Source organism: Bradyrhizobium sp. USDA 4486 (assembly GCF_054057995.1).
The window spans coordinates 8,241,596-8,295,555 of sequence record NZ_JBSRZV010000001.1 but is presented as its reverse complement, the minus strand read 5'-3'; the positions used below and the strand labels follow the sequence as shown (position 1 = coordinate 8,295,555).

Genomic DNA, 53,960 nt, shown 5'->3' with positions numbered 1-53,960 from the left:
CCGCCCCTCATCACGTCGGAGAGCTTTGGCCAGGGCGATGGCTCATCGCCGTCATGCGCGGGCGCCGAGGTGCGCTCGGCGGCGCGCAGCTTTGCCGACCGCGCGCGCGGATTATTCGCGACCTCCGCGTCGCCGGCGACCACCGGACGCCGCGTCAGCAGCTGGAAGCTCGGCGCGGTCTGCGCCACTTCCGGCAGATGCCGCGAGCCGCCGCCGGTCTTGCTACGTTCGGCGAGGAAATTCTTGACGATGCGGTCTTCCAGCGAATGGAACGAGACCACGACGAGACGGCCGCCGGGCTTGAGCACGCGCTCGGCCGCGGCGAGCGCCGTCTTGAGCTCCTCGAGCTCCTCGTTGACGAAGATGCGCAGCGCCTGGAACGTCCGCGTCGCCGGGTGAATGTCGCCGGGCTTGGAGCGCACCACCCTGCCGACGAGATCGGCCAGCGCGCGTGTGGTCGTGAACGGCGTCTCCTGCCTGTCGGCAACGAGAGCGCGGGCAACGCGGCGCGCATGCCGCTCTTCGCCGAAGAGATAGATGATGTCGGCGAGATCGCTTTCCGAGGCGCGCGCAACCACATCGGCTGCGGTCGGGCCCGCCTGCCCCATCCGCATGTCGAGCGGCCCATCGAGGCGGAACGAGAAGCCGCGGCCGGCCTGGTCAAGCTGCATCGAGGACACGCCGACATCCATCACGACGCCGTCGACGGCCTCGATGCCGTGGGCCGCGCAGACCTCGGCGAGGTTGGAGAAGCGGTCTTCGACCAGCGTCAGCCGGCCCGCGGAGCGCTCGACCAGCTCGGCCCCGCCAGCGATCGCAGTGCGGTCCCGATCGATCGCGATGAGGCGGGTTCCCGGCACATCGAGAATGGCGCGGCTGTAGCCGCCGGCGCCGAAGGTGGCATCGACATAGATCCCGTCCGCGCGCGGTGCGAGATGATCGATCGCCTCGCGGCCGAGCACGGGAATGTGAGGAGCGGTGCTCATGCGCCACGCCTGCCGAACGACCATGCCAGATCGGGGGCGAACCAGCCCATTACGCCTCGAATGATTACGCGTCGCGGCGGTTCCACGACCAAGCCCCAGTCCAACATGGTTACCGAGCCCCGTCGTCCCGGGCTGCAAGCCCAGAGTTCCCAGTGGAATGTGTCGGGCAGCCATGGGATTTCGAGCCAAAATACGCTTTGGCCGCCTCCGGACGCGGGTCGGCTCTTCATCCCTCAGTAACGGCTCTTAGCGTTAAGAAAGCGTTGAGCGGCCCGTTACAACTCGAAAAGGTGTCCGGCGTAAGATAGGGCGGCTTGACGGTGATGCTGCATCCACACACCCGGCCAAAATGCATCCGTTAACCGCGCCATGCGATTGCGCACGGCCGAGGGTAAAGGAATAGTAAAGAGAAGGGCTTGGCCCACTCTCCATTCTTTTGAGCTGTCCATGCCGTCCGGTTCGTCCACACCGTCTGATTCGAAGCGTCAGCGCGTTCTCCCGGTTCCCAAGGCCGCGGCGAACATGCGGACGTTCGATCCGGATTCCTCGATCGTCTCCGACATCATTCCCTCGCCGAACTATGGCGAGCGCAACAAGGGACGGCAGCCAGACATGATCGTGCTGCACTACACCGGCATGCCCGATGTCGAGGGCGCGCTGGCGCGGCTATGCACGGCGGGCACCGAAGTGTCGGCGCATTACGTCGTGCTGGAGGACGGCCGCATCGTGCAATGCGTGCCCGAGGCCAAGCGCGCCTGGCACGCCGGCGTCTCATCATGGGCCGGCGAGGACGACGTCAATTCCTGCTCGATCGGCATCGAGATCGTCAATCGCGGCCATGACTGGGGTTATCCGGAATTTCCGCTGCGCCAGATCGCCGCCGTGATCGCGCTCTGCCGCGGTATCATGCTGCGGCGAAAAGTGCCGCCGCACCGCGTGCTCGGCCATTCCGATGTCGCGCCCGCACGCAAGAAGGATCCCGGCGAGAAGTTTCCGTGGCACTCGCTGGCCAATTCCGGCGTCGGTCACTGGGTGACGCCCGCACCGATCGTGCGCGGCGAGAGCCTGATGCTCGGCACCATCAGCGATGCGGTGCTCAGCATGCAGCAGGCCCTCGCGAAGTACGGCTACGGCGTTCCGCTCACCGGCAAATACGACGCTGCGACGATGGAAGTCATCACCGCGTTCCAGCGCCATTTCCGCCCGGCGCGGCTCGACGGTGTCGCGGATCACTCGACGCTCTCGACCTTGCAGGCGCTGCTGGCGAGCTTGCCGGCCGAGGGGACGACGATCGCGTCGAAATAGAAGACGCTTCGAGCATGTGACCTCCTGCTCCGTCACGCCCGGGCTTGTCGCGGGCATCCACGTCTCTGTCTTCGCGCGCAAAGGACCCGGATGGCCGGGACAAGCCCGGCCATGACGGGAACTCAATCCATCTCCCTCACCCTTCGCGCATAGAGCCGCCGCAGCGGCTCGAGCTGCGTCGCCTCCGTCGCGGCGCGATAGGCCGTGCGTGCCTCATCCTTCCGCCCCAACCGCCGCAGCAGATCCGCGCGCACGGCAGGCAGCAACTCATAGCCGTTGAGCCCGCCGCGCGCGGTGATCGCGTCGACGAGATCGAGCGCACGTGCCGGGCCATCGACCATCGACACGGCCGCGGCGTGATTGAGCTCGATCACCGGCGACGGGCTGATGCGCAGCAGCACCTCGTAGAGTCCGGCAATCTGCGGCCAGTCGGTCTCCTCAAAACTTGCCGCGCGCGCATGCAGCGCCGCGATCGCGGCCTGCACCGCATAGGCCTGCGGCCGGCCGGCAAGGCGCAGCGCGTCGTCAACCAGGCGCAGGCCCTCCTCGATCTGTGCGCGGTCCCACAGCGCGTGGTCCTGCTCCTCGAGCAGCACGATGTCGCCGGCCGCCGTCTCACGCCCGGCGCGGCGCGCATCGTGCAGCAGCATCAGGGCCAGCAGGCCCTTGATACCGGCGCGCTCCGGCATCAGCCGGTCGAGCAGGCGGCCGAGGCGGATGGCTTCAGCCGCGAAATCGGGCCGCATCAGGTCTGCGCCCGAGGTCGCGACATAGCCTTCGGTGAAGACGAGATAGATCACGGTGAGCACGCCATCGAGCCGCGACACCAGGGTGGCGCGCTCGGGCACCTCGTAGGGAATGCCGGCGAGCCTGATCTTCTGCTTGGCGCGGACGAGGCGCTGCGCCATCGCCTCTTCGCTGATGAGAAAGGCGCGCGCGACCTGCGCGGTCGAGAGCCCGCAGACGGTGCGCAGCGTCAGGGCGACCTGGACCTCGGGCGCGAAGGCGGGATGGCAGCAGGTGAAGATCAACCGCAGCATGTCGTCGTCGAGCATCGCCGGCGGCTCGTCGTCGCCCTGCGCGTTCAGCTCGAGCTCGTGCACCAGTGCCTGCTGCTTGCCGCGGAAGACGGCCTGACGGCGGATGCGATCGATCACCCTGTTGCGCGCGACATTCACCAGCCAGGCGCGTGGATTGTCGGGAATCTCGCACGCGCTCCAGCGCGCGAGCGCGACGGCAAAGGCATCCTGAAGCGCGTCCTCCGCGAGATCGAAATCGCCGACGAGGCGGATCAGCGTGGCCAGCGCCCGCCCCGCCTCGTCGCGAAAGATTTTGTCGATCTCGCCTGGGGTCATTGCATGATGCTTTGCACGTCATTCCGGGGCGCGACACGGTCGCGACCTCTGGTGCGCAATTGCGCACCTGACAATCTCGAAGTCGTGGCGCGAGATTCCGGGTCCTCGCTTCGCGAGCCCCGGAATGACGGCTGCGCCGTCATTAATCGTACACCCAGATCGGCCGCACCTCGATCGAGCCGATGCGCGCGCTCGGAATCCGCGCGGCGATCTCGATCGCTGCGTTCAGGTCCTTGGCCTCCACCAGATAGTAGCCGCCGAGCTGCTCACGCGTCTCCGCAAACGGACCATCGGTCGTCAGCGTCTTGCCGTCGCGCACGCGCACGGTCGTCGCGGTCGATGTCGGCCGCAGCCGATCGCCGGCCTTGAAATTGCCGCTCTGGATGATGGACTGCGTGAAGGCCTGGTATTCGGCCAGCATCTTCTGGCTGGTCGCCGCGTCGTTGTTCGCGTACTCGACCTCGTTCTGGTAGATCATCAGCAGATATTGCATCGCTTCACTCCTGTTGTTCGGCTGCGTCGCCGACATCCAGTCGAACGGGGCACGCTCCAAACGACATCTTCAGGATAAATTATTCGGCCGCGGCGCGCGCGGCGATATCGGCTTGACGGAACCGTCACGAATGCTCCATGCGTTATCGGTCAGTCGGCCGGACGGCCGCTCCGGCAGGTGCCGAAAGGCCGCCGGGGAGGAAAGTCCGGGCTCCCTTGACATGCGGTGCCGGATAACGTCCGGCGGGGGCAACCCCAGGGAAAGTGCCACAGAGAACGGACCGCCCGCCTTCGCCCCTAACGGGGCTTCGGCGAGGTAAGGGTGAAAAGGTGCGGTAAGAGCGCACCGCGGATCCGGCAACGGACCCGGCATGGCAAACCCCACCGGGAGCAAAACCGAATAGGGACGGCGTAGCGGGCTGTTCGCGAAAGCGATAACGCCGCGGGGCGATGTCAGGCCCGCCGTCCGGGTAGGTTGCTCGAGGCCATGTGCAAACATGGTCCCAGAGGAATGGCCGTCACGTATCGTTCGCGCAAGCGGACGATGCCCTACAGAACCCGGCTTACAGGCCGGCTGATATTCTAAAGCGTTTTCGAGCGAAGTGGTTTTCCGGTTCGCGTGAAGAAAACGCGAAGAAGTGACGAGGGGTTCGATGCTGACGCATCGGACCCCTCACCATTTTGCCACGCGCGCGATGTAAACGTGCCGCTTCAGGCGGCGCGCGTATTCACTTTCGCGAGGACTCGCGCAAGCTGACTTGCCTCGCGCCGCAGCTTGCCAGCCTCGAAGCCGTGCATGCCGATTTGCCATTGCAGGCCGACGATGGCGCCCTTGGTCGGCTGCAAGAGCGCGAGCGAGGCGAACAGCGTCACCGGCAGCCACACGGCCAGTTGCAGCCAGACCGGCGGCGCGTAGGCCGTCTCGATCGCGAGGATCGCCGGCACCACGAGATGGCCGACCACGACCATCACGAGATAGGCCGGGAAATCGTCGGCGCGCTGGTGGAACAACTCCTCGCCGCAATGATCGCAAGCGTCAGCGACCTTCAGGAAGCGCCCGAACATATGTCCTTCGCCGCAGTTCGGGCACTTGCCGCGAAAACCGCGCCACATCGCGTTTGCCAGAGAAACCGAACCGGTCGTCATGAGGACACCTCTTCCGTTTTGTTGATCCATACAATACTATCTTATATCCATACATTCAAAGCATATGGGCCTAAATTGCATGGATTGGACCCCTACAATCTCGGAGCTGAGCGGGCCGCGCTACCAGCGCATCGTCGAGGCCATGGAGGCCGACATTGCCGCCGGCCGTCTCGTGCGCGGCCAGCAATTGCCGACGCAGCGCGCGCTGGCAAAAGCGCTCGGCGTCGACCTCACCACGGTGACGCGCGCCTATACCGAGGCGCGCCGCCGCGGCATCATGGAGGCGCGCGTCGGTCAGGGCTCGTTCGTGTCGGAGACCAGCGCGCGCCGCGCGGTCGACCTGCCGCATCCCGTCGCGATCGACCTTTCGATGAACGTGCCGCCGCATCCGCTGGAAGCACAGCTCGACGAGCGCATCATCGCTGGGATGGAGGCCCTCCGCGCCCAATCGGGCCTGACCGCATTCCTGAACTATCAGCCGCCCGGCGGCAGCGCGCATGAGCGCGAGGCCGCGGCGCGCTGGATGCGCGCACGTGTGCCGCACGTCCATGCCGACAGGCTGGTGATCTTTCCCGGCGCGCAGACGATCCTGTTCAACCTGCTCGCTCGTCTGGCGCGGCCCGGCGATGTCGTGCTCACCGAGGCCCTCACCTTCCCAGGCATCAAGGCCGCCGCGGCGCGGCTCGGCGTCAAGCTCGTCAGTGTCGCCATGGACGACGGCGGCATTCTGCCCGATGCGCTGGCAAAGGCCTGCCGCATGCACTCCCCGAAGGCCGTCTATCTCATCCCGACGCTGCACAATCCGACCACGGCGACGCTTGTCCCCGAGCGTCGTGAGGCTATCGCCAAGATCATCCGCAATGCCGATACTACGCTGATCGAGGATGATGCCTACGGCTTGCTCGACCGCTCGGCATTGCCGATCGCCAATCTCATTCCCGAGCGGACATATCTCGCGACCACGCTGTCAAAATGCATCGCGCCGGCGCTGCGGGTCGCTTATCTCGTGACGCCCGACAACGACGCGCAGCTGCAGATGCGCAGCTTGTTGCAGGCGACCGTGCAGATGCCGGCGCCGCTGATGGTCGCGCTGGTGACGCACTGGATCGAAGCCGGCATTGCCGACCGGATCATCACCGCGATCCGCAACGAAGCCATCGGACGCCAGCAGCTGGCGCAGCGCGCGTTGAAAGGTTTCCAGTTCCTGGCCAAGCCCGCCGCCCATCATCTGTGGCTTCGGCTGCCACAGGGCCGGCCCGACATCGCGGCGCATCTGTTGCGCAATGGACTTGCGGTCGTCGCCGGCGATGCCTTCATCGTGGACGGCATGCCGCCGCATGCCGCGCGCGTCTCGCTCGGCGCGGCGCGCAACAGGGCGGAATTGACGGAGGCGCTGCGCATTCTGGTCGGCGCGCTGCACAAGCCCGCCGACACCAGGCAGATCGTCTAGGCTGGTTACTGATGGTGACGGCGATGACGCCGATGCACCACCGGCGCATCGGCTGACGGATAAGCCGCATAGGCGTCGCTCGGCGTTCCCTGCTGGCCAAGAGCTGCACGCGCTGCGGGCGTGAGCTGGCCGCCATTGAGCACGTCGCGGTCGGGATGTGCGGCCTGATAGGCCGCGGGCTCCGAAAACTGTGCCTGCGCCAAGGTCGGCATCAAGGCCATCGCCAACAGCAGCGCGGCCGAGACGGCCATCTTCGTGCGGGTCATGATTATGCTCCATCATCTAAACGGGAATAGGCCGATCGAGGCGCAGCTCGCGTCGGGCCCCAATTGCAGTACGACCATCATGTAGGCCGGTCTTTCGCGGACGCCCGCAGCTCAGGATCACGCTTGCGTGCGGTTTTGAAATTGACCGCCCCGGCCGCGGCTGTGCTATGCGGGCAGTGGCGATCAACAATCCGGCATCGCCCATTGCAACAAGGACAATTCGTTGGAAACGCTCACCTACGTGCTGCTGCTGTTCGGCGCGCTGGCTGGAGGCTTCGTCTCGGGGCTGGCCGGATTCGGCACCGCGTTGATGGCGCTCGGCATCTGGCTCTACGTGCTGCCGCCCTCGCTCGCGGTGCCCCTGGTGCTGATCTGCTCGGTGATCGCGCAGAGCTCGACGTTGCCGTCGATGTGGAAGAGCTTTGATCTCTCGCTGGTCTGGCCGTTCCTGATCGGAGGATTGATCGGCGTGCCGCTCGGCACCATGATGGTCGCCTCAGCCGATCCGAAAGTGTTCAAGCTGAGCGTCGGCGTGCTGATCCTGATCTTTTCGTCGGCGCTCTATCTCAATAAGAGGCCGCTCGCCGTCAAATTCGGCGGCCGCATCGCCGACGGCGCGATTGGCTTTGCCGGCGGCATTTTGGGCGGCCTCGCCGGATTGTCCGGGCCGCTGCCGATCCTGTGGGCCAACATCCGTGGGTGGAACAAGCATGAGCGGCGCGGCATCTTCCAGCTCTTCAATTTCACCGTGCTCGCCACCGCGCTGGTGTTGCAGACCGCCTCAGGCCTGGTCGCATTCAAGGTGGTCTGGCTCGCGGCAGTGGCGTTTCCCGGCACGCTGATCGGCGCATGGGCCGGCGCCCGCGTCTATCATGCGCTGAACGACAAGCATTTTGGCGACGTCGTGCTCGGCCTGTTGTTCCTGTCAGGCCTGACACTCGTCTGGAACAGCATTGGCGCAATCTAGCTTGCGGCCTTATTGGCGGCGAGCGCCGTCCCCACGGCGCCGCAAATTAGCCGGAGCCGTGGGGAGGTCACAAGACGTTGCTACGCGGGCTCACGCACGAGCGGCGCGACCGGTCGAGCCTCCGCCTGCCCGGAAGCCGCCTCCTTGAGCGGCACCCCGAGGCGCTTGCTGAACTCGCGGCGCAGCAGCCACACGTTCAAAGCCGCCTGCAGCGTGGTTGTCACGATCGACAAATACCAGACGTGCTCCATCCGGAAGCCTGGCCACGTCGACAGCCAGATCGACGGCAAGGAATAAGTGAGGACCCGGATCACCGAGGTGCACAACACCGGCTTGGTGTTGCCAAGTCCCTGGAACATGCTGGAGCAGGTGAAGATCAGCGCCTGTGCCACCATGTTGAGCGAGATGATGCGGACGAAGAGCGACGCAACCGCCATCGTCTCCGGGTTGTTCGAGAAACCCGCAAGCAACAGACCCGGCGCGGCCTGTGCAAGTATCAGGAAAACGATCGTCACGGCGGTCGCGACCAGCGCCGCCTTAACGAAGGTCTCGCGCACGCGCGCGCCATTGCCGGCACCAAAGTTCTGGCCGGCGATCGGCCCTGCGGCGAGGGCCACGGCGAGCGCCGGCATCTGGATCAGGCCAAGGACACGCGTCCCGATGCCAAATCCTGCCTGCGCCGCCGGGCCGAAAACGCGGAGCACATAATAGCCCACGGCCATGATGATGAAGACCATCACGAACTCGCCGCCGGCGGGCAGGCCGACATTGAAAATACGCTTCCAGTGCCGAACCTGCGGCCGCCACTGCGCCGGATTGAAGACGACATAGCGCTCGACCTTGCGGAAATAGGCCAGCAGCATCAGGACGCCGATGGCGACCGCGATCGAGCTTGCGAGCCCCGCGCCGGCAACGCCGAGCGCATAGCCGGTGAGCCAGCCCGAGATCAGAATCGGCGCCAGTGCAATGTTGATCGCGACCGCGACCGCCCGCACGAGCATCGCCGGGCGCACGATACCGGTTGCGCGCATCGCGGAGGCCAGCACCTGCGTGGCGAACTCCAGCGCGAGCGCCGGCGTGAACCACAACAGGTATGTGGTCCCCGCCTCGATCGTGGCCTGGTCCGCGGCGACCGAATGCATGTAGAGACGCGACAGCGCCGCGCCGATGACCAGGGTCAACAGGCCGAACAGCATCGACATCGCGATTGCCTGGTTGAAGATCAGATTGGCATCGTGCCGGTCCTTGCGTCCCACGGCATGCGCGATCAGCGCCACCGTCCCGACGCCGAGCACCTGCAACAGTGCGTTGACGAGAAAGCCGGCATTACCGGCTGCGGCGACGCCCGCCACGGCCGCTTCGCCGAGACCCGAGACGAAGTACAGATCGACCAGCTGGCAGATCATGATCGTGACCATGCCGAGCATGATCGGCGGCGCCATGGCCAGGATGTGTCTCACGATGGAGCCGTGCGTCAGGTCTTTCATCTCATTCCATCCTCTGGCGTCGTGGCCGGCGATCGTCCGTCGGCCACGCGCCATTCCACGTCCTTTACTCCGCAGCCGCGATGTGCCCGAGCTCCACCACCTGGCGCTCGAACAGGCCGCGATAGATACCGCCCGGCTTGCCCGCGAGCATGGCGTGGGTGCCTTGCTCGACGATCTCGCCGCGGTCGAACACCAGGATCCGATCGAGACTCCTCACCGTCGACAGCCGGTGGGCGATCACGATCGAGGTGCGGCCCTTCATCAACCTCTCCATCGCCTGCTGGATCAGCGCCTCCGATTCCGAATCGAGGCTCGAGGTCGCCTCGTCCAGGATCAGCACCGGCGCATCCGCCAGGAAGGCGCGCGCCAGCGCCACGCGCTGCCGCTCGCCGCCCGACAGCTTCACGCCGCGCTCACCCACAAGCGTGCCGTAGCCCTTGGGCAGGCGCAGGATGAAGTCGTGCGCATTGGCGAGCCGCGCCGCCTGCTCGATCGCCTCCAGGCTGGCACCGGGCCGGCCATAGGCGATGTTCTCGGCGAGCGAGCGGTGGAACAGGATCGGCTCCTGCTGCACGATCGCGATCTGGCTGCGCAGCGATTGCTGCGTCGCCTTCGCGATGTCCTGCCCGTCGATCAGCACGCGCCCCCCGGAGACGTCGTAGAGCCGCTGCACCAGCTTGACGAAGGTCGTCTTGCCCGAGCCGGAGCGGCCGACGAGGCCCACGCGCTCGCCGGCGCGGATCGTGACCGACAGCCCGTCATAGAGCGGCGCACGATGGCCGCCGTAGTGGAACGTGACATCGTCGAACACGATCTCGCCGCCCTCGATCGCGATCGGCCGGGCGCCCGCGGCATCGACGATCCCGATCGGCTCGCCATGGATCGCCACGAGCTCGTCCATGTCGTTCACGGCGCGCTGCAGGTTGTTGATGTGCATACCGACGTCGCGCAAATAGGCGTGGATGACGTAATAGCTCGTCAGCACATAGGTGACGTCGCCGGGCGAGGCGTGCCCGTACATCCACAGCAGCACCGAGCCGCCGATCACGGACGCCCGCAAGCATAGGAGCAGCGCAAGCTGCGCCATGGCGGTGTAGTTGTAGCGGAACCAGGTCCGCCGCACCCGCACGCGCCAGCGATTGATGACGCGGGCGAGCCGCGCATCCTCGCGCAGCTCCGCGCCGAAGGATTTCACCACGGCGTTGCAGGTCAACGCATCCGCCAGCGTGCCGCCGACCTTGGTGTCCCAGGCATTGGAGACGCGCGCGGCCGGCGCGATGTACCGCGTCGAGAACACCACGGTGATGGTGACGTAGAACAGCGCGCCCACCGCGATCACCACGCCGAGCGAGGCCCAGTGCAGGCCGATCAGGACCATGGAGCCGATCAGCACGAGCAAGGACGGCGCCAACGCCATCAGGATGGTGTCGTTGAGCAGGTCGAGCGCCCACATGCCGCGCGTGATCTTGCGCACGGTGGAGCCGGCGAAGGAGTTGGCATGCCAATCGGTCGAGAAACGCTGCACGCGCATGAACGCGTCCTGCGCCACCTCCGTCATGATCTTCAGCGTGAACGGCACGATCGCCTGGAGACCGATCAACCTCAGCACTACGGAGGCTGCACCGAGCGCCACGATGGCGCCGAATGCGACCAGCGCGGCGTGGCGCGCGTCGGGGTCGGACGAACCGCGCGTCAACGCATCGACCAATTGTCCGGAGAAGACCGGCATGAACAGGTCGGCGACGGTCGCGCCCAACAGACCGCCGGCGACGATCAGCGTGCACCCCGGCTGCTTCAGCCAGTGGCGGAACACGAAGGGCAGCACCACGCGTATCGCCGCGGGCTTCTTTGATGGAACGGTCATGACATCATCCGGCCGCTTGGCGCGGGCCGGCTCCATCGATGGACGCAAATCGGCCGCGAGGGCCGAGACGGCGTCACTTCAAGGTGGCTTTGACTTGGGAAGAGGAGCGATCGGGACGATGTGCCCAATCGAATCTGGCGGAAGAGGCCTCTAACAGGCCGCGTACATACCGAGCCAGGCGAACATCGAGCGCGGGCGTGCGATCTGCGACTGCGACGAAATCATGCAAATCCCTCCCGGTTCGAATGAATGAGGTGCGCTTTATAGATGCGTCACGGGTGATTTGCAACGGGGCCCACGCGAGATCACGGATGAGTGTTGCAATTTGGTCTGGGAGCTGCTGTCTCACACCCTCCGTCATTTCCCGCGAAGGCGGGGAATCCAGTACGCCGCGGCGGATGTGGTGAGAGCGAGCCCTCCGACGAGGGCCTCTGGAATACTGGATCGCCCGCCCCAGTGCGCAATTGGCGCACAAGTGGGCGATGACGCCGCGTTCTTGGCTGGCCTAATGCGCGTCGCCGCCGCCGGTCAGCGAGGCCGGCTTGTTCAGCAGCGTCACCAGCACGCTGAGGCCGAGATAGAACAGCGTCAGCATGAAGAATGCGTCGCCGAAGCTCATCACCACGGCCTGGCGGTGCACGATCTGGCTCAGCTGCTTCATCGCCATCAGCGTGGAGTCACCGAGTCCCTGGAATTTCTGCTGGAGCATGGTCAGCGTCTCGGTCGCGGTGGCGTTGCCCCAGTGCACGCGCTCCTGCAGGCGCGTGATGTGCAGATCGGTGCGGTCGTTGAGCACGGTGTTGATGACGGCGAGCCCGACCGCACCGCCGAGGTTGCGCATCAGGTTGAAGAGGCCGCTCGCGTTCTTGACCCGGTCGGGCGCCAGCGTGCCGAGCGCGATATTGTTGGTCGGCACCATCGCGAACATCATGCCGATGCCGCGCAGGATCTGCGGCACCAGCAGCTCGTAGAAATCGTAGTCGCGGGTGATCCAGGTCATCTGGTAGGAGCCGATCGCGAACACGACCAGACCGAACGCGATCATGTAGCGCATGTCGAACTTCACCATGAGCCGGCCGACCAGCGGCGCGACCAGGAACATGGTGATGCCCGAGACGAACATCGTCTCGCCGATCATCAGCGCGCTGTAGCCGCGCACTTCGGCGAGGTAGCGCGGATAGATGTAGGTCAGACCGTAGAGACCGATGCCGATGCAGAACTGCAGGAGGCAGCCGATCGCGAAATTGCGGTTGGAGAAAGTGCGCAAATTGACGATCGGCTCGGCCGCGGTGAAGACGCGCCAGAAGAACGCGATCGCGGAGATGGCGCAGATCCAGGCGCAGATCGCAACGGACGTGTCCTGCATCCATTCATATTGCGGGCCTTCCTCCAGCACATATTCCAGCGTGCCGAGGAAGCCCGCCATGAACAACAGGCCCCACCAGTCGAAGCGGTCGAGCAATTCGAAATGCGGCTCGTCGAAATCGACCAGCGCCAGCACGCCCAGCGTGATGGCAACGCCGGGCACGACGTTGATGAAGAACAGCCAGTTCCACGACATCAGGTCGGTGATGTAGCCGCCGACGGTCGGTCCGATGGTCGGCGCCAGGGTCGCGACGAGCCCGATGATGGGGCCGACGATGTGGAATTTCGTGCGCGGGAACACCGTATAGGCCGAGGCGAACACGGTGGGGATCATGCCGGCGCCGAGAAAACCTTGCAGCGCGCGCCAGAGGATCATCTCCTCGATCGTGGTGGCGAAGCCGCAGAGCAGGCTCGAGAAGGTGAAGCCCGCCGCCGAGATCGCGAACAACAGCCGCGTGCCGAACGCGCGCGACAGGAAGCCCGACAGCGGGATCGCGATGACTTCGGCGATCAGATAGGCGGTCTGCACCCAAGAGACTTCGCTCGAGCTCGCCGACAGGCCGGCCTGGATTTCACTCAGCGATGCCGAGACGATCTGGATGTCCAGGATCGACATGAACATGCCGAACACCATGATGATGAAGGCGAACAGCCGCTTCGGCGCGATGCGCTCGGAAGCGGCTGATGCCATCATGGCGGGGGAAGCGGTCGTGGCGGTGGCCATGGCGTCAGCTCAGGTTGGAGCGGGCTGCGAGTGGGGTACACCTCTCCCAATTGCGGGAGAGGTCGGATCGCATCGAAGATGCGATCCGGGTGAGGGCTTTCTCCTCTTGGGGAGCCTCCCTGGAGGAGACACCCTCTCCCCAACTCTCTCCCGCAAGCGGGAGAGGGAGCGCACCTGCACGAGAGGCTGCGCCGCGGCTCATCTCACCCATCCTACTGCGGGTGGATCGCGGTGGGATCGTCGAGATCGACCTCGCTGTCGGCGTCGGCCGCGCCCTTGTTGGTGTCGACGGTCGCATAGACCGACATGCCGGCGCGGAGCAGGTTCTGCTTGGCGACCGATTTCGGCACGCGGATGCGGACCGGCACGCGCTGCACGATCTTGGTGAAGTTGCCGGTGGCGTTGTCGGGCGGCAGCAGCGTGAACACCGAGCCTGCGCCCGCCGCGATGCTGTCGACCACGCCGGAGAACTTGCGCATGCCATAGGCGTCGACCTTGATCGTCACCGGCTGGCCGGCGCGGATGCGCTTGAGCTGCGTCTCCTTGAAATTGGCGTCGATATAGACGTCATCGAGCGGCACGATATTGCCGAGGCGCTGGCCGACCGCGACGAAGTCGCCGGCGTTGACGAGACGGTTCGAGAACGTGCCGTTGACGGGCGCGCGCACCGCGGTGAAGGCGAGATCGCGCTCGGCTTTCGCCAGCGTTGTCTTGAGCTCGGCGAGCTGCGCCTGCGCTTCGGCCTGCTGGGCCTTGGTGACGTCGACATTGCTGACCGCGACGTCGTAGGCGGCCTGCGCGGCCTTCACCGCCGCGGCGCCCTGGTCGCGTCCAGCTTCCGAGCTTTCGAAGGTGGCGCGCGAGGCAAAGCCCTTGCTGCTCAGCGCCTGCTGGCGCTCATAGTCGAGATCGGCGCGCTTGAGGCCGGCCTCGGCCGAGACCAGCTGCGCCTTGGCCTGGACGACCTGGCTTTCGAGCGCCGCGATCTGGCGGCCGATGCGATCGATGGTGGCCTGCTGGGTTGCGATCCGGGTCGCGGCGGCGTCGACCGCGATCTTGTAGTCGCCGTCGTCGATGCGGAAGACGATGTCGCCGGCTTTCACCGGCGTGTTGTCGCCGGCGAGGATCGCCGAGATGTGGCCCGCCACGCGCGCGCCCAGCATGGTGTTGTTGGCGCGGACGTAGGCATCGTCAGTGGAGACATAGAAGCGGCCGACCAGCATGTAATAGCCGGCATAGCTTGCGGCCGCGAGCGCCAGCACAAGGCCGACGCCCATCAGCACGAATTTGCGCTTGCCCGATTTCGGCGCATCGGCGGCTGCAGGTGCAGCCGGCTTGTCGGTCACCGGCTTCTCCGGCGCCTCGTTGGTGCGGCGCTTGGTTTCTTCGGCGACATGAGAGCGCAACTGCTCGGCAAGGGCGGCAGGGTTTTCAGTCGCAGGTTCGCTGCCCGCCCGCTCCGGCGTCCTCTCCACCGTCTCCTGGCGAAGCACGCGCGCAGCCTGGTCTCTCGATACGGCCATGACGGCCTCCCCACAAAAAAGCACGACCAGGGACCGCCGTCGTGCAGACGGTTCCCTCTGGTACATTCCAAATACCATTGACCGAACCGTTCGGTCAATATACATATTTTTCCCGGGTCGACCCTATCGGCCCGAATCCTTTATTTGGGCTTCATGGCTCTGCACCCGATCCAAAAACCTGCTGAGATCCTGAACCAATGGTTGTAGTCGACCGCGAACAGCTCCGTGTCGTCCAAGAGGAGGACAGCTCGAAGCGCCGTCAGATCCTGGACGGGGCCCGCAAGGTGTTCATGGATCTCGGTTTCGACGGCGCCAGCATGGGCGAGATCGCACGCGCGGCGCAGGTGTCCAAGGGCACACTCTACGTCTACTTCGCCGACAAGTGCGCGCTGTTCGAAGCCATACTTGAGCAGGAGGCGCTCCAGCACGGGCAGGTCGTGTTCAATTTCGATCCGTCGCGCGATGCCGAGACCACGCTGAAGGATTTCGGCCAGGCCTATATCCACCTGCTCTGCCGCCCCGGCGGCGGATCGGCGATCCGCACCGTGATGGCGATCGCCGAGCGCATGCCCGACGTCGGCCGCCGCTATTATGCGCGGGTGCTCGAGAAGACCATCAACCGCCTCTCGGACTATCTCAAAGTCCATGTCGCCGCCGGCAATCTCAGGATCGACGATTGCGACCTTGCGGCCTCGCAGTTCATGGAACTGTGCAAGGCCTCGCTCTTCCTGCCCTTCGTCTTCCAGGCCGCGCCCGCGCCCTCGGAAGCGCGCATGACCGAGGTCGTCGACAGCGCGACGCGGATGTTCCTGGCGGCGTATCAGGCGAAATAGCGGCAAGCGCGCCGCGTTGCGCGAGCCGGTGACGCGGCACTATATTCGCACCATGTCCCGTGATCTTCGCCCGCCCGTCGATGTCCTCCATTACGAGATCGTCCAGGAACAGGCCTCAGCGCTTGGACGGATGGGCCGCGCGCTCGAACAGGCGCTGACGCGCCTGCGTGAATTCGACGCCGCGCACGCGCTTCCCGAGACGCCCGCCTCGCAACCGGCAAGGCGCAAGCTGGTGACGGAAGCAGGTCACGCACTCTGGATGTTCGTGGTGCAACGCGAGGCGTCGGGCCTGCGCGACAGCCGCCACATCATGCGCACCTACAACGTTCCCGCCGAGGTGCAGCACTGCATGGGGCTGGCCCCCACTCCTTCGAAGCCAAGCTCGAAATCCAGACCTTAGTCGTCGGCGTAGTCGTCCTCGTCCTGCTTGCGCGCCGTGGCCTTGCGCGCGCCGAGCGAGCCGGTCACGTAGGGATCGCGCGAGCTCGCATAGGGGCTGCGCCGCAGCGCGCGCGAGGCAACCTCGTCGCCGGAGACGGCGGCCGGCTGGCAGATCAGGCGCCGGCTGGCGCGGCGCATCAGATCCACGTGGATATGATCGTAGTGATAGACGTTGGACCCCGGCGCCAGCACCGTCGTGAAATGCGCGCATGCCCCCGACTGTACGTCGCGCAGAAAACCCTGCTCTTCCGGCATGCCGCGCCAGCCGTCCTTCACGGTGACGCGGCGGCCGTCAGCGAGCACGAAGGCCGAGATGTCGAGCGCGTTGCCGAAGGCGTGCTCGGAGATGTGCGCGTGCGGATTGCCGTTCATGCCGCGGCAGGAATAGGCGGAGATCTGCTTGATCTCGACGACGCGCGCGCCGAACCAGCGGATTGCCGACGGCTGCACGGTGTCCGCGAGCCAGCGATCGAGCTCGGACACGATCGGACAGGCGAGCGTCGCGATCGGCTTCACCGCGACGGGACCGACCGCGGTGACGGGATTGCCTTGCGCGGGACCAAGGCGTGGCAGCGGCTGTTGCGCCGGCGGCTGCGAATAGGGCGCCGGCCGCGCCGGATAGCTCGGCGCATTCATGTAGCGCGCCGCGCCCGCGGCATCGGTGCCCTCGGGCGGCAGGTCGATCTCGTCCTCCTGCGGCGCCACGCCGGGCGCGTTCAGCGACATCGGGCCGGATGAGGCGCCATATGCGGACGGCTGGCGCGCCGCGCTTTCGGGATAGTTCGAGCGTTGCGGATAGGACGACGGATAGTTCTGGCCTTGCGGATAATTCGATTGCGGCTGCGTCACCGGCCAGCGCGGCTGGTTACCGATGCTGCCGGGCGGACGCAGTTCTTCGTCAGCAAAACCATAGGTGCCGGAGGCATCGCCAAGGGCCGCGACCTTGAGCGGAAACTCGGCGCCGCACATGCCGGGGCCGGAGATCGGGTCGATGCGGACGATATCCGCGCTTTCCTTGACCGCGCCCGATTTCAGGCACGCGGCCTCGGCCTCGGCTCGCCACGGTTCACGTTCGGCCTGGAAAAAGCCGCGTCCGCAACCCGCAAGCGAAACAAGGACGATGGAGCCGACGAGATACAAACGAACTCCGCGCGTCATGCACGCACGTTCGGTGAATTTACTTAAAGACTCTTCAACGTGTCGGCTTCAGCGTTCTTTGACCGTGGCGGCCCGCATGCGCGCGGAACGAGCGACAGCGAGGCTGACTTTTTCGAGTGGAGACTCTCTGTTAACCATGATGTTGGCGCGCAAAGCGGCGCGCATGGAGACATCTCATGACGTTCGCCGGGAGACTGAGCGTCATCACCGCGTACCTCGCCATGGCCTTTGTCGGCGCCATCGTGCTCGGCGTGATCTAGACGTCTAGAAACGACACCGACCGCATCACCGGCTCACCCCGCCTGCGCTGGATCATCCAGGCGCCGGACTTTTTGCTGCATGTGTGCTGCCTCACCCAGTCACCCACCGGCGTTGTGACGTCCATCACGGAAGGCGAGGCAGGCGCGGCGTAGGGTCGAACCACGCTTCATCCAGCAGCGACACCAGTCCATTACCGGGACCGCGCCATTTTCGGAGGTTGTCATGAACAAGGTCACCATCGCGGCCGCCGCGCTCTTCCTCGCGTCGAGCGCGGCCGCGCATGCCGGCAACTCGATCGCGTTCCAGATCGACGGCCAGCACATCCGCATCGAGACGCCGCGCAACTGCGCTTCGCTCGACTGCGTCACCATCGTCGCGCCCGGCCTGTCGAACAAGCCGATCAGGCTGAACAACATCAACCTCAACGGTTTTGGCGGCTCCAAGGACGATGACGTCGACACCACGCCGGTCCCGGCGACGACGGTTCAGCCCGCCCCGGCTCCGGTGCAGCAGCAGCCCGTGCAGCAGGCGCCGGTGCAGGCGACCGCGCCTGCTCCGGCCACGACGGTTGCCGCTGCGCCGACTGCCGGCTACGACAACACGACTCAGCCCGCGCCTGCTGCAGTGTCAGCTCCTGTGGCTGCGCTCGCCCCCGTCGCTGCTGCGCCGGCGCAGGCTCCGGCGGCTGCCGCGCCCGTGGCGACGCCGAACTCGCCGATCGGCGTGTGGGCGACCGAAGAGAACAAGGGCAATGTCCGTGTCGAGCAGTGCGGCCCCAATCTGTGTGGCTACGCCGAGAAGACCAACGAGCGCATCCTGATCAACATGAAGCCCGATGGCACGAAGTGGAGCGGCCGCATCCACGATCCCGACTCCGGCCGCAATTACGACTCGACCATCGCGATGAAGGGCGCGAACGCACTGCGCGTGCAGGGCTGCGCCTTCGGCGGCATGTTCTGCGGCGGCCAGACCTGGAAGCGCGTGAGCTGACGCTCGAAGCGCGTCATCCCGGGGCGATGCGAAAGCATCGAACCCGGGATCTGGAGCGACAAGCTCGTAGCATATCCTCTAGATTCCGGGTTCGCGACTTCGTCGCGCCCCGGAATGACGAGCAAGAACAGACCGCCACGTCGCCGACACCGGAACGCGCCGTTCGAACGCTCTCCCCTCCCGCGCGACTCGCGTTCATCCGCCATTCAGCTCGCTCCGGCTGATATCGGCCGATCTCGCCTCGCGTTCTCACCGGGACCTCCTCGTGACTTCATTGGTGGCATGGCGCCGCTTCATGTTCGCGCTCGTGCTGGCCTTGCCGCCGGCCGGCGCGCGGGTGGCTTGTGCATCCGATGCAATCGAAATCGCGCAGGCGCAGCCGGCACCTGCGGCCTCCCCGACACCCGCTCCCTCGCCGACACCATCAGCTTCGCCGGCTCCGGCGGCAGACGCGCAGACCACCGCCGTCGAGCCGATCGGCAACGTCGCGACCGTGAGGGGGATCGCGACGGTAATCCGCGACAGGAATTCCTATCCGCTGCGTGTGCGCGACGACATCTATCTCAACGACGTCGTACAGACCTCGTCGAACTCCTCGCTGGGCATCACCTTCAACGACGCGACCACGTTCAATCTCTCCGCCAGCGCCAAGATCACCATCGACAATTACGTCTACGATGGCGGCGGCAAGCAGAACTCGGCGATTTTCGATATCGGAAAGGGTACTGTCGCGTTCGTCGCAGCGGCGGTGGCGAAGAGCGGCGACATGAAGATCACGACGCCGACCGCGACGCTCGGCATCCGCGGCACCACCGGTGTCGTCGATGTCCCCGAGGGCGCGGCGGCGAACAGCGCGAGCAACGTCAACATCAAGCTCTATCCCGACGCCGACGGCCGCGTCGGCCACATCGACGTCGACGACCGCACCAGCGGCACGCGGCTCGGCGCGCTGACGCGGGCCGCGAGCGGCTTTGCGATCCGCCCCGGCGCCGCCACCGCCGGTGTCATGCGCTTTGCCGCGGTGCCGATCACGATTCCTGCGCAGCAGATCGCGCGCGACCGCGGTTTCGTCAGCCAGGTGCATCTGGCGCAGGCCACGGGCCGGCAGATCGTCAGCGAGCAGCGCGACTTCCGCCGCGCCAATCCAACTGCGATCAGCCGCATTCCGCGGCCGGCGCAGCCGCCGCAACAGCAACAACTGCGCCCCACGACAGCGCCGGCTCAACAGCCGCAGCGGCCGAACGGCCAGCCCGGCCAGAACAACCGTCCGGGCCAGCAGCAGCCGGGCACGCCGGGCCGCCAAGGAACACAGACGCCGCAGCGCCAGGGACAAGGCGGCGCGACGCAGCCGGGCACGCCGCGCGCGGGTCAGGGTCAGCAGCAACCCGGCAAGCCGCGCACGAGCCAGCCGCGCGCGGGACAGGGCACGCAACCCGGTGGCGCACCGCAGACGCAGCCACAGCGCAGCGGACAATCTCCGCAAGCGCCAGGAGCCGCCACGCCTCAGCCTGGCGCGACGCCGCCGCACACCGGATTACGGCCCGGTCAGCCCGGCGCGCCGCCGACTGCCCAGCCGCAACAAGGCGCCGTACCACTCCAGCCCGGCTTCCAGCAGCACCTGCCCGGCGCGCAACGCCCCGCCGCGCCGCGCAGACCCGCGCCAGTTCAGGTTCCGAAGGAAAAGAAGAAGCAGTAGGTTGGAAGGCTCCGCTCTTCGTCGCGGGCGAATTTTCTCGTAGCGGGTGGGCAAAGCGAAGCGTGCTGCTCCCTCCCCGTCATTGCGAGCGCAGCGAAGGAATCCAGAGTCCCTCCGCGGAAAGATTCTGGATTGCTTCGCTGCGCTCGCAATGACGGCGTGGAGAGAGACGAACGGGAAAACTCACGCCTCGCCGCGCAGCCAGGCCCGTACCTTCTGCAACAGGCCGTGCCGCAGTTCATCGACAGAAGCAGCCTCGGCCGGTGTCAGCGTCTGCAACGTTGCATCGATGTCGTCGGCGGCCAGCGTCGGCTGCGGAGCGGGTGACGGTGCAGGTCCCGCCGCGGCGATCGCGATCGGGCCGACCTGGGTGAGGAACGCGCGCTCATATTCACGCGACAGGCGCGCGAGCGCGTCGTCGAGTGTCAGCCAGTCCACCGCCTTGATGTCGTTCATCAGCTTGCGGACGGGACCGCCCTCGGCCTCCATCCGCCAGAAGTGCACGACCTTCGAGCGCCCGCCCGACTGATAGACCAGCGTGCCCAAAAATTCGTGCATCGCCACGTCATGGCCGGTCTCTTCCAGCACCTCGCGGTGCGCGGCCTCTCGCGGCGTCTCGCCGTCGTCGAGCTTGCCCTTGGGGAGGACCCATTCGTTGCGCTTGCGCTGGCGCACGATCGCGATCAGCGGCGTCGAACCACGCCGCAGCACGATACCCCCCGCCGCCATCACCGGCGCTCGCGCCATTACCTAAACCCGTCGTCGTCAGAGTGGTCCCCGCGGACGATATAGGCGACGGCCACGGCAGATTGAAGGCTACTTTCTTTTCAACAGCGCTTGACCTGCGCGAATGCGCGTGCCCTCGGCAATGCCGTCGCAGAAGGTAAAATCGGTGGGCGCCAGGATGATGATGGTCGAACCGTGCTCGAACCAGCCGAGCTCCTCACCCTTGGTCACGTTGACGTCGCAGGGGAAATTGACCGGGCCGCGGGTCTGCGCGTTCAGCACCATGTCGAGGAAGTGCAACCGGATGCTTGCGACCAGGATCGCAGCAACCGGCACGAGCGTCACCGCCTCGCCGGTCGAAAGATGCGTGCGGATCACCGCGCGCTCGTTCTTGCAGAACAGCCGCTCCACGCGCTTGAGCGCGATCGGGTTGACGTTCCAGACGTCGCCATGGATCAGCGTGACGCGCTCGATATGCGCGTCATAGGGCGCATGGAAGCGGTGATACATGCTCGAGGTCAGCCGCAGCGTGACGAAGCTTCCGTTGCGATGCTGGTCGACCAGCGCGGAATCACCGACGAGGTCCAGCAGCGAATACGGCGCACCCTTGACCTGGAACAGCTCGGTGTCGGCGATCCGCCCATGGGCGCCGACGATGCCGTCGGAGGGACTCGCGACGACGGAAGGGTCCGGGTCAAATGGCCTGAGCCCTGGCTTCAGCTCCCGGGTGAAGCAGTCGTGCAGACTCCTAAAATGAGTCTTGCGCGCTTCCGACAGATCGAGGTCGGAGAACAGCCTCCACAGCGCGATCGAGAAGTCCCGCACCAGTGGATTCTCGATCTTGGAGAACCAGCCCATGAACCGGGTCAGGGCCGCGCGCGGGATGCGGTTGGTCAAGAGGAAGTTGAGGTCTTCCTGCTGGGTGAAAGAGGCGATCAGGGCTTTGACTGTCATGAATCTGTCAGCTCACAGGGTTAGCGCTTGTTGTCATGGAAACGACACTCCCGATTCTCTCGATGTCCGTGGCCGCCGCAGCGTCCGCTGCCGCCGTCCTCCCGAAGATCAAGGCGCGGGTCGAATTGTCCCGCGCCAAGCACCGCTCGCTTGCCGGACACTCCAAGATGTCGCGGCGGGTGGCAAAGCTGCTCCCGTTCTACGAGTTCGAGGGCGACGAGTATTTCGGCTGCGACGGCGCGCCTGACAACGTGGTGAAGCAGCGCAAGGACGCCTTCTTCCGCCTCGCCCAAATCTACGCCGAGCGCTACCCCAAGGGCCGCGCGATGACGAAGGAAGCGGCGGAGACGATCTCCGACCTCAACTTCACCGAGAGCTACCGCGTGCCGTTCCAGTTCTCGCGTCTGGTCCGCGAGCATCTGGGCACCTCGACCTTCATGGAATCCTCCAGCGGCGTCACCGTCACCGATGTCGACGGCAATACCTCCTACGACCTCACCGGATCCTACGGCGTCAACATCTTCGGCAACGACTTCTACAAGGAGTGCATCGAGAGCTCGGAGAAGCGCGCGCATGCGCTCGGCCCGGTGCTCGGCCCCTACCACCCCGTCATCCTCGAGAACGTGCAGCGGCTCTGCCAGATCTCGGGTCTCGACGAGGTCTCGTTCCACATGTCCGGCACCGAAGCCGTGATGCAGGCGGTCCGCCTTGCGCGCTACCACACCAAGCGCACGCATCTGGTCCGCTTCGCCGGCGCCTATCACGGCTGGTGGGGCGACGTGCAGCCCGGCGTCGGCAATCCGATCCCCGCGCACGAGACCTACACGCTCTCCGAAATGTCCGAGAAGACGCTGCACGTGCTGCGCACGCGCAAGGACATCGCCTGCGTGCTGGTCAACCCGCTCCAGGGCCTGCATCCGAACGTCAACGCGCCCGGCGATTCCTCGCTGGTCGATTCCTCGCGCGGCGGCAATTTCGATCGCGCGGCCTATACCGAGTGGCTGAAGAAGCTGCGCGAGGTCTGCGACCGGCGCGGCATCGTGCTGATCTTCGACGAGGTCTTCGTCGGCTTCCGTCTCGCTGCCGGCGGCGCCCAGGAATATTTCGGCGTCAAGGCCGACATGGTGACCTACGGCAAGAGCCTTGCCGGCGGCCTGCCGGTCGGCGTGGTCTGCGGCAGACGCGAATTGATGCGCCGCTTCCGCGACGACCGTCCCGCCGACATCTGCTTCGCGCGCGGCACCTTCAACTCGCATCCCTACGTCATGACGGCGATGGACGAATTCTTGAGTCGGCTCGCCAGCCCGAACTTCCGCGCCATCTATGATGGGCTGGATGCGACCTGGAACGGCCGCGTCCAGAAGCTCAACCAGATGATGACCGACGCCGAGCTGCCGGTGCAGTTCGCCAACCTCTCGTCGATCTGGACGGTGAAATACACCACACCGTCCCGCTACAACTGGATGCTGCAATATTATCTGCGCGCCGAGGGCCTGGCGCTGAGCTGGGTCGGCACGGGACGGCTGATCTTCAGCCTCAACTACACCGATGCCGACTTCGCTGAGGTCGCCGACCGCTTCGTCCGCGCCGCCGAGAAGATGAAGGCCGACGGCTTCTGGTGGCACGACGGCGTGCTCACCAACAAGCGCATCAAGCGGCAGATTTTGAAAGAGATGCTCGCCAAGCGCTTTAGGCGCTGAGGCTCGATCTCCGCGCCGCACAGCCACTCGTCGCACAGCCACTATCATTCCGTGGCGGCTCGAAGAGCCGAACCCGGAATCTCGAGTATCCGGGTTCGATGCTTCGCATCGCCCCGGAATGACAATGCTTGCGGCATCCCCCAAGACGTGGATGCCCGGGACAAGCCCGGGCATGACGCAACCATCAGACATCCGAGTGTTGGGTGTTAGCCGCGTGCTCAGGCGTGCTGCTCTTCGAGCGCGGGCTCGGCAATGAGGCCCAGCGTGTGCTCGGGGTTGAGGTGCAGGCCGGGGTCCATCAGCTCGCCGCGCATCAGCGCCAGCGGAGCAGAGCGATAGAGCATCAAATCGTGGAAGGGGTCGGTCAGGATCTTGGTCATCCAGACGAGGCCGGTCTCGACATCGCGGATGAAGAACAGGTGCACGGTGCGGAACAAAAGACCGCCACCGCCGATCACGAGCCAGATCTTGGCGACCTGACGCATGAAGTCGGTCGCGGTCGCCCAGGGCGTGAACAAGCCGAACAGCGTCGGATCGACCACCAGCACCAGCGGCGAGAGCGCCCAGATCGCCATCAGCACCACCTTGCGCTGAAGGTTGTAGCCGACCTTGATCTCTTCCTTGTACTCGTGCGTCGCCTGGTTGATGTGGTCGTAATCGTGCGGCTCGAAGAAGAAGTGACCGGCCTGGCGCGAGGTCATCGAGACCAGCCAGCCGACCAGCGCCGAGATCATGGGGTCGACGAACAGCCAGACATAGGCAAAGAGAAAGCTCAGCGCGCTGACGAAGTGCAGGCTCTGATTGATGCGGCTGTGGTGATAGTAGCGATGGTCGTCCCAGCGCTGGATCCGCAGCTGCTCGAGATAATTCTTGATCATGCTCTCCCCCAAAATGCTTCGGGTTCTGGATTTACAGGGATTCGATGTAGGCCGTGTGACATCATCATTTTGTCATATGACGATGTGCAGCGACGCGATGACGCACGCAAACGCGTGAGCGGCGGAGCGAGCCGCCGCTCCTACGCAGCCTTGCTCAGGCTGCCTTGGCGACGTCGACCTTGCGGAAGCGCACCAGCGAGAAGTGGCCGAGCGGCGGAATCAGGCGGCGCTCGGCGAGCTCCATGCCATGCGCGCCGGCCAGCCATTTCGCGTAACGCGACCAGGCGAACTCGGCGGTGCGGAAGCCGAGCGGACGCACCACCGGCTGGAGTTTCTGCTCGATGAAGCGGCGCATGCCGGTGTCGGCGCTGACGCGGGTCAGGATGATCAGCTCGCCGCCCGGACGCAGCACGCGGGCGAATTCGTCGAGCGCCTTCTCCGGATTCGGCACGGCGGTGACGACGTACTGCGCCATCACGACGTCGAAGGAATTGTCGGGGAATTCCAGCTTCTCGGCGTCCATCACCGCAAGGCCCTCGACGTTCTTGAGCTTGCCCTCGCTGACGCGGCGGCGCGCCTTGTCGAGCATGGCTTCCGAAATGTCGGTGCCGAAGATGCGCAGATGCGGCGCGTAGAGCGGCAGCGAGATGCCGGTGCCGACGCCGACCTCGAGCACGCGGCCGCCGATCTTGTTGGTGGCCGCGATGGCGGCCTGGCGGCCCTTGGCGAACACGCCCCCGAACACGAGATCGTAGACGGGCGCCCAGCGATCATAGGCCTGCTCGACCGTGCCACGGGTGAGGTCGAGCTGCTGGGTGCCGTCAAGGTTCATGATCTTAGCCATCGATGAGGTTCTCGCTATGGTTCAAAGGGGTGATCAACCGCGCACCGGCCGCCGCGCCATGCGAGGCGAGGCGCGCAGGACGCGGCTGGGCTGAAGTGAGGTGAGATTGCCGACGAACTGGCGCGCGCTGTTCTCCCAGGAGCGCTCCAGCGCGAAGTTGCGGCAGGTCTCGCGCGACATCGTGAGCGCGCGCAGGCACGCGGTACGCAGATCATGGTCGATCGCGCCGATCGGATGATCGGCGATGACATCCTTCGGGCCCGTCACCGGAAACGCCGCAACCGGCGTGCCGCAGGCGAGCGCCTCGAGCTGCACCACGCCAAATGTGTCGGTCAGGCTCGGGAAGACGAAGACGTCGGCCGCGGCGAGATGCGCGGTGAGATCCGCGCCCTTCTTCTCGCCGAGAAATACCGCGTCGGGATATTTCCTTTCCAGCGCCGCCTTCTGCGGGCCGTCGCCGACGACGACCTTGGTGCCGGGCAGGTCGAGGGAGAGGAAGGCTTCGAGATTCTTCTCCACCGCCACGCGGCCCATGGTCATGAAGATCGGGCGCGGCAGGTCGAGCTTGGCGGGGCTGTCGGGATGGAACAGCTCGGTGTTGACGCCGCGCGTCCAGAAGCCGAGCCGCTTGAAGCCGCGTTCCGAGAGCTCCTGGCGCAGCGAGGGCGTCGCCACCATGGTCATTGCGGCGGCATCGTGGAAGTGGCGCAGCACGGCATAGCCGACCGCGGCCGGGATGCCGGTCCGCACCGAGACATATTCGGGAAAACGCGTCGTATAGGAGGTCGTGAACGCCAGGCGGTTGCGGCGGCAATAGGCGCGCGCGGCCCAGCCGATCGGCCCCTCGGTCGCGATGTGCAGCGCGTCCGGCGCCGCCTTCTCGATCAGACGCGCGATCTCCTTTCCGCTCGGCAGCGCGATGCGCAGGCCCGGATAGGTCGGCAGCGGCCAGGACGGAAAGCCGTCCGGGGTGAGGAAGTCGATCTCGACATCGAGCGCCTTGGCGGCGTTGGCCAGCGAGGTCAGAGTGCGGACCACACCGTTGACCTGCGGATGCCAGGCGTCAGTCGCGATTAATACCCGCATGGGAAAATCCCGAGAGGTTGATGATTCTCGGCTTACGACCATCAACCACGGATATTTCAGGCGTGTGACGTCACATAAATGTCGGCCCGCTGTTTTGTTGGTTAACAGGCGCGCCGGGCCACGAAACTGTCATGAAACAATCCTTGCCGCGAAGAAACCGTTTTCGGTTTTCCGCGCAAACGTCCCGAAACTTCTTTCCGTTAGGAATTTAGGCAACGGAGCACCGAAACGGTGCCGCGGTGGTCAACACACCGAGCAAACAGGGGCGATCAATGTTCAATCTGGACACGTTCAAGGCGTATTCGCGCGCCGTTGCTTTTGGCGCAGCCGCGATCTCCGCGATCGCATTCGCCGGCCCGGCCAAGGCCGCGCCCGTGCAGCTCTTCCCGTTCTTCCAGCCGCTGCCGCCGATGGCCGCACTGCACCCCTACCAGGCGCCGACCTATCAGACCGCGCCATCCGAGGATCAGGACGCGGTCGAGATGCCGGCGCGCTTCCGCCGCCAGACCGTCTCCTACGCGACGCGCGAGGCGCCGGGCACCATCATCATAGATACGCCGAACACCTATCTCTATTACGTGCTCGGAGGCGGCCAGGCGCTGCGCTACGGCATCGGCGTCGGTCGCGACGGCTTCACCTGGTCGGGCATCCAGTCGGTGAGCAAGAAGGCCGAGTGGCCGGACTGGACCCCGCCGCCGGAGATGATCGCCCGCCAGCCCTATCTGCCGCGCCACATGGCCGGCGGCCCCGGCAACCCGCTTGGCGCCCGCGCCATGTATCTCGGCGGCACCATCTACCGCATCCACGGCACCAACGCCCCCGAGACCATCGGCAAGCACGTCTCCTCCGGCTGCATCCGCATGACCAATGAAGACGTCACCGACCTCTATTCCCGCGTCAATGTCGGCACCAAGGTCATCGTGCTGCCGATGTCGGAACGCCGCGCGGACCTCGGCGCCGCGACGCGCTAAACGACGGGACAGGATAGAGATGTGAACGGCCCCGGCGAGACCGGGGCCGTTTGCGTTCGGCGTCGGCGTTTGCGGCACATCCCCTTCGAGACGCCCGCCTATGGCGGGCCCTCAGGATGAGGGCTGAGTGTGCGGCTCCCGGCTGCACCACCTGCTTCGCGAATGCCTGCCGCGACGGACGAAATGTGCGCACGATAACCGCTAACCACCCCACCGCCCCGCAATCAGGCGCAGCCACGCCGCCGAATGAAACGCGCTCATCAGGAGATACATCGGCACCATCCCGCCGAGCACGGAGCCGTGTCCGGCGACGCACAGCATGTCTGCCGGGCCGCCGAGCACTGCCGTCAGCACGGCCATGATCGCGAAGGTCGGTGTGGCCGCTAAGGCCAGCCATCTGGCGAAGTGGCGCGCGGCGGCGACGCCGTCACGGCTGTCATTGGGGGTCGCGCTGACGGGGCTGCTCATTTCCGTTCGCCCGCAGCCGCCTCGCGAAATGCCCTCTCGCCGGCGTCCGAGACCTCCACCCATTTCTCGTCGGGCGCGGCGCCTTCCTCGTAGCTGTCGTGCCAGTTCCACCATTTGTAGGTCGGCGTCTGCGGATAGCCGGGAGGCGAATCCTCCCAGACCTCCTGCCGGCCGAGCGGCGTGATGTCGAGATAGTTCCAGGTGCCGCCCATCTGCTCGTCGCCGCGGCTCTTGACGAAATAGGTGCGGAAAATGCGGTTGCCGTCGCGGAAGAACACGTTGGTGCCGTGCCATTCGTCGACGCCGAAATCCTTGTCGAAGCTGTCGGTGATGGTGACCCAGGGCATGGTCCAGCCCATCCGCTTCTTCAACCTGGCGATCTCGGCCTGCGGTGCGCGCGAGGCGAACACGAGCGTGGTGTCGCGCGCATTGAGGTGCGCGACATGCGCGACCTGGTCGGCGACCATCGAGCAGCCGCGGCAGGCATGATCGGGCCAGCCGAACACGCCCGGCTCGAAGAAGGCGCGGTAGACGATCAGCTGCCGCCGGCCCTGGAACAGATCGGCCAGACTGATCTTGCCGCCGGGCCCCTCGAACGCGTAGGCTTTGGTCACTTCCATCCACGGCATGCGCCGGCGCTCGGCGGCCAGGGCGTCGCGGGCGCGGGTAAGCGCCTTTTCCTTCACGAGCAATTGCAGTCGGGCGGCCTCCCAGTCCTGCGGCGATACCACCGGCGGTGTTTGCATCCCGTTCGTTCCTGCGTTGTCGGCTGATGTCATGATAGCTCTCCAAATCTCTCGTCCGGGCGCCCGGTCCGGATCCCGCCACGACAAGTGCGGAACCGTTCGCCCCTCGCCGCACATCGTCGGCCCTCGACGATTTCTGGCACCGGGCCGTTGCGCGGTGGGAGTAACAAGTGTGGCGGGATTTGAATGGAATCGCTGATCACGGCTGCGGCGCGCGCGCTGGAGGCCGGCGATCCGCTCGGCGCTCTGAACCGCGTGGCGCTGCGCAACGATGCGCCATCGCTGGCGCTGCGTGGCATCGCGATGGCGCAGCTCGGCGATCTCGCCAAGGCGAAGACACTGCTGCGGAGCGCCGCACGCGCATTCGGTCCGCGCGAGGCGGTGGCGCGGGCAAGATGCGTCGTGGCCGAGGCCGAGATCGCGCTGGTCTCACGTGACCTGAGCTGGCCCGTGAAAGCGCTCGCGGCCGCGCGCGCAACGCTGCAGAAGCACGGCGATCTCGCCAACGCCGCGCATGCGGGCCATATCGAAGCGCGGCGCCTTCTCCTCGTCGGACGTGTCGACGAGGCCGAGCAGACGCTGGCCGGGCCCGGCGCGCCCCCGCTCCCGCCTGCGTCCCAGGCCATCCGCGAGCTCGTCGCCGCCGGCATCGCAATCAGGCGGCTCAGAACCGAAGACGCGCGCGCGGCGCTCGGCCGCGCGGCGCGCGCAGCACGGCAGGCAAAGATCCCGGCGCTCCTGGCCGAGGTCGAGAGCGCGAACCTCATCCTCGACACGCCGGCCGCACGGCTGATCGCGGGCGGCAGCGAACACCCGTTGTTGCTCGGAGAAGTCGAAAGACTGGCGACCTCGACGGCGCTGGTCGTGGACACCTTCCATCACGTCGTGCGCCGGCAAGGCGTTGCCGTGTCGCTCGGAACGCGGCCGGTGCTGTTCGCGCTCGCGCGCCTGCTGGCGCAGGCGTGGCCCGCGGATGTCTCGCGGGAGATGCTGATGTCAGGCGCATTCCGGGCGAAGCACGCCGACGAATCGCATCGCGCGCGATTGCGCGTCGAGATCGGGCGGCTTCGCACCAAGCTGAAGCCGCTGGCCGACATCAGCGCGACGAAGCAGGGCTTTGTGCTGGCACCGCGCAAGACGCGCGACATTCTCGTGCTGGCGCGGCCCGTCGAGGAAAAGCACGCCGCCGTTCTCGCCTTTCTTGCCGACGGCGAGCCGTGGTCGAGCTCGGCGCTCGCGCTGGCGCTCGGAACCAGCGCGCGCACCGTGCAGCGGGCGCTCGACGAGCTGGGGCGATCGAACAAAGTGCAGTCGTTCGGACACGGACGGGCGCGGCGCTGGATGACCCCGCCGGTCCCGGGATTCCCGACAGGCTTGTTACTCCCCACGCCGCTGCTGAAAACGTAAGGTCGGCGGCACCTCACAGGGACCACGCACATGAAACGTTCAGCCGCCGAGATCATCAGGGAGTACGGGCCGTTTGCGGGTGTCGAGGCCGTGCACGGCGTCACCTATGACGGTACCCATGTTTGGTTCGCCTCCGGTGACAGATTGAATGCGCTCGATCCCTCCAGCGGCAAGGTCGCGCGCACGATCGATGTCGCCGCGCATGCGGGAACGGCGTTCGATGGCCGCCACCTGTTTCAGATCGCCGAGGACCGCATCCAGAAGATCGATGCCGCGACCGGCAAGGTGCTCGGCACGATTCCCGCGCCCGGCGGCGGTGGCGATTCCGGGCTTGCCTGGGCAGAGGGCTCGCTCTGGGTCGGGCAATATCGCGAGCGCAAGATCCATCAGATCGATCCCGCAACCGGAAAGGTTCTGCGCACGATCGAGAGCAAGCGCTTCGTCACCGGCGTCACCTGGGTCGACGGCGAGCTCTGGCACGGCACCTGGGAAGGCGAGGACAGCGACATCAGGCGGATCGATCCCCAGACCGGCAAGGTGCTGGAGCAGCTCGACCTGCCCGCTGGGACGATGGTCTCTGGCCTTGAGTCCGACGGCGCTGATCGCTTCTTCTGCGGCGGTGGAGAGCGCGGCAATGTGAGAGCGATCCGCCGTCCCAAGCGCGGCTAAAGCATGATCCGGAAAAGTGCGAAGCGGTTTTCCGGAAAGATCATGCCTAAACAACAACCTAAAGCGCGATGACGATTTGTCCAAATCTCATCGCGCTTTAGTCTGACAAGATGGCCCGAACACGCGGCAACGGCACGATCGCGGCCGTTAACACATTCGCCCCAATTCCACCCCATCGGTGCGCTCTAGCGCCCTCCTCGCCCGGCCTGTAAAATCCCCGCCGGGGCGGCTTGGGGGATTGATGCGTCTGACGTTGAATCTGAAGATTATCCTGATCGCCGTGGCGGTGCTCGCGGCGTCGTTCTTCATCAGCCTGAAGGCGATGGATTGGCTTTCGCCGCGCGCGACGAATTCGGCGCCGCCGGTCGCGCAGCTGCCGCCGCTGCCGCCGGTCGCGAAGAGCTCGATCGTCGTGGCCCCGGTCGCGATTGCGCTGTCGGCGATCCGCGAGCAGGCCGAGAAGGCCGCGCCGCGCAATTTTGCCGGCAAGGCCGACAACCCGATCTCGCAAATCCTGGAGAACGCCGACATCGGCTGGTCCGCCGTGCGTGGGCCGATGGCGGCCACCGGCGACAAGGACGTGCTGACGATCTCGACGCCGCTCAGCGGCAAGCTGAACGTGACGGGCTCGCTGTCGTCCAAGGCCACCGGCGCGCTCGGCGATGCGCTCGGCAGCGTGCTCGGCGGTGACGCGGCGAAACGGATCGGCGCGGTCAACATCAAGAACCTGAACGCCAGCGCCGAGATCAAGGGCAACGTGGTCGTCACCTCGCGCCCGAAGCTTGCCGCCGCCTGGCACCTCGAACCCAATCTCGGCGCCCAGGTCAATCTCGGCGACACCAACCTCAACGTGGCCGGCGCCAAGGTCAACGTGCCGGCGCAGGTGAAGCCGCTGATCGACAAGACCGTCGGCGAGCAGATCAACGCCGTCTCCGAGCGCATCCGCAACGATGGCTCGCTGCGGGAGAATGCGAAGCTGCAATGGGCCAAGGCCTGCCGCTCGATCCCGCTGCAGGGTTCGGGCAGCTCGGCTGCGCTGCCGCCGCTGTGGCTGGAGATGAAGCCGACCCGCGCCATCGCGGCGCAGCCGCGCGTCGATGCTCAGAACGTGACACTGCTGCTCGGCCTCGAGCTCGAGACGCGCGTCACCTCGACCTCGTCCAAGCCGGACTGCCCGTTCCCTGAGAAGATCTCGATCGTGCCGCCGACCGGCACCGGCGTGAACATCGGCGTGCCGATCGACGTGCCCTTCACCGAGATCAACAAGCTGATCGCGGCGCAGATGGTCGGTCACACTTATCCCGAGGACGGCTCGGGCCCGGTCGACGTCACCGTCAAAAGCGTCAACGTGATCCCGTCGGGCGACCGGCTGCTGATCTCGCTGTTGGTTCGCGCCAAGGAAAAGAAGAGCTGGTTCGGCCTCGGCGCCGAGGCGACCGTGCACATCTGGGGCCGGCCGATGCTCGACCAGGCGCAGCAGACGCTGCGGCTCGCCGACATCCAGCTCGCGGTGGAATCCGAAGCGGCCTTCGGCCTGCTCGGCGCCGCGGCGCGCGCGGTGGTGCCGCAAATGCAGCAGGCACTGGTGCAGAAGGCGACGCTCGATTTGAAGCCGATCGCCGCCAACGCCCGCGAGAAGATTGCAGCCGCGATCGCCGACTACCAGAAGAGCGAGGACGGCCTCAAGGTCGACGCCAAGATCGACAGCCTGACCCTCGCCGACATCGCCTTCGATGCCAAGACGCTGCGCGTGGTTGCGGAAGCCGGCGGCTCGCTCAACGTGTACGTGACCAAGCTGTCGGGGATGTAGCGCGCCGTGCGCGCCGGTCCCGCGCGCCTCCTCGTCGCTTGCGCCGCTGGCATTCTCGCCGGAGGATGCTAGTCTCGCAGCACTGTAGGGGACAACGCGAGGACAACATGGAAGCCGGCATGGTCACGCCCGCGCCGGCACTGGTGCGGTTTTCCGGCATTCAGAAGACCTATGATGGCGAGCATCTCGTGGTGAAGAACCTCGATCTCGACATCAAGAAGGGCGAGTTCCTCACCCTGCTCGGCCCGTCGGGTTCGGGCAAGACGACCACGCTGATGATGCTGGCCGGCTTCGAGGTTCCAACCCAGGGCGAGATCTACCTCGCGGACCGGCCGATAAAGAAGGTGCCGCCCCACAAGCGCGACATCGGCATGGTGTTCCAGAACTATGCCCTGTTTCCGCATCTGACGATCGCGGAGAACATCGCCTTTCCGCTCTCCGTTCGCAAGACCGGCAAGGCCGAAGCGCAGGAACGCGTCGGCGCGGCGTTGCGCATGATCAAGATGGAAACCATGGCGCAGCGGCGGCCCGGACAGCTGTCCGGCGGTCAGCAGCAGCGCGTGGCGCTGGCCCGCGCGCTGGTCTTCAATCCGCAACTCGTGCTGATGGACGAGCCGCTCGGCGCCCTGGACAAGCGCCTGCGCGAGCAGATGCAGCTCGAGATCAAGCAACTGCACGAGACGATGGGCATCACCATCGTCTACGTCACCCACGACCAGAGCGAAGCGCTCACCATGTCGGATCGCATCGCCGTGTTCAACGACGGCATCGTGCAGCAGATCGACAGGCCCGACGCGCTGTATGAGCGTCCGGTGAACAGTTTTGTCGCCCACTTCATCGGCGAGAACAATGTGCTCGCCGGTACCGTCGAGACGATCGACCAGACCTATTGCAGGGTTGCGCTGGCTGGTGGCGGCGCCGTGACCGCACGCGCGGTCAACGTCTCAGGTGCGGGCGCATCGACCTCCCTGTCGGTGCGGCCGGAGCGGATCGCCATTGTCGCGGATGGCGCCGCCAACGACGGACCGAATCGACTGCCGGCCAGAGTGCAGAACACGATCTATCTCGGCGACCATGCGCTCGCCGTGCTCGATGTCTCAGGGAACGCCGAGTTCATGGTCAAGCTTCAGCCGGGTGCGCATGACAGCCTGACACAAGGCGAAAACGTCTTCGTCACCTTCCGCCCGGAGGACTGCCTCGCCCTCGATCCCGTCTGATCAGACGATCAACACTCGACGCAATGCACATGAAGAAGGAACAAGGACCATGCTGAAGCGCAAGACTGGCAAGACTGCTCTGGGGTTCGCGGCAGCGTTCAGCGCCAGCGCTGCACTGGCGACCGTCGCGCAGGCGCGTGACCTCACCGTTGTGTCGTGGGGCGGCGCGTATCAGGATGCGCAGAAGAAAGTCTATTTCGAGCCCTTCAAAAAGGCCACCGGCATTGCCATGAACGACGAGTCCTGGGACGGCGGCATCGGCGTATTGCGCGCCAAGGTGCAGGGTGGTGCGGCCACCTGGGACGTCGTTCAGGTCGAGAGCGACGAACTCGCGGTCGGCTGCGAGGAAGGCCTGTTCGAGAAGATGGACTATTCCCGGATAGGCGGCGAGGCCGCCTATATCCCGCCGTCGGTCAACGCTTGCGGCGTCGGCGCCATCCTCTACGATTTCGTGCTCGGCTACGACAAGGACAAGCTGAAGGAAGCCCCTAGCGGCTGGGCCGATTTCTTCGACACCAAGAAGATCCCCGGCAAACGCGCTTTGCGTCAGGGCCCCAAGACCACGCTCGAGATCGCGCTGATGGCCGACGGCGTCCCGCCGAACGACGTCTACAAGGTGCTGGCGACCGATGAAGGCGTCGAGCGCGCCTTCAAGAAGCTCGACACCATCAAGGGCGACATCGTCTGGTGGAAAGCCGGCGCCCAGCCGCCGCAACTGCTTGCTTCCGGCGAGGTGGTGATGACCTCGGTCTACAATGGCCGCATCGACACCGCGAACAAGAACGAGAAGAAGAACTTCGGCATCGTGTGGAACGGTGCGCTCTTCACCCTCGATAGCTGGGTCATCCTGAAGGGCAGCCCGAACAAGGATGCCGCCTACAAGTTCCTGGATTTTGCCGGCAAGGCGGAGAACCAGTCAAAGCTGTCGGAGAACATTGCCTATGGCACCTCGAACAAGGACGCCGCCGGACGCCTTGCGCCCGCCGTCCTGAAGGACCTGCCGACGGCGCCTGACAACATCAAGAACGCGGTCGAGATCAACGTCGGCTTCTGGCTCGAGAACATCGACCGCCTCACCGAGCGCTTCAACAAATGGGCCGCGAAATAGCACCCGGCCGAGCCGGCATGCGGCGCGTGGAAAAACGTGGTGAATGGCGCCCCCGCGGCGCATCCTTCGAGACGCCCGCCTACGGAGGGCCCTCAGGATGAGGTCTGAGTTTGTGGCAGCGACTCTACAAGCACCGGTGTCGATGAGCCTCCTCCTGAGGAGACCGCCACCGGGTCCGCGCAAGGCGCGGCCCGATGACAGGCTCCGCGATCGTCTCGAAGGACGAGGCGCTTGCTCTGGCCGCTGCAAGGGGCTTCTCCCATGACGGTAGTCTCCCTGACCGGCGCCAATGCCGAGACCAACGTGCCGCTCAAGCGTCGATTGCGGCGGGCGGAGCGCGCACGACAGATCAAGGCGCTGGCGCTGATCCTGCCGCTGCTGCTGTTTCTGCTCTTCACCTTCGCCGGACCCATCATCGGCATGCTGTGGCGCGCGGTCGATGACCGGGAGGTGCGCCAGGTTCTGCCGCAAACCATCGCTGCCCTCGCCGACTGGGACGGCAAGGGCCTGCCTGACGAAAAGGCCTATGCGGCGCTGGCAAGCGACCTCCAGGCAGCGCGCGCCGCCGGCTCCATCGCCATCGCGGCCAAGCGGCTCAATTATGCCCTGAACGGCTTTCGCACGATCCTGACAAGCACGGCACGCAATCTCAAAGCCGTGCCCGAGCCAGGCACGGCAAAGGAGACGCTGAGCAAGCTCAACCCGGCCTGGCGCGAGCGCAGCACATGGACGACGATCAAGGATGCTGGCGGCCCGGTGACCGGCTTCTACCTTCTTGCGGCGCTCGACCTGACGCGGAACGCGGACGGCGCCATCATCGCGGCGCCACCGGATCAGGCGATCTATCTCGACATCTTTCTCCGTACCTTTCTCATCAGCCTCGGTGTCACCGCGCTCTGCCTGATCCTCGGCTTTCCGGTCGCATACCTCTTGGCGGTGCTGCCGCCGGGCCGATCGAACCTGCTGATGATCTTCGTGCTGCTGCCGTTCTGGACCTCGCTGCTGGTCCGCACCTGCGCCTGGATCGTGCTGTTGCAGAGCAAGGGTGTCGTGAACGACAGCCTGCACTGGCTCGGCATCATCGACGAGCCGCTCCGCCTGATCTACAATCGCTTCGGCGTCTGCGTGGCCATGACCCACGTGCTGCTGCCGTTCATGATCCTGCCGCTCTACAGCAGCATGAAGGCGATCTCGCCCGCTTACATGCGGGCCGCCGCCTCGCTTGGCGCGCCACCGAGCACCGCGTTCCTGCGGATCTATTTGCCGCAAACCCTGCCCGGCATCGGCGCGGGAAGCCTGCTCGTCTTCATCCTGGCGCTTGGCTACTACATCACGCCGGCCCTCGTCGGCGGAGCTGCCGATCAGATGATCAGCTATTTCATCGCGCTTTACACCACCGAGACGGCCAATTGGGGCCTTGCATCGGCGTTGGGCGCGGTGCTGCTGCTCGCCACGGTTCTGCTCGCGCTCGTCTATGGTAAGCTGGTGCAGGGCCAGCAGGTCACGGGAGGCATGAAGAATTGAGCGACACGCCCTCCCTCCGCACCGCCAGCCAGCGCATCGCATGGATCGCGACCATCGCCATCTCGACGATGGTGTTCATCTTCCTGATCGCGCCGATCCTCGCCATCATGCCGCTGTCCTTCAGCTCCGGCTCGTACCTCACTTATCCGCTGCCGGGCCTCTCCTTGCGCTGGTACGACGACTTCATCAATTCGCCGCGCTGGATGAATTCGCTGAAGAACAGCATGATCATCGGCTTCGCCTCGACGCTGCTGTCGATGGTGCTCGGCACGCTGGCAGCTCTTGGGCTCGCGCAGTGGAAGAGCCGGCTCAAACCGCTGGTGCTGGCTTTCGTGCTGTCGCCGGTCGTCGTGCCCGGCGTCATCACCGCGGTCGGCCTGTACTTCTTCTTCGCACCCATCGGGCTGACCGGCAGCTATCTCGGCCTGATCCTGGCCCACACCGCGCTGGCGACGCCTTTTGTGGTGATCACGGTCGGCGCGACGCTGCAAAGCTTCGACACCAACCTCGCACGCGCCGCCGCCTCGCTGGGTGCCTCGCCGCTTCAAGCGTTCCGCCGCGTGATCCTGCCATTGATCCTGCCGGGGCTCGCGTCGGGCGCACTGTTCGCCTTCGCGACCAGTTTTGATGAAGTGGTGATCGTGCTGTTCATGGCAGGGCCCGAGCAGCGCACCCTGCCGCGCGAGATGTTCAGCGGCATCCGCGAGAACATCAGTCCGACCATCACAGCCGCGGCCGTGGTCCTGACGACAGTCTCGATCATCCTGCTCGCTACCCTGGAAGGCCTGCGCCGGCGCAACGAGCGGCTCAAGGCCGGCCGCGCCTGATAACTTCTCCCTCTCCCCGCCCGCGGGGGGAGGCGAACGGAACACCGACCGCCCCTTCTGATTTTGCATCCCGCTATGGCGCGCACCGCTTAGCTGCCGCGATCGTTTGTCGCTACAACCGTGCCGCAACAAAACCCAAACAACAACGCTGAGGGAGAAACATATGCACAAACTCGTCGCCGCCACAGCAGTCGGTCTCGCGCTTGCCGCCACGTCAGGCCCTGCACAGGCGCAGATTTCCGACGACGTCGTCAAGATCGGCGTGCTCACGGATATGTCGAGCCTCTATGCGGACGCGACCGGCAAGGGCTCGCTCGCCGCGGTCGAGATGGCGGTTGCCGACTACGGCGCCAAGGTCGCCGGCAAACAGGTCGCGGTGGTCGCCGCCGATCACCAGAACAAGCCCGACGTCGGCGTCAACATCGCCCGCAACTGGTATGACAACGACAAGGTCGATGCGATCTTCGACGTGCCGACGTCCTCGGTCGCGTTGCCGGTCTCGGCGCTGACGCGCGAGAAGAACAAGATCCACGTCAATTCCGGCGGCGGCTCCTCCGACATCACCGGCCCCGCCTGCTCGCCGAACACGGTGCACTGGACCTACGACACCTATGCGCTGTCGAACGTCGCCGGCAAGGCGATGGTGAAGCGCGGCGAGGACACCTGGTTCTTCGTCACCGCCGACTACGCCTTCGGCATGGCGCTCGAGCGCGATGCCGCCAATGTCGTCAAGGAAAGCGGCGGCAAGGTGCTCGGCGACGTCCGCCATCCGCTCAACTCCTCGGACTTCTCCTCCTTCCTGCTCCAGGCGCAGGCCTCCAAGGCCAAGGTGGTCGCGCTCGCCAATGCGGGCGGCGACACCACCAATGCGCTGAAGCAGGCGCCCGAGTTCGGCCTGACCCAGAGCGGCCAGAAGATGATCGCGCTGCTCCAGGAGATCACCGACACGCATTCGCTCGGCATCAAGGCGACGCAGGGCCTGATCGTCACCGACGCCTTCTACTGGGACATGAACGAGGAGACGCGCGCCTTCTCAAAACGCTTCAACGAGAAGGTCGGGCACATGCCGACCATGATCCAGGCCGGCCTCTATTCGGCGACGATGCACTATCTCAAGGCGATCGACGCCATCAAGACCGACGAGGCGCCGAAGGTGATGGAGCAGATGCGCAAGATGCCCGTCAACGACTTCTTCGCCAAGAACGGCAAGATACGCATCGACGGCCGCATGGTCCACGACATGTATCTGTTCGAGGTCAAGAAGCCCGAGGACTCCAAGGGCGAGTGGGACCTCTACAAGCTGATCGCCACCGTGCCCGGCGAGGAGGCCTTCCGTCCGCTCGACAAGGGCGGCTGCCCGCTGGTGACGCACTGAGCGTCTCGTTCGATAGGAGCGGAGCCACCGCATCAGGAGGACGCCGAAGCTTCCACGACGTCACGGCATGCGGTGAAAAGACACGACAGCGCGCCCGGTGAAAACCGGGCGCGCTTCGTTTAGGCCATCACGCGAGCTGCGTTACTCCGAATACTTGAACTCGGGCATGTTCTTCAGCTCGTCCTTGCTGGCGTTGAACACGGCGTGGTCGGGATACCACTTCGACGAGGACGACGAGGACGTGGTCGTCGCGGTCTTGTCGGTGCCGGTCGCAGCGCCGGTGGTGGTGGTCGACTTGTTCATCGTGCCGCCCGCGCCACTGGTGCCGGTATAGGCCACGGCCTCGTTGACGAACTTCAGCTTCTCATAGGGCACCGCGACCAGATGCTCACCCATGCCGAGGAAGCCGCCGACGCCGATCACGGCGATCTTGATGGCGCCGCTCTTGTCCATCAGGAGATCGTTGATCGAGCCGATGTTCTCGTTGGCCTCGTTATAGACCTTCAGGCCCGACATCTTCGAGGCACGCCACTCACCCGACGCGGTCGTCGTGGTGGCCGTGGCTGCAGGGGCCGCCTTGTCGGTGGTGGCGGTCGGCGATTGCGCGAACGCAACGGTCGCAAGAAGTGCCGTGCCGGCGAGGCCGGCGGCGATCGATTTCATCAGCATGTTGTCCTCTCCTTCCACAGAAAACTCGTGCGAAGAAAACAGCGCTGCTCACTCCCAGTTCCGTGCGCGCAGCAATTTCGTCGCGGGATGCGAGCACAAGAACGGCGACGGATTGTTCCTGCGTCACCCCAGGAACAATTTTTTGCGGCGCACGGTTCCCCGCCGATGATCATGCGCCCCGGCGGAAAGCACGATCGCGGCGAGGAACGCGCGGAGCTGCGTCGCTTTAGGTCGGCTCTTGCAGTCGATCGGAAGCGCGGAGAATCCGAATTGCAACCCTCGTCCAGAACGCGGTGCGGTTCGGCTCCGAGGTCACGATCCGCCTCGATGCATCGTCCAGCATGCGCGTCATCGACGTCGAGGATGACGGCTCCGGCATTTCGGACGCGCGCAAGCAGGAGATGCTGGAGCCGTTCGTGCGCGGCGACGAGGCGCGCACCATGGACGACTTCACCTCTCCCCGGCGGGGAGAGATGGGGACGAAGCGATCCGCAGCGATGCGCGTCAGGCCGCGAGCGGCGGGTGCTCGACTGCCATCTCGCCGTAGATCGCCACTGCCTCGAAGCGATATCCGCAGGCGCGGCAATTCCAGAGATAGGAGACGCGCCCCTCGCCCGGCTCGATCCAGTCCGGCTGGGGGATTGGCGTGCCGCACTGGGCACAGGGGTTGTGTCTAGGAACGTCGCCGATGTGTGCCTTGTTTGATTTTGTCATGGCACCCTCCCACTTCGCAGGCGTCTTCATACTCGCTTTCGCAAGCCGATGCCAATAGACAGGCGTGCTGTCGCGAGCCGGGGGTCGTTCGCCCCAAGGCGTCAGTTACGCCAGCTTTGCGTCATCACGGCGGCTCGGCGCCGCAAAAAACACGCGTGGCGGCGTTTGGTCACATCATCGCCGCGTTCCGCGCCTAACCGCGGCCGGGCGCAGGTCACTTCAAGGACCTCAGGAATATCTCATGAAGATTTTACGCATTGCCGCGCTGCTCGCGGCCGGACTGACCGTGCCGCAGGCCGCATTCGCGGGCGAAGCCGACTATGCCGAGATGGTCGCGACGCATGCGCGCGCCAACGGCGTGCCGGAGGCGCTGGTGCACCGCGTCATCATGCGCGAGAGCCGCTACCAGCCCGGCCTCATCGGCCGCGGCGGCACCATCGGCCTGATGCAGATCAAGCTCGCGACCGCGCGCGGGCTCGGCTACACCGGCGATGCCGCTGGCCTGCGCGATCCCAACACCAATCTCACCTACGCAGTCAAATACCTCGCCGGCGCCTATCACGCCGCCAATGGCGACCACGCGCGAGCCGTGCGTTATTTCGCGGGCGGCTACTACTACGTCGCAAAGCGGCAGCGCCAGGAGCAGCAGCAGGCGATGGTGCGTGAGGCCAGCACCGAAACCTGGCTGGAGCCCAACGGCAACCCGCAGCCGATGTTCGGCACCGCGCCGCCCAGGAAGCTGGCGCAAGGCGTCCGCAATGCGCGGGCGCAGGTTCTGTCATTCCGGGGCGACGCGCAGCGTCGAACCCGGAATCTCGAGATTCCGCGTTCGGCTCTTCGAGCCGCCCCGGAATGACTGGCCTGTGGCTAACGCGTTGACACCAGCTCCCACTGGCATACATTAGAGCCGTTCCGAGGGGTGCTCCGAGGAGGAGCTGAGATACCGCTAAATGGGCAGGCCTGCACTTCAGCAAGCCGGCCCAGGACCGCGGTGACCCTTTGAACCTGATCCGGGTCATGCCGGCGAAGGGACAGGGATGTTGCAGACGACCAAGCGACCGGATTCACCGGTATCCATCATCGGCGCAGGCATTGCCGGCGCCTGGCAGGCGCTCCTGTTCGCGCAGGCCGGCCACGCCGTAACCCTACACGAGCGCGGTGACGCGGCGATGACCGAATCCACCAGCCACTGGGCCGGCGGCATGCTGGCGCCGTGGTGCGAGGCCGAGGTCGCCGAACCCGTCATCTCCAGGCTCGGCCAGCGCTCCCTCGACATCTGGCGCCGTGAGCTGCCCGACACACCCTTCAACGGCTCGCTGGTCGTCGCCCATCCGCGCGAGCGCAACGATTTCGAGCGCTTTGCCCGCATGACCGAGGGCCACCGACGGCTTGATGCCGCCGCGCTCGCCGAGCTCGAGCCGTCGCTGGAGGGCCGTTTTCGCGATGCGCTGTTCTTCGCGGCCGAGGGCCATGTCGAGCCGCGCCGCGTGCTGCCGAAGCTGCACGCGCGCATCAAAGCGGCCGGCGGCACCATCAAATTCGACAGCGACGTCAGCGCGAAAGATCTCGCAAACCTTAATCCTGGAGGCATCGTGATCGACTGCCGCGGCCTCGCCGCACGGGAGGACCAGCCCGAGCTGCGCGGCGTCAAGGGCGAGATGATCCTGATCGAGACGGACGAGGTGCAGCTGGCGCGCCCGGTGCGGCTGATCCATCCGCGCTGGCCGCTCTACGTGATCCCGCGCGAGAACAATCTGTTCATGCTGGGCGCGACCTCGATCGAGGCCGAGGACACCGGCGTCAGCGTCCGCTCCGCGCTGGAGCTTTTGGGCGCAGCCTATGCCGTGCATCCCGCCTTCGGCGAAGCGCGCATCGTCGAATTCGGCTCGGGCCTGCGCCCCGCCTTTCCCGACAATCTCCCCCGCATCGGCATTCGCGGCGAAGAGATCAGCGTCAACGGGCTTTACCGCCACGGCTTCCTGATCGCGCCGGCGCTCGCCGAGCTGACGCTTGCTTACGTCGAGCGCGGCCAGATCGACAATGAGGTGATGCAATGCGCTTGATCGTCAACGGCGAGCAGCGCGAGGTGAACGCGGCCAGCGTCGATGCGCTGCTCTCTGAGCTCGACTACGAGGGCACCCATTTCGCGATCGCGCTCAACTACGACGTCGTGCCGAAAAGCCGCTGGGCCGAGACCGTGCTGAAGGCCGGCGACGAGATCGAGATCATCACGCCGCGGCAGGGAGGGTGACAGCGATGGCACGCTCTCTTCGCGACGACGGCTGCATTGGCCCGTCATTCCGGGGCACGCGAAGCGTGAACCCGGAATCGCGCCGCAACTTCGAGATTCCGGATCGGTCCGCGTTCCGCGGCCCGTCCGGAATGACGGGGAATTCAAGATGGTGACCTTCTACGGCAAATCCTTCCCCTCCCGCCTCCTGATCGGCAGCGCGCTCTATCCCTCGCCCGCGATCATGCAGGCGGCGATCCGCGCCTCCGGCTCGAACATCGTCACGGTGTCGCTGCGCCGCGAATCCGCCGGCGGCAAGACCGGGGACGCGTTCTGGAAGCTGATCCGCGAGCTCGACGTCACCGTGCTGCCCAACACCGCCGGCTGCCGCAGCGTGCGAGAAGCCGTGACAACCGCAAAGCTCGCGCGCGAATTGTTCGGGACGTCCTGGATCAAGCTGGAGGTCATCGCCGACAACGACACGCTGCAGCCCGACGTCGTCGGCCTCGTCGAAGCCGCGACCATCCTGATCAAGGACGGTTTTGAGGTGTTCCCCTATTGCACCGAGGACCTCTCGGTCGCGAACCGCCTGGTCGATGCCGGCTGCAAGGTGGTGATGCCATGGGCCGCGCCGATCGGCAGCGCCAAGGGCATCACCAATCGCGATGCCTTGAGGCTGCTGCGCGAGCGGCTGCCCGACATCACGCTGGTGGTCGACGCCGGCATCGGCGCGCCGAGCCACGCGGCGCAGGCGCTCGAGCTCGGTTACGACGCCGTGTTGCTCAACACGGCGATCGCAAAAGCCGCCGATCCCGTCGCGATGGCCAACGCCTTTCGCCTCGGAATCGAGGCCGGCCGCACCGCTTTCGAAGCCGGGCTGATGAACGCCCGCGACTTCGCCTCCCCATCCACCCCTGTCGTTGGGACCCCGTTCTGGCATGCCGTATCCTGATCGCTTCTATCCCGTCGTCGACAGCCTCAAATGGATCGAGCGGCTGACCAAGCTCGGCGTCGGCACCATCCAGCTGCGCGCCAAAGAGCTGAATGACGCCGAGGCGCTGCAGATCGTCACCGACGCACTGGCGATCACGAACGGCACGCAAGCCAAGCTGGTCGTGAACGACTATTGGCGCGCGGCGATCGTCGCCGGTGCGAAATACCTGCATCTCGGCCAGGAGGATCTGGCGGAGGCCGACCTCAAGGCCATCCGCGAGGCCGGCCTGTCGCTCGGCATCTCCACGCACGACGACGAGGAGCTTGCCACCGCGCTCGCCGCCAAGCCCGATTATGTCGCGCTGGGACCGATCTTCTTCACCACGCTGAAATCGATGCGCTTCGAGCCCCAGGGCATTCCGAAGATCACGGAATGGAAGAAGCGCATCGGCAACATCCCGCTGGTCGCGATCGGCGGCATCAAGTTCGAGCACGCCGCGGAGATCTTTGCCGCGGGCGCGGATTCGATTGCTGTCGTTTCCGACGTCACCCAGAACGCCGACCCCGATGCCCGCGTGCGGCAATGGCTCGGCCAGTCCGAGGAGGCGGCATGATGCTCACTCTCTCACCACGCCCTCAACTGTCATCGCCCGGCTTGACCGGGCGATCCAGTACGCCGCGGCCTAGCCGCATCTCACCACCGCCTCTGGAATACTGGATCCCCGCCTTCGCGGGGATGACAGCGGTATTTGTCGCTCGCGCAGCGATGCCAACGAACTGAAGGAGGATCCCATGAACATCCGCTCCAATCCGCAACAGACCGTCCCCGCCGTCACCACCGGTCCCCTTCCCTCCTCGCGAAAGATCTTCGCGAGCCCGGACGCCGCACCGGACATCCGCGTGCCCTTGCGTGAGATCATCCTCTCTGAAGGCGCCGGCGAGCCGAACCTGCCGGTCTACGACACTTCGGGCCCCTACACCGACCCTTCCGTCACCATCGACGTCAATGCCGGGCTTGCCCGCAACCGCAAGCAGTGGGTGCTGGAGCGCGGCGGCGTCGAGGAATATGAGGGCCGGCAGATCAAGCCGGAGGACAATGGCAGCGTCTCCACCGACAAGGCCGCGCGCGCCTTCAGCGCCTATCACAAACCCTTGCGCGGCCTCGACGGCCACAAGGTGACGCAGCTCGAATTCGCCCGCGCCGGCATCATCACCAAGGAGATGATCTACGTCGCCGAGCGCGAGAATCTCGGCCGCAAGCAGCAGCTCGAGCGCGCGGAGGCAGCGCTGGCCGACGGCGAAAGCTTCGGCGCCTCGGTGCCCGCCTTCATCACACCGGAGTTCGTGCGCAGCGAGATCGCGCGCGGCCGCGCCATCATCCCCTCCAACATCAACCATTCCGAGCTTGAGCCGATGATCATCGGCCGCAACTTCCTCACCAAGATCAACGCCAATATCGGCAACTCGGCGGTGACGTCGTCGGTCGAGGAGGAGGTCGAGAAGATGGTGTGGGCGATCCGCTGGGGCGCCGACACCGTGATGGACCTCTCGACGGGCCGCAACATTCACACCACGCGTGAGTGGATCCTGCGCAACTCGCCGGTGCCGATCGGCACCGTGCCGATCTACCAGGCGCTGGAGAAGTGCAACGGCGATCCCGTGAAGCTCACCTGGGAGCTCTACAAGGACACGCTGATCGAGCAGTGCGAGCAGGGCGTCGACTATTTCACCATCCACGCCGGCGTGCGGCTGCAATACATCCACCTCACCGCCAACCGCGTCACCGGCATCGTCTCGCGCGGCGGCTCGATCATGGCGAAGTGGTGCCTGGCGCACCACAAGGAGAGCTTCCTCTACACCCACTTCGACGAGATCTGCGACCTGATGCGCAAGTATGACGTCTCGTTCTCGCTCGGCGACGGCCTGCGTCCGGGCTCGATCGCGGACGCCAACGACCGCGCGCAGTTCGCCGAGCTCGAGACGCTCGGCGAGCTGACCAAGATCGCGTGGGACAAGGGTTGCCAGGTCATGATCGAGGGCCCCGGCCATGTGCCGATGCACAAGATCAAGATCAACATGGACAAGCAGCTCAAGGAGTGCGGCGAGGCGCCGTTCTACACGCTTGGACCGCTGACCACCGACATCGCGCCGGGCTATGACCACATCACCTCAGGCATCGGCGCGGCCATGATCGGCTGGTTCGGCTGCGCCATGCTCTGCTACGTCACGCCGAAGGAGCATCTCGGCCTGCCCGACCGCAACGACGTCAAGACCGGCGTCATCACCTACAAGATCGCCGCCCATGCCGCCGACCTCGCCAAGGGCCACCCCGCAGCCCAGCTGCGCGACGACGCCCTCTCCCGCGCGCGGTTCGAATTCCGCTGGACCGACCAGTTCAACCTCGGCCTCGATCCGGACACCGCGAAAAACTTCCACGACGAGACCCTGCCGAAGGAAGCCCACAAGGTCGCCCATTTCTGCTCGATGTGCGGCCCAAAATTCTGCTCGATGAAGATCACGCAGGACGTGCGGGACTACGCGGCGACGCTGAACGATCCGAACAGCGTGGGCATGTCGCTGAGCGGCACCGTCGAGGACGGCATGGCGAAGATGAGCGCGAAGTTCAAGGAGATGGGCTCGAGCGTTTATCTGGATGCGGAGAAGGTGAAGGAGAGCAACAAGGTATTGTGAGCGCCCTCCTGCTCGCCCGAGTTCACCTGCACCATTCAGAAAGTCGGGCAATTCGCCCGGCTTTCTTGCAGAAGCGTCGCTTCAAGAAACGGTCTTCTTCAGCAATGGCTGATCCGCTTTGACGGAGGACGAGCGTTCCGGCTCCCAAGGGAACCGCCTGTTGACGTCCTGCCAAATGATCTGCAGGCAGGGGAAGGCAAGCCGCGATTTCCTGTAGAACCACATCGCGGTGCCGAGGTATTCGGGATAGGCCGCGAACGGAACATGCCAGAAGCCGAGCTTGTAGCCGTTCTCCAGCAACTCGTCGGCGATATCGCCGTCGACGAATTTATGCCCCGCCACGACACGATCGCGGACAAGGTTGATGATGGCCTGCGCGTTGGCGGCGCTTTGGCCGAAGATGATGAGTTCGGGGTGGCCATAGTTCAGAAACAGGCCGATTGAAAATGCAAATCGCGGATGGGCGTCGGGTATGCCCGTGATGTGGCAGCCATGGTTGCGGACGTTGCGCAAGATGACCTTGTCGGCTTCGTGCTCGGGCTCCGGCCACTCGAAATGGTCCTGCATTCCTCCCCCCGACGGGTGCATGGCGTTCACCCCTCACAATATCGACGGCAGATTCAGGCAAGAAGCAAGTCATTAGTCGCATCGACGATGTCCAAGATCGTTCACCGCCTTCCCGATCAGCTCCGCGCAAATCTCCGCCTCGTCTTCGTCGGCACCGCCGCGTCGACGCGCTCGGCCGAGCTCGGGCACTACTACGCTCATCCCGGCAACCGCTTCTGGCGCGCGATCCATGAGGCCGGGATCACGCCGCGGCGCTATCAGCCAAGCGAGTTCGCTTCGCTGATCGCGCTCGGGATCGGGTTCACCGATCTCTCCAAGTCGGGCGCCGGGATGGATCACCAGATCGCGGTGGAGACGATCGACGTGGCCGGCTTCAGGGCCAAGATGGAAGAGTACCGGCCGCGCACGATTGCGTTCACGAGCAAGAAGGCGGCGAGCCTGTTTTACGGCAGGCCGTCGAGCGCGATCGCACTGGGGCGGCAGGTGCGCGATGCGAGCCTGCCGGAGATTTTCGTGCTGCCGTCGCCGTCCGGCGCGGCGTCCGGGCATTGGACGATCGAGCCGTGGCGGGAGCTTGCGGCGTGGATTGCTAGCACGAGCTAAAGCATGAGCCGGAAAAGTGCGCAGCGGTTGTCCGAAAAGATCATGCTCAAACAACGACCCAAAGCGCGATAACGATTCGTCCCTATCTCATCGCGCTTTGGGCGGCTCAGGCTCGGATCGGTTCTGCTCTCGTGTCCCGGGCAAGCGCAGCGCAACCCGGGACCCAGGGGCTCCGGCACGGATGCAGCATGGGCCCCGGCTCTGCAGCGCATCACGCCGCAAGCGGCGCGCTGCACTGCGTCCGGGGCACATCCGTCCTCATCCCGTATACGCCCGAGCTTGGCGAATTCCGTGGGCCATTGCATCCATCTCGGCGCCCCTGCATGCTGGCCCGCCATCACAGGGGAGCCGCGCCATGCTGACCCTTTACTCCTACCCAGAACTGTTCGGCGTCGCCGACAACAACGGCTACGGCCTCAAGGTCTACGCCTTCCTCAAGCTCGCGGGCGTGCCGTTCGCGCACGAGCACATCTTCGATGCCGCCGCGGCGCCGCGCGGACAGCTGCCTTACATCGTCGACGACGGCGAGACCATCGGCGACAGCGAGGCCATCATCGCGCATGCGATCGCGAAATATCACCTGACGATCGATGCGGCGCTGTCAGCCGAGCAACGGCGGACCGATCATCTCGTCACGCGCATGCTGGATGATCTCTACTGGGTGATGTCCTATTCGCGGTGGAAGGACGAGCGCTTCTATCCGGCGTTTCGCGACGGCTTCATCGCGCAGCATCCGCAGATCAATGCGGAAGGGTTCGAGAAGGCCAAAGCGTACAACGCGCAGCGCTATCATTTCCAGGGCATCGGCCGCTACACGCCCGAGCAGGCTTACGCGCGGGGGCTTGCCGATCTGCAGGTGCTGGCCGAGATCGTGCCGGCGCACGGCTTCGTGCACGGCGCGGCGCCTGCCAGCGTCGATGCCGGCATCTACGGCTTTGTCGCCAACATCTATTACTTGCCGATCCCGACGCCGCTGAAGGCGTTCGTCGATGCGCACGCAAATCTCGTCGCGCATTGCGAGCGGGTGCATGCGATGGTGAGTGGGTGGTCCGCGGTCCCGTAGGGTGGGCAAAGCGAAAGCGTGCCCACCATCGATCGGCGGTCGCGGCGTACAACCCTCATGGTGAGGAGGCGCGAAGCGCCGTCTCGAACCACGCAGGCCCGCGTCTCTCCGCAGCCATCCCTTCGAGACGGCTGCTTCGCAGCCTCCTCAGGATGAGGTCTGTATTTGCGGCGAGAGAGACGGTGGGCACGGCGCAAGTGCGCCTTTGCCCACCCTACGGCACCGAGCCCTGCCGCACGGCACCGAGCCCCCTACCGCATCGTGATCGCGAGCCCGCTGAGATCCGCATTCGCCATCAAGCCAACCTGCGTGCCGGTCAGCTCCAGCACCGCGCCCTTCTGGTTGGTCAGCACGATGGCGCGGGCGCCGCGGCCGAGGGCCAGCCCGGCACCGGCGGCGCCATAGACGCCGGCGACGTCGGAGGGGCGGTTGATGTTGGAGACGCGGCCGCGCAGCACGGTCTTGGAGCCGCCGAAGACGAGGCCGTAGTCGAGCCCGCCGGTGGAGAGCCGATAGGCGCGGCCGTGGAAGTTGAGGACCCCGGAGCCGCCCGAGCCGCCAATGATCCAGCCCGCCTTGTAGATCGTCAGCACCACGGTGCCGCCGTCGGCCCGTGCGACGGTCGAGAGGCCGGCCAGCGCGGCAACGGCAACCAGCGCGGCGCGGAAGGTGGATGCGATCTTCATGCGGAATCTCCGGGGGCTATTTTTCAAAGGGGAAAGCGAATCAGAGGCGACGAATCTATCCGACCGATCGCGGCGGCAACATGATCGGGTGGGCGTGGGTTGCGAGCGATGTTGTCTCCGCTTGCACGGTCTGCTCCCTCCGCCCGTTCTTACGGGTAGAGGCGAACCATCGTGCACCGAGGCCGCCGCGATCATGCCATTCTGCCAGTGTTTTGCCCGACGCGTCAAGTTGAATTGCTGTATTTCCGAAACGCACTGACAAGTCGGGGCCTTTTCTACTGTGCATGGGGTTGTTTTCGAATTTTTGTTTTCGCCCCCTCACGCAATGCCGATTGCAACTGCCCCGCATGTCGCTAGGCTCATGCGACGACACGACTTTGAGGTGACCCATGCCGATCCAGCATTTCGCGCCCCCGCCGCACGTCAAGGCGCCGCCGCTGTCCTTTGCGACGCGGATCGGTGACCTCCTGTTCATTTCCGGCATTCCCGGCTTCGATGCTAATGGCGCGCTGCCCGAGGGCTTCGATGCGCAGTTCGCCAATGTCGTCGTCAACATCCGTCGCGTGCTCGACGAGGCCGGCGCAACGTTCCGCGACCTCGTCAAGGTCAACGTGCTGCTGACCCGCGCCTCAGATGTCGCCGCGATGAATGCGCTCTATGCCGGCGCGTTCGGCCCGCCGCCCTATCCGGCCCGCACCACTTGCGTGGTGCAGGCCCTGCCCGATCCGAAGATGCTGATCGAGATCGAGGCGGTGGCCTCGCTGGCGAAGTGAGACAGGCCTAAGGGCGTGTGGCTTGACGGGCACGCCGACAAACCAAGTAAGCCGCTGCGTCTGACATGTCCGTGAACGGCCGCTCTGCCCGGCTTGCAAAGGACCTGCTTTGCCGCACGAATTTTCCGCTCACTCTTCCCCACAAGGAGATACTTCATGCGTCGCGTTCTCGCCCTCTGTGCGATTGCCGGCATCGCCAGTTCCGTATTCGCCGTGCCCGCATCGGCGAAGGTCGGCTATTACGTGATCCGCTGGGACAACACCGGCATCTGCCAGGTCTGGAACGAAGATCTTAAGTACAAGCCGTTCCAGTGGGGGGTGTCGACCTACAAGGTCGTCAGCAAGCCGCTCCCGACTTTCACCGAGGCTTCCGATCTGCAGATCAAGCTGCGCGCCGAGCGCCGCTGCACGCTGTAAGCCTCACGCGACAGATCGCGCTGGAAAGGCGGATCGCAGCAAGCGGTCCGCCCTTTTGCTTTGCCGGCGCCCTCCTTTTTTCGAGCGAGACCAGGCGTTTCCCACGCGCACGCTTTGAACCTGCTCCGCGGATGGAACTACTCACATCTTGTCCGGGGCGCCTGCCTGAAAACGTCCCGCGTCCCCCCTCCCGTCATTGCCGGGAGGCGCATCACATCTTTCATTTGAGGAGCTGATCATGCGTCGTATTTCCATGCTGTGCGCTGCCGCGGGTCTTGCCGTCACGGCCTTCGTTGCCGCGAGCCCTGCCGAAGCCAGCTATCACCTGATCCGCTGGCAGGACACGGGGTTCTGTCAGATCTGGGACGAGAGCATCCCGACCACGCCGTGGCCGGCCGGCTATCACCGCGCCAGCGCGACCGTGCCGACCTTCGTCGACGCGCTGATGCTGAAGGACCATGCGCTCAAGGCCGGTCACTGCGCCTGGTAGGATTCGATCGGCAGATGACAAGAGCCGGGCAAGGATGCGATGCCAGCATCCTTGCCCGCTCGCGTTTCTATCCTTCGGCTTTCGGATGGGCAAAGCGCAAGCGTGCCCACCACTTCCATCCATCATCGCGAAAGACGTGGGCACGGCGCGATGCACCTTTGCCTAGATCTCGATCTCACGCGTCCTTGTGCGCGCCGGGATGGATCAGGATGTCGCGCGCGGCGGCAAGATCGATGAAGGCCTCGGTGCTGCCGCCCTGGTCGGGATGCATGCCCTTGGCGGCGCGGCGATAGGCCTGGTTGATGTCCTCGCAGGTGAGCTGCACCGCGAGCGGCAAGCCGAGCATCTTGCGGGCCCGGTCCTCGCTGGAGAGTTTTTTCGGCGCGCCATTGCGGCGGCCGAAACGGGGCGCGGCAAGGTCATGGACGACATCGAGGACCACAGCGAGACGGCGCTGCGCCGCCAGCGTGACGCTGTGATCGTCATTGTCCACGGCCTGGCGCAGCACCGGAAGCGCCTGCTCGGCCGCCTGCCGCAGCACCGTGTCGGTGCTCATCCGCGCGATCTCAGCCACGAGCCGGCCCGCCTCGGCGAAGTCGGCCGACTGCGCCGAGCGCAGGCGTTCGAGGGCGAGTTTCCAGGAGTCCAGCCGTTCCATCATGCGCGCAACGTTTAGCAATGAAGATCAGTATGCCAAGGCCGCCGTTTCCGACCCCTTAATTTCGAGTTAGCCTTTCGTGAAACTTCGAAAAGAAATCGGGAGGAAATTGTCATGGCATTGCTCGCAAACCACATCGCGGTCGTCACCGGCGCCGGTTCCGGCATCGGCCGGGCGATCGCGGCCGGCTACGCCCGCGAGGGCGCGCAGGTGGTCCTGCTCGACGTCAACGCCGACACGGTCGCGGAAGCCGCGCAGGAGATCCGAAAAGCGGGCGGCAAGGCCGAGAGCTTTGCGCTCGACGTGACCCGGCGCGAGGACTGCTTTGCCCTCGCCAAGCAGGTGGCCGACAAGGTCGGGCAGGTCTCCATCCTCGTCAACAATGCCGGCATCACCCGCCGCAACGCCTTCACCGCCGAGACGGAGACGGTGGCGAAGGACTGGAACGACATCATCTCGCTCAACCTCAACGGCGTCTTCAACATGACGCAGGCCTTCCTCGCCCCCTTACGCGCCAGCAAAGGCCGCATCGTCAATATCGGGTCGATCCAATCCTTCGTGCATCTGCGCACGCCGAGCTCGGCGGCGTACACCACCTCCAAGCACGGCGTGCTCGGCTTCACCAAGGCGCTTGCGGTCGAGCTCGGCAAGGAAGGCGTGCGCGTCAATGCGATCGGGCCGGGCTTCATCGAGACCAACATCAACGCCCATGTGCGCGCGACCAATCCGGCGCTGGTGCAGGCCTTCGTCGATCACACCCCGCTCGCGCGCACCGGCAAGCCCGAGGACATCGTCGGCCCTGCGATCTTCCTCGCATCGGACCTGTCGGCCTACGTCACGGGCACGATCGTGATGGTGGATGGCGGATACAGGACGGTGTAAGGCGCGAGATCGTCCCGCATCACTATGCATCTCGTGCCAATCGCGGCACCTTCGCGGCATTCCTGAGGTCATCTGGTGCGATCGGGTTTGGTTAACCTTTCATTAACCAAACCCGCCCACCGTGGTTCTACGGCTTGGGGTTCGTTTGTTCTCGATCCGCTTCCAGCGAAGGAAGCGGGCGTTGATCGGGGTGTGTTGATGACCACTGTTCATGTCGCGGCGCCGCAGGACGCACAATTCCTCGCTCCGAACCAGATCGTTCCGCTGCTGATCGGCGCGACCGTCGACGAGGTCGAGCGCGAGCTCGTGCTTCAGACGCTCGCGCGCTGCGACGGCAACCGCACGCGCGCCGCGCGCGTGCTCGGCCTGTCGGTGCGCACGCTGCGCAACAAGATCAGGATCTACGCCGCGTCCGGCATCGAGGTGCCCGCGTACAACGACTAGTGCGCGCGTGACCATGCGAAGCGGATCATCTCGCCGCCGAGGACCGCAAGCGCGATCACGGCGACTGCGGACGCGATCAGCTCGATGGCGCGGAGCACGAAGGCCGTCATGACGGCCCACGACGATTGCGGCTCCTCGGCGAAGGCGATCGGCACGACGTCGGGCACCAGCAGACAAGCGAGGCCCAGCGCCGCCGCAAACATGACTGTGGACAGGCAGAATATCTTCCAGGCTGCGCACATCGGTTGCTCCCCGCACGCTCGTCGCCGCATGCCATTCAATGGCACGGCGTGCCATTGCGCTGATTGATGTTGATCAAGCCCGCTGCGGGGCGCGGGCGGAATTGCTGCTGTCGTCAAACGCCGCTAAGTAGCTTCCTTCCTCAGAGGGGAGTAGTGGCGTGGCAGACGATCAAGGACGGCAGGGACCTCCGGGGCCGCGCGGGCGGCAGGGCGAGCCGGGACGGCCGGGACCGCAGGGTCATCCAGGCAAGCGAGGGCCAGACGGCGCGCGCGGCAAGCCGGGGCCTCAAGGCAAGCCCGGCCCGACCGGAAAGGCCGGTCCTCAGGGCAAGCCCGGCCTGCCAGGTAAGGCCGGCGAAACCGGTGCGCGGGGACCGGTCGGGCCGCAAGGGCCACCGGGCCCGCGCGGCGAGGCCGGACCGCCCGGCCAGCTGCCGTCGATCGAGCAGGTCTTGCCTTGGCTCGATCAGCTGTTCGATGCCTGGGACGAACGCCGCCGCCAGCGCGAGCGTGAAGCCGCCGAGCGCGAAGCACAGGAAGCAGCCGAGCGCGCCGCACTGGAAGCCGCCGTGCAGGAGCCCGACGAGATGCACGGCGACGATCACGACGATAACGACGATCGCAAGAAAAAGAAGAAAAAGAAGAAGCACGGCCACAAGAACTAGCTGGCGAATCTAGTCCGTCCGGTCCTCACCTCGCGACAGCATGCCCATGCGCTCGAACTGCCAGCGCATGGCCCGGTACCAGAGATAGCCGACTGCCGCGCCGCACAAAGCGAGGATGACGATGTTCGCGCTCGAGAACGAGCCGCTCCACCACATCATCCAGGCGGTCCACAGCAGCGTGAAGATGATGGCACCTGCTTTCAGCGGAAGAAGGGGGCGGCTCATGGTCGTGCTCCGGGCTGTCAAAACCCCGGCAGACATCCTCGCAGCCCGAGGCGGCTCCGACCGTGAGCCAGATCACGGAGTGGCTCAGCCGAACCGCAGCCGCGAGCGCTCCCTTGCTTTTTCCGCCTCGACCTCGCGGTCGCGCGCCGGTGCATGGGTGTGCAGCGAGGTCAGGAGTCTTCGCGCGGCTTCCGAGACCTCCGCCACCGCGCGGTCGAACACCTCCTCATTGGCCTGCGACGGTTTGTTGAAACCGGACAGTTTGCGCACGAACTGGAGTGCGCTGGCATGGATCTCGTCCTCGGTCGCCGGCGGCTCGAAGTTGAATAGCGTCTTGATGTTGCGGCACATGCAGTCGCTCCCGGGGGTTTCCATAAGGACGATCGGCG

At 65.5% G+C, this 53,960-nt stretch carries 56 protein-coding genes, 1 other RNA gene, 1 pseudogene and 1 riboswitch (1 of these 59 cut by a window edge); of the genes and pseudogenes, 33 read left to right on the top strand and 25 right to left on the bottom strand.

All coding sequences use genetic code 11. The features are described from left to right. On the bottom strand, positions 1–986 hold the 5' portion of the coding sequence (gene rsmH / locus ACVWY3_RS39205) for a 16S rRNA (cytosine(1402)-N(4))-methyltransferase RsmH (RefSeq protein ID WP_456843231.1). It extends 4 nt beyond the left edge of the window; 986 of the gene's 990 nt are visible here — the first part of the coding sequence; its start codon is at positions 984–986; its stop codon lies off the left edge, out of view. A gap of 447 nt (positions 987–1,433) precedes the next feature. Between rsmH and ACVWY3_RS39200 the strand changes: the two genes are divergently transcribed. Further along, positions 1,434–2,291, top strand: a complete 858-nt coding sequence (locus ACVWY3_RS39200; protein WP_456843230.1) for an N-acetylmuramoyl-L-alanine amidase — start codon at positions 1,434–1,436, stop codon at positions 2,289–2,291. A gap of 122 nt (positions 2,292–2,413) precedes the next feature. Here the strand turns inward: ACVWY3_RS39200 and ACVWY3_RS39195 are convergent, their stop codons facing one another. Then, positions 2,414–3,646 carry an RNA polymerase sigma factor gene (locus tag ACVWY3_RS39195; RefSeq protein ID WP_456843229.1) on the bottom strand — a complete coding sequence of 411 codons (1,233 nt, stop codon included), beginning with the start codon at positions 3,644–3,646 and terminating at the stop codon, positions 2,414–2,416. A 142-nt stretch (positions 3,647–3,788) separates the two neighbouring features. Further along, positions 3,789–4,139, bottom strand: a complete 351-nt coding sequence (locus tag ACVWY3_RS39190) for a YciI family protein (protein ID WP_456843228.1) — start codon at positions 4,137–4,139, stop codon at positions 3,789–3,791. Between the two features lie 149 nt (positions 4,140–4,288). Between ACVWY3_RS39190 and rnpB the strand changes: the two genes are divergently transcribed. Further along, an RNA gene (rnpB, locus tag ACVWY3_RS39185) (RNase P RNA component class A) lies at positions 4,289–4,720 on the top strand. Between the two features lie 129 nt (positions 4,721–4,849). Here rnpB and ACVWY3_RS39180 read toward each other — a convergent pair. Then, the gene (locus ACVWY3_RS39180) at positions 4,850–5,314 is read right to left on the bottom strand and encodes a DUF983 domain-containing protein (RefSeq protein WP_456843227.1); all 465 of its coding nucleotides are present in this window, start codon (positions 5,312–5,314) and stop codon (positions 4,850–4,852) included. A 49-nt stretch (positions 5,315–5,363) separates the two neighbouring features. On the opposite strand from ACVWY3_RS39180, the gene ACVWY3_RS39175 reads away from it, so the two are divergent. Next, entirely contained in the window at positions 5,364–6,734 is a 1,371-nt protein-coding gene (locus tag ACVWY3_RS39175) for an aminotransferase-like domain-containing protein (protein ID WP_456843226.1), read from the top strand. 5 nt (positions 6,735–6,739) lie between these two features. Here the strand turns inward: ACVWY3_RS39175 and ACVWY3_RS39170 are convergent, their stop codons facing one another. Next, the gene (locus tag ACVWY3_RS39170) at positions 6,740–7,000 is read right to left on the bottom strand and encodes a hypothetical protein (RefSeq protein WP_456843225.1); all 261 of its coding nucleotides are present in this window, start codon (positions 6,998–7,000) and stop codon (positions 6,740–6,742) included. A 223-nt stretch (positions 7,001–7,223) separates the two neighbouring features. Here ACVWY3_RS39170 and ACVWY3_RS39165 point away from each other — a divergent pair, with 223 nt between their 5' ends. Further along, positions 7,224–7,967 carry a sulfite exporter TauE/SafE family protein gene (locus tag ACVWY3_RS39165; protein WP_456843224.1) on the top strand — a complete coding sequence of 248 codons (744 nt, stop codon included), beginning with the start codon at positions 7,224–7,226 and terminating at the stop codon, positions 7,965–7,967. A gap of 80 nt (positions 7,968–8,047) precedes the next feature. Here ACVWY3_RS39165 and ACVWY3_RS39160 read toward each other — a convergent pair whose 3' ends face one another. The 4 genes from ACVWY3_RS39160 to ACVWY3_RS39145 form a co-directional block, all read right to left on the bottom strand. Continuing rightward, a complete protein-coding gene (locus ACVWY3_RS39160; RefSeq protein ID WP_456843223.1) occupies positions 8,048–9,454 on the bottom strand; it encodes an MATE family efflux transporter in 1,407 nt (468 codons plus the stop codon). Between the two features lie 64 nt (positions 9,455–9,518). Beyond that, positions 9,519–11,318, bottom strand: coding sequence for an ABC transporter ATP-binding protein (locus ACVWY3_RS39155; protein WP_456843222.1), 1,800 nt, complete (start codon positions 11,316–11,318; stop codon positions 9,519–9,521). Positions 11,319–11,823: 505 nt separating this feature from the next. After that, positions 11,824–13,407 carry a DHA2 family efflux MFS transporter permease subunit gene (locus ACVWY3_RS39150; protein ID WP_456843221.1) on the bottom strand — a complete coding sequence of 528 codons (1,584 nt, stop codon included), beginning with the start codon at positions 13,405–13,407 and terminating at the stop codon, positions 11,824–11,826. A 212-nt stretch (positions 13,408–13,619) separates the two neighbouring features. Further along, positions 13,620–14,930: an HlyD family efflux transporter periplasmic adaptor subunit gene (locus ACVWY3_RS39145; RefSeq protein ID WP_456843220.1), complete on the bottom strand. Its 1,311-nt coding sequence runs from the start codon at positions 14,928–14,930 to the stop codon at positions 13,620–13,622. 197 nt (positions 14,931–15,127) lie between these two features. Here ACVWY3_RS39145 and ACVWY3_RS39140 point away from each other — a divergent pair, with 197 nt between their 5' ends. Beyond that, entirely contained in the window at positions 15,128–15,763 is a 636-nt protein-coding gene (locus ACVWY3_RS39140) for a TetR/AcrR family transcriptional regulator (protein WP_456843219.1), read from the top strand. Positions 15,764–15,815: 52 nt separating this feature from the next. After that, the gene (locus tag ACVWY3_RS39135) at positions 15,816–16,163 is read left to right on the top strand and encodes a DUF6665 family protein (protein ID WP_456843567.1); all 348 of its coding nucleotides are present in this window, start codon (positions 15,816–15,818) and stop codon (positions 16,161–16,163) included. On the opposite strand, the gene ACVWY3_RS39130 is transcribed toward ACVWY3_RS39135, so the two are convergent. Beyond that, the gene (locus ACVWY3_RS39130; protein WP_456843218.1) at positions 16,160–17,362 is read right to left on the bottom strand and encodes an extensin-like domain-containing protein; all 1,203 of its coding nucleotides are present in this window, start codon (positions 17,360–17,362) and stop codon (positions 16,160–16,162) included. The genes ACVWY3_RS39135 and ACVWY3_RS39130 overlap by 4 nt on opposite strands. Positions 17,363–17,845: 483 nt before the next feature. Between ACVWY3_RS39130 and ACVWY3_RS39125 the strand changes: the two genes are divergently transcribed. Further along, positions 17,846–18,613 carry a DUF2147 domain-containing protein gene (locus ACVWY3_RS39125; protein ID WP_456843217.1) on the top strand — a complete coding sequence of 256 codons (768 nt, stop codon included), beginning with the start codon at positions 17,846–17,848 and terminating at the stop codon, positions 18,611–18,613. Positions 18,614–18,887: 274 nt separating this feature from the next. Further along, on the top strand, positions 18,888–20,309 hold the full coding sequence (locus ACVWY3_RS39120; RefSeq protein WP_456843566.1) for a FecR domain-containing protein: 1,422 nt from the start codon (positions 18,888–18,890) through the stop codon (positions 20,307–20,309). Between the two features lie 183 nt (positions 20,310–20,492). Here ACVWY3_RS39120 and ACVWY3_RS39115 read toward each other — a convergent pair whose 3' ends face one another. Both ACVWY3_RS39115 and asd read right to left on the bottom strand, forming a co-directional pair. Continuing rightward, positions 20,493–21,056, bottom strand: coding sequence for an NUDIX hydrolase (locus ACVWY3_RS39115; RefSeq protein WP_456843216.1), 564 nt, complete (start codon positions 21,054–21,056; stop codon positions 20,493–20,495). 69 nt (positions 21,057–21,125) lie between these two features. Continuing rightward, positions 21,126–21,989, bottom strand: a complete 864-nt coding sequence (gene asd / locus ACVWY3_RS39110; RefSeq protein ID WP_456843215.1) for an archaetidylserine decarboxylase — start codon at positions 21,987–21,989, stop codon at positions 21,126–21,128. A gap of 35 nt (positions 21,990–22,024) precedes the next feature. Here asd and ACVWY3_RS39105 point away from each other — a divergent pair, with 35 nt between their 5' ends. After that, entirely contained in the window at positions 22,025–23,689 is a 1,665-nt protein-coding gene (locus ACVWY3_RS39105) for an aminotransferase class III-fold pyridoxal phosphate-dependent enzyme (RefSeq protein WP_456843214.1), read from the top strand. Positions 23,690–23,907: 218 nt separating this feature from the next. Here ACVWY3_RS39105 and ACVWY3_RS39100 read toward each other — a convergent pair whose 3' ends face one another. From ACVWY3_RS39100 to ACVWY3_RS39090, 3 genes are all read right to left on the bottom strand, one after another. Further along, the gene (locus ACVWY3_RS39100; protein WP_456843213.1) at positions 23,908–24,567 is read right to left on the bottom strand and encodes a hypothetical protein; all 660 of its coding nucleotides are present in this window, start codon (positions 24,565–24,567) and stop codon (positions 23,908–23,910) included. Positions 24,568–24,721: 154 nt separating this feature from the next. Next, positions 24,722–25,411, bottom strand: a complete 690-nt coding sequence (locus tag ACVWY3_RS39095; RefSeq protein ID WP_456843212.1) for a methyltransferase domain-containing protein — start codon at positions 25,409–25,411, stop codon at positions 24,722–24,724. Positions 25,412–25,444: 33 nt separating this feature from the next. Continuing rightward, positions 25,445–26,497 (bottom strand): glycosyltransferase family 4 protein, encoded by a 1,053-nt coding sequence (locus tag ACVWY3_RS39090; protein WP_456843211.1) that lies wholly within the window; start codon positions 26,495–26,497, stop codon positions 25,445–25,447. A gap of 272 nt (positions 26,498–26,769) precedes the next feature. Between ACVWY3_RS39090 and ACVWY3_RS39085 the strand changes: the two genes are divergently transcribed. Next, positions 26,770–27,468, top strand: a complete 699-nt coding sequence (locus ACVWY3_RS39085) for a L,D-transpeptidase (protein ID WP_456843210.1) — start codon at positions 26,770–26,772, stop codon at positions 27,466–27,468. A 201-nt stretch (positions 27,469–27,669) separates the two neighbouring features. On the opposite strand, the gene ACVWY3_RS39080 is transcribed toward ACVWY3_RS39085, so the two are convergent. Further along, positions 27,670–27,936 (bottom strand): hypothetical protein, encoded by a 267-nt coding sequence (locus ACVWY3_RS39080; RefSeq protein WP_456843209.1) that lies wholly within the window; start codon positions 27,934–27,936, stop codon positions 27,670–27,672. Then, complete coding sequence (locus tag ACVWY3_RS39075; protein ID WP_456843208.1) at positions 27,933–28,715, bottom strand: DUF899 domain-containing protein; 783 nt, start codon at positions 28,713–28,715, stop codon at positions 27,933–27,935. Before ACVWY3_RS39075 ends, ACVWY3_RS39080 begins: the two co-directional genes overlap by 4 nt. 153 nt (positions 28,716–28,868) lie before the next feature. Here ACVWY3_RS39075 and ACVWY3_RS39070 point away from each other — a divergent pair, with 153 nt between their 5' ends. From ACVWY3_RS39070 to ACVWY3_RS39035, 8 genes are all read left to right on the top strand, one after another. Next, the gene (locus ACVWY3_RS39070; RefSeq protein WP_456843207.1) at positions 28,869–30,089 is read left to right on the top strand and encodes a helix-turn-helix domain-containing protein; all 1,221 of its coding nucleotides are present in this window, start codon (positions 28,869–28,871) and stop codon (positions 30,087–30,089) included. A 30-nt stretch (positions 30,090–30,119) separates the two neighbouring features. Further along, complete coding sequence (locus tag ACVWY3_RS39065; RefSeq protein ID WP_456843206.1) at positions 30,120–30,758, top strand: Vgb family protein; 639 nt, start codon at positions 30,120–30,122, stop codon at positions 30,756–30,758. A gap of 241 nt (positions 30,759–30,999) precedes the next feature. Continuing rightward, positions 31,000–32,568 (top strand): DUF4403 family protein, encoded by a 1,569-nt coding sequence (locus ACVWY3_RS39060; RefSeq protein WP_456843205.1) that lies wholly within the window; start codon positions 31,000–31,002, stop codon positions 32,566–32,568. A gap of 107 nt (positions 32,569–32,675) precedes the next feature. Continuing rightward, positions 32,676–33,785, top strand: a complete 1,110-nt coding sequence (locus ACVWY3_RS39055) for an ABC transporter ATP-binding protein (RefSeq protein ID WP_456843204.1) — start codon at positions 32,676–32,678, stop codon at positions 33,783–33,785. Between the two features lie 49 nt (positions 33,786–33,834). Then, positions 33,835–34,893 carry an ABC transporter substrate-binding protein gene (locus ACVWY3_RS39050; RefSeq protein ID WP_456843203.1) on the top strand — a complete coding sequence of 353 codons (1,059 nt, stop codon included), beginning with the start codon at positions 33,835–33,837 and terminating at the stop codon, positions 34,891–34,893. Between the two features lie 261 nt (positions 34,894–35,154). Continuing rightward, the gene (locus ACVWY3_RS39045; protein WP_456843202.1) at positions 35,155–36,417 is read left to right on the top strand and encodes an ABC transporter permease; all 1,263 of its coding nucleotides are present in this window, start codon (positions 35,155–35,157) and stop codon (positions 36,415–36,417) included. Continuing rightward, entirely contained in the window at positions 36,414–37,244 is an 831-nt protein-coding gene (locus tag ACVWY3_RS39040; protein ID WP_456843201.1) for an ABC transporter permease, read from the top strand. The genes ACVWY3_RS39045 and ACVWY3_RS39040 overlap by 4 nt, the downstream gene beginning before the upstream one ends. A 163-nt stretch (positions 37,245–37,407) precedes the next feature. Beyond that, the gene (locus tag ACVWY3_RS39035) at positions 37,408–38,619 is read left to right on the top strand and encodes an ABC transporter substrate-binding protein (RefSeq protein ID WP_456843200.1); all 1,212 of its coding nucleotides are present in this window, start codon (positions 37,408–37,410) and stop codon (positions 38,617–38,619) included. A 141-nt stretch (positions 38,620–38,760) separates the two neighbouring features. Here the strand turns inward: ACVWY3_RS39035 and ACVWY3_RS39030 are convergent, their stop codons facing one another. After that, positions 38,761–39,288 carry a PRC-barrel domain-containing protein gene (locus ACVWY3_RS39030; protein ID WP_456843199.1) on the bottom strand — a complete coding sequence of 176 codons (528 nt, stop codon included), beginning with the start codon at positions 39,286–39,288 and terminating at the stop codon, positions 38,761–38,763. 269 nt (positions 39,289–39,557) lie between these two features. Here ACVWY3_RS39030 and ACVWY3_RS39025 point away from each other — a divergent pair. Beyond that, positions 39,558–39,743, top strand: a pseudogene (locus tag ACVWY3_RS39025) (ATP-binding protein); the annotation flags it as partial. A gap of 49 nt (positions 39,744–39,792) precedes the next feature. On the opposite strand, the gene ACVWY3_RS39020 reads toward ACVWY3_RS39025, so the two are convergent. Further along, complete coding sequence (locus ACVWY3_RS39020) at positions 39,793–40,002, bottom strand: hypothetical protein (protein ID WP_456843198.1); 210 nt, start codon at positions 40,000–40,002, stop codon at positions 39,793–39,795. A 241-nt stretch (positions 40,003–40,243) separates the two neighbouring features. On the opposite strand from ACVWY3_RS39020, the gene ACVWY3_RS39015 reads away from it, so the two are divergent. The 6 genes from ACVWY3_RS39015 to thiC all read left to right on the top strand — a co-directional run bounded on the left by ACVWY3_RS39015 (position 40,244) and on the right by thiC (position 45,856). After that, positions 40,244–40,858 (top strand): transglycosylase SLT domain-containing protein, encoded by a 615-nt coding sequence (locus tag ACVWY3_RS39015; RefSeq protein WP_456843197.1) that lies wholly within the window; start codon positions 40,244–40,246, stop codon positions 40,856–40,858. 49 nt (positions 40,859–40,907) lie between these two features. Continuing rightward, a riboswitch (TPP riboswitch) is annotated at positions 40,908–41,052 on the top strand. Next, positions 41,040–42,065, top strand: a complete 1,026-nt coding sequence (locus ACVWY3_RS39010; protein ID WP_456843196.1) for an FAD-dependent oxidoreductase — start codon at positions 41,040–41,042, stop codon at positions 42,063–42,065. It overlaps the preceding riboswitch by 13 nt. Further along, entirely contained in the window at positions 42,056–42,253 is a 198-nt protein-coding gene (gene thiS / locus ACVWY3_RS39005; protein ID WP_456843195.1) for a sulfur carrier protein ThiS, read from the top strand. The genes ACVWY3_RS39010 and thiS overlap by 10 nt, the downstream gene beginning before the upstream one ends. A 148-nt stretch (positions 42,254–42,401) precedes the next feature. Further along, positions 42,402–43,184: a thiazole synthase gene (locus ACVWY3_RS39000; RefSeq protein ID WP_456843194.1), complete on the top strand. Its 783-nt coding sequence runs from the start codon at positions 42,402–42,404 to the stop codon at positions 43,182–43,184. Next, complete coding sequence (locus ACVWY3_RS38995) at positions 43,171–43,779, top strand: thiamine phosphate synthase (protein WP_456843193.1); 609 nt, start codon at positions 43,171–43,173, stop codon at positions 43,777–43,779. Before ACVWY3_RS39000 ends, ACVWY3_RS38995 begins: the two co-directional genes overlap by 14 nt. 178 nt (positions 43,780–43,957) lie before the next feature. Continuing rightward, positions 43,958–45,856 carry a phosphomethylpyrimidine synthase ThiC gene (gene thiC / locus ACVWY3_RS38990; RefSeq protein WP_456843192.1) on the top strand — a complete coding sequence of 633 codons (1,899 nt, stop codon included), beginning with the start codon at positions 43,958–43,960 and terminating at the stop codon, positions 45,854–45,856. 81 nt (positions 45,857–45,937) lie between these two features. Here the strand turns inward: thiC and ACVWY3_RS38985 are convergent, their stop codons facing one another. Continuing rightward, a complete protein-coding gene (locus ACVWY3_RS38985) occupies positions 45,938–46,444 on the bottom strand; it encodes a DUF4262 domain-containing protein (RefSeq protein WP_456843565.1) in 507 nt (168 codons plus the stop codon). A 66-nt stretch (positions 46,445–46,510) separates the two neighbouring features. Here ACVWY3_RS38985 and ACVWY3_RS38980 point away from each other — a divergent pair, with 66 nt between their 5' ends. After that, positions 46,511–47,026 (top strand): mismatch-specific DNA-glycosylase, encoded by a 516-nt coding sequence (locus ACVWY3_RS38980; protein ID WP_456843191.1) that lies wholly within the window; start codon positions 46,511–46,513, stop codon positions 47,024–47,026. A 355-nt stretch (positions 47,027–47,381) separates the two neighbouring features. Further along, positions 47,382–48,089: a glutathione S-transferase family protein gene (locus ACVWY3_RS38975; protein WP_456843190.1), complete on the top strand. Its 708-nt coding sequence runs from the start codon at positions 47,382–47,384 to the stop codon at positions 48,087–48,089. 251 nt (positions 48,090–48,340) lie between these two features. On the opposite strand, the gene ACVWY3_RS38970 is transcribed toward ACVWY3_RS38975, so the two are convergent. Beyond that, positions 48,341–48,775, bottom strand: a complete 435-nt coding sequence (locus ACVWY3_RS38970; RefSeq protein WP_456843189.1) for a hypothetical protein — start codon at positions 48,773–48,775, stop codon at positions 48,341–48,343. Positions 48,776–49,164: 389 nt separating this feature from the next. Here ACVWY3_RS38970 and ACVWY3_RS38965 point away from each other — a divergent pair, with 389 nt between their 5' ends. The 3 genes from ACVWY3_RS38965 to ACVWY3_RS38955 all read left to right on the top strand — a co-directional run bounded on the left by ACVWY3_RS38965 (position 49,165) and on the right by ACVWY3_RS38955 (position 50,455). Continuing rightward, positions 49,165–49,548, top strand: a complete 384-nt coding sequence (locus tag ACVWY3_RS38965) for a RidA family protein (protein WP_456843188.1) — start codon at positions 49,165–49,167, stop codon at positions 49,546–49,548. A 156-nt stretch (positions 49,549–49,704) separates the two neighbouring features. Next, entirely contained in the window at positions 49,705–49,965 is a 261-nt protein-coding gene (locus ACVWY3_RS38960; RefSeq protein WP_456843187.1) for a hypothetical protein, read from the top strand. A gap of 238 nt (positions 49,966–50,203) precedes the next feature. After that, a complete protein-coding gene (locus ACVWY3_RS38955; RefSeq protein ID WP_456843186.1) occupies positions 50,204–50,455 on the top strand; it encodes a hypothetical protein in 252 nt (83 codons plus the stop codon). A 175-nt stretch (positions 50,456–50,630) separates the two neighbouring features. Here the strand turns inward: ACVWY3_RS38955 and ACVWY3_RS38950 are convergent, their stop codons facing one another. Next, a complete protein-coding gene (locus ACVWY3_RS38950; RefSeq protein ID WP_456843185.1) occupies positions 50,631–51,116 on the bottom strand; it encodes a J domain-containing protein in 486 nt (161 codons plus the stop codon). A 111-nt stretch (positions 51,117–51,227) separates the two neighbouring features. On the opposite strand from ACVWY3_RS38950, the gene ACVWY3_RS38945 reads away from it, so the two are divergent. Continuing rightward, on the top strand, positions 51,228–51,995 hold the full coding sequence (locus tag ACVWY3_RS38945) for an SDR family NAD(P)-dependent oxidoreductase (protein ID WP_456843184.1): 768 nt from the start codon (positions 51,228–51,230) through the stop codon (positions 51,993–51,995). A gap of 198 nt (positions 51,996–52,193) precedes the next feature. Then, positions 52,194–52,439: a helix-turn-helix domain-containing protein gene (locus ACVWY3_RS38940; RefSeq protein WP_456843183.1), complete on the top strand. Its 246-nt coding sequence runs from the start codon at positions 52,194–52,196 to the stop codon at positions 52,437–52,439. Here the strand turns inward: ACVWY3_RS38940 and ACVWY3_RS38935 are convergent. Next, entirely contained in the window at positions 52,436–52,681 is a 246-nt protein-coding gene (locus ACVWY3_RS38935) for a hypothetical protein (protein WP_456843182.1), read from the bottom strand. The genes ACVWY3_RS38940 and ACVWY3_RS38935 overlap by 4 nt on opposite strands. Positions 52,682–52,839: 158 nt before the next feature. Here ACVWY3_RS38935 and ACVWY3_RS38930 point away from each other — a divergent pair, with 158 nt between their 5' ends. Then, complete coding sequence (locus tag ACVWY3_RS38930; RefSeq protein ID WP_456843181.1) at positions 52,840–53,346, top strand: collagen-like protein; 507 nt, start codon at positions 52,840–52,842, stop codon at positions 53,344–53,346. Positions 53,347–53,355: 9 nt separating this feature from the next. Here ACVWY3_RS38930 and ACVWY3_RS38925 read toward each other — a convergent pair whose 3' ends face one another. Then, positions 53,356–53,571, bottom strand: a complete 216-nt coding sequence (locus tag ACVWY3_RS38925; RefSeq protein WP_456843180.1) for a hypothetical protein — start codon at positions 53,569–53,571, stop codon at positions 53,356–53,358. A gap of 84 nt (positions 53,572–53,655) precedes the next feature. After that, positions 53,656–53,922 (bottom strand): DUF2277 domain-containing protein, encoded by a 267-nt coding sequence (locus ACVWY3_RS38920; protein WP_456843179.1) that lies wholly within the window; start codon positions 53,920–53,922, stop codon positions 53,656–53,658. Positions 53,923–53,960 lie beyond the last annotated feature (38 nt).

Excerpts from the sequence above, each read along its gene's own strand:
- ACVWY3_RS38995 (WP_456843193.1), top strand. The coding sequence starts at position 43,171 with ATGCCGTATCCTGATCGCTTCTATCCCGTCGTCGACAGCCTCAAATGG.
- ACVWY3_RS39180 (WP_456843227.1), bottom strand. The coding sequence starts at position 5,314 with ATGGATCAACAAAACGGAAGAGGTGTCCTCATGACGACCGGTTCGGTT.
- ACVWY3_RS39055 (WP_456843204.1), top strand. The coding sequence starts at position 32,676 with ATGGAAGCCGGCATGGTCACGCCCGCGCCGGCACTGGTGCGGTTTTCC.
- ACVWY3_RS38985 (WP_456843565.1), bottom strand. The coding sequence starts at position 46,444 with ATGCACCCGTCGGGGGGAGGAATGCAGGACCATTTCGAGTGGCCGGAG.
- thiC (WP_456843192.1), top strand. The coding sequence starts at position 43,958 with ATGAACATCCGCTCCAATCCGCAACAGACCGTCCCCGCCGTCACCACC.
- ACVWY3_RS38935 (WP_456843182.1), bottom strand. The coding sequence starts at position 52,681 with ATGTGCGCAGCCTGGAAGATATTCTGCCTGTCCACAGTCATGTTTGCG.
- ACVWY3_RS39115 (WP_456843216.1), bottom strand. The coding sequence starts at position 21,056 with ATGGCGCGAGCGCCGGTGATGGCGGCGGGGGGTATCGTGCTGCGGCGT.
- ACVWY3_RS39150 (WP_456843221.1), bottom strand. The coding sequence starts at position 13,407 with ATGGCCACCGCCACGACCGCTTCCCCCGCCATGATGGCATCAGCCGCT.
- ACVWY3_RS38980 (WP_456843191.1), top strand. The coding sequence starts at position 46,511 with ATGTCCAAGATCGTTCACCGCCTTCCCGATCAGCTCCGCGCAAATCTC.
- ACVWY3_RS39190 (WP_456843228.1), bottom strand. The coding sequence starts at position 4,139 with ATGCAATATCTGCTGATGATCTACCAGAACGAGGTCGAGTACGCGAAC.
- ACVWY3_RS39130 (WP_456843218.1), bottom strand. The coding sequence starts at position 17,362 with ATGACGCGCGGAGTTCGTTTGTATCTCGTCGGCTCCATCGTCCTTGTT.
- ACVWY3_RS39195 (WP_456843229.1), bottom strand. The coding sequence starts at position 3,646 with ATGACCCCAGGCGAGATCGACAAAATCTTTCGCGACGAGGCGGGGCGG.
- ACVWY3_RS39010 (WP_456843196.1), top strand. The coding sequence starts at position 41,040 with ATGTTGCAGACGACCAAGCGACCGGATTCACCGGTATCCATCATCGGC.
- ACVWY3_RS39145 (WP_456843220.1), bottom strand. The coding sequence starts at position 14,930 with ATGGCCGTATCGAGAGACCAGGCTGCGCGCGTGCTTCGCCAGGAGACG.
- ACVWY3_RS39015 (WP_456843197.1), top strand. The coding sequence starts at position 40,244 with ATGAAGATTTTACGCATTGCCGCGCTGCTCGCGGCCGGACTGACCGTG.
- asd (WP_456843215.1), bottom strand. The coding sequence starts at position 21,989 with ATGACAGTCAAAGCCCTGATCGCCTCTTTCACCCAGCAGGAAGACCTC.
- ACVWY3_RS39140 (WP_456843219.1), top strand. The coding sequence starts at position 15,128 with ATGGTTGTAGTCGACCGCGAACAGCTCCGTGTCGTCCAAGAGGAGGAC.
- ACVWY3_RS39045 (WP_456843202.1), top strand. The coding sequence starts at position 35,155 with ATGACGGTAGTCTCCCTGACCGGCGCCAATGCCGAGACCAACGTGCCG.
- ACVWY3_RS39155 (WP_456843222.1), bottom strand. The coding sequence starts at position 11,318 with ATGACCGTTCCATCAAAGAAGCCCGCGGCGATACGCGTGGTGCTGCCC.
- ACVWY3_RS39200 (WP_456843230.1), top strand. The coding sequence starts at position 1,434 with ATGCCGTCCGGTTCGTCCACACCGTCTGATTCGAAGCGTCAGCGCGTT.
- ACVWY3_RS39175 (WP_456843226.1), top strand. The coding sequence starts at position 5,364 with ATGGATTGGACCCCTACAATCTCGGAGCTGAGCGGGCCGCGCTACCAG.
- ACVWY3_RS39125 (WP_456843217.1), top strand. The coding sequence starts at position 17,846 with ATGAACAAGGTCACCATCGCGGCCGCCGCGCTCTTCCTCGCGTCGAGC.
- ACVWY3_RS38940 (WP_456843183.1), top strand. The coding sequence starts at position 52,194 with ATGACCACTGTTCATGTCGCGGCGCCGCAGGACGCACAATTCCTCGCT.
- ACVWY3_RS38960 (WP_456843187.1), top strand. The coding sequence starts at position 49,705 with ATGCGTCGCGTTCTCGCCCTCTGTGCGATTGCCGGCATCGCCAGTTCC.
- ACVWY3_RS39095 (WP_456843212.1), bottom strand. The coding sequence starts at position 25,411 with ATGGCTAAGATCATGAACCTTGACGGCACCCAGCAGCTCGACCTCACC.
- ACVWY3_RS39070 (WP_456843207.1), top strand. The coding sequence starts at position 28,869 with ATGGAATCGCTGATCACGGCTGCGGCGCGCGCGCTGGAGGCCGGCGAT.
- thiS (WP_456843195.1), top strand. The coding sequence starts at position 42,056 with ATGCGCTTGATCGTCAACGGCGAGCAGCGCGAGGTGAACGCGGCCAGC.
- ACVWY3_RS39030 (WP_456843199.1), bottom strand. The coding sequence starts at position 39,288 with ATGCTGATGAAATCGATCGCCGCCGGCCTCGCCGGCACGGCACTTCTT.
- ACVWY3_RS39090 (WP_456843211.1), bottom strand. The coding sequence starts at position 26,497 with ATGCGGGTATTAATCGCGACTGACGCCTGGCATCCGCAGGTCAACGGT.
- ACVWY3_RS38975 (WP_456843190.1), top strand. The coding sequence starts at position 47,382 with ATGCTGACCCTTTACTCCTACCCAGAACTGTTCGGCGTCGCCGACAAC.
- ACVWY3_RS39075 (WP_456843208.1), bottom strand. The coding sequence starts at position 28,715 with ATGACATCAGCCGACAACGCAGGAACGAACGGGATGCAAACACCGCCG.
- ACVWY3_RS38965 (WP_456843188.1), top strand. The coding sequence starts at position 49,165 with ATGCCGATCCAGCATTTCGCGCCCCCGCCGCACGTCAAGGCGCCGCCG.
- ACVWY3_RS38925 (WP_456843180.1), bottom strand. The coding sequence starts at position 53,571 with ATGAGCCGCCCCCTTCTTCCGCTGAAAGCAGGTGCCATCATCTTCACG.
- ACVWY3_RS38955 (WP_456843186.1), top strand. The coding sequence starts at position 50,204 with ATGCGTCGTATTTCCATGCTGTGCGCTGCCGCGGGTCTTGCCGTCACG.
- ACVWY3_RS39160 (WP_456843223.1), bottom strand. The coding sequence starts at position 9,454 with ATGAAAGACCTGACGCACGGCTCCATCGTGAGACACATCCTGGCCATG.
- ACVWY3_RS38970 (WP_456843189.1), bottom strand. The coding sequence starts at position 48,775 with ATGAAGATCGCATCCACCTTCCGCGCCGCGCTGGTTGCCGTTGCCGCG.
- ACVWY3_RS39170 (WP_456843225.1), bottom strand. The coding sequence starts at position 7,000 with ATGACCCGCACGAAGATGGCCGTCTCGGCCGCGCTGCTGTTGGCGATG.
- ACVWY3_RS39065 (WP_456843206.1), top strand. The coding sequence starts at position 30,120 with ATGAAACGTTCAGCCGCCGAGATCATCAGGGAGTACGGGCCGTTTGCG.
- ACVWY3_RS38920 (WP_456843179.1), bottom strand. The coding sequence starts at position 53,922 with ATGTGCCGCAACATCAAGACGCTATTCAACTTCGAGCCGCCGGCGACC.
- ACVWY3_RS38950 (WP_456843185.1), bottom strand. The coding sequence starts at position 51,116 with ATGATGGAACGGCTGGACTCCTGGAAACTCGCCCTCGAACGCCTGCGC.
- ACVWY3_RS39000 (WP_456843194.1), top strand. The coding sequence starts at position 42,402 with ATGGTGACCTTCTACGGCAAATCCTTCCCCTCCCGCCTCCTGATCGGC.
- ACVWY3_RS39085 (WP_456843210.1), top strand. The coding sequence starts at position 26,770 with ATGTTCAATCTGGACACGTTCAAGGCGTATTCGCGCGCCGTTGCTTTT.
- ACVWY3_RS39105 (WP_456843214.1), top strand. The coding sequence starts at position 22,025 with ATGGAAACGACACTCCCGATTCTCTCGATGTCCGTGGCCGCCGCAGCG.
- ACVWY3_RS39020 (WP_456843198.1), bottom strand. The coding sequence starts at position 40,002 with ATGACAAAATCAAACAAGGCACACATCGGCGACGTTCCTAGACACAAC.
- ACVWY3_RS39080 (WP_456843209.1), bottom strand. The coding sequence starts at position 27,936 with ATGAGCAGCCCCGTCAGCGCGACCCCCAATGACAGCCGTGACGGCGTC.
- ACVWY3_RS39050 (WP_456843203.1), top strand. The coding sequence starts at position 33,835 with ATGCTGAAGCGCAAGACTGGCAAGACTGCTCTGGGGTTCGCGGCAGCG.
- ACVWY3_RS39035 (WP_456843200.1), top strand. The coding sequence starts at position 37,408 with ATGCACAAACTCGTCGCCGCCACAGCAGTCGGTCTCGCGCTTGCCGCC.
- ACVWY3_RS39135 (WP_456843567.1), top strand. The coding sequence starts at position 15,816 with ATGTCCCGTGATCTTCGCCCGCCCGTCGATGTCCTCCATTACGAGATC.
- ACVWY3_RS38945 (WP_456843184.1), top strand. The coding sequence starts at position 51,228 with ATGGCATTGCTCGCAAACCACATCGCGGTCGTCACCGGCGCCGGTTCC.
- ACVWY3_RS39100 (WP_456843213.1), bottom strand. The coding sequence starts at position 24,567 with ATGATCAAGAATTATCTCGAGCAGCTGCGGATCCAGCGCTGGGACGAC.
- ACVWY3_RS39060 (WP_456843205.1), top strand. The coding sequence starts at position 31,000 with ATGCGTCTGACGTTGAATCTGAAGATTATCCTGATCGCCGTGGCGGTG.